This window comes from uncultured Ellagibacter sp. (genome assembly GCF_934636505.1).
Lineage (GTDB): Bacteria > Actinomycetota > Coriobacteriia > Coriobacteriales > Eggerthellaceae > Ellagibacter.
In genome coordinates, this window is the sequence record NZ_CAKUAL010000001.1 from 1 (window position 1) to 57,671 (window position 57,671).

Sequence of the window (57,671 nt, forward strand, 5' to 3'; positions counted from 1 at the left end):
TCCGGCCACAAGATGATGGCGGGCACGGGGATCGGCGCGCTTTGCGGCACGCGCGAGGCGCTCGAGATGCTCGCTCCCCGTGATTTCGGCGGCGAGATGGTGGGGAAGGTGACGCAAGCGCAGACCACCTGGGAAGAGCTTCCCCTGCGCCTAGAGGCGGGCACACCGAACTACGTCGGTGCGATCGCGCTCGGCGCGGCGTGCGACTACCTGAGCAGCTTGGGTCGCGAGGACATCGCGGCGTATGAGTCCGACCTGGTCAGCCATGCAGTTAGCGCTCTCGGGGAAATCGAGGGACTTCATATCGCGGGCTCGCCGAAGGAGCGCGCGGGTCTCGTCTCGTTCACGATCGACGGGGTGCACCCGCTCGATCTGTGCACGCTTATCGACGCGCGCGGTGTCGCCCTGCGCAGCGGCCACAACTGCGCACAGCCCGTGCTCGATTGGCTGGGAACGAGCAGCGTGGCGCGACTGTCGCCGGCATTCTACAACACGACGGCCGAAATCGACTTTGCCGCGAGCCAGATAGACCGTGCCGCGCAGATGCTCCGAGCCGCACGGTCTCGCAAGTAAAACTACAGCGCTCCGTCGCCGAACGAGATCGTGCCCGCCTCGCCATCGACGATGCGGCCGATCTTCCACGCCGCGCGCCCTGCGCGCCGCTCGAATTCCCGCTCGAAAACCTCTGCCTGGTCGGGAGGTATGGCTGCCAAGATGCCGCCCGAGGTCTGTGGGTCGCAGATCACCCCCATGCGGTTGTCGAACTCATCGTCGTCGAGCGCACCCTGCCGCACGTATTTCTCCGCGAGGTCCATGATGGAAAACGCTCGATTGGGACGGCAGTACGCGCACGAGAGCTCCCATACGCGATCGAAGGTGGGAATGGCGCCGAAGTCCAGCTCGGCCGCCACGTTTGACGCTTCGAGCATCTCGTGAAGGTGCCCCGCCAGTCCGAATCCCGTCACGTCGGTCGCCGCGTGGACGCCCGCCGCAACCATGGCCTCGCCGCCTGCGATGTTGAGCTCCATCATCGACTCGACGGCAGGTCGGAACTCCTCTTGGCTGATGAGCTCGTTTTTCACGGCGGCGCTCATGATGCCCGTGCCGATGCGCTTGGTGAGGTAGAGGACGTCTCCCGCGATCGCGCCGCCATTGCGTACGATTTTCCCAGGATCGACGGTGCCGAACACGCACAGGCCGTATTTCGGTTCCTCATCATCGATCGTGTGGCCGCCCGCCACGAACGCCCCCGCCGCATGCGCGGTGTCGGCGCCGCCGCGCAAAATCTCCCCCGCGACCTCGGCGCCGAGCTCGCTGTCGAGCGCGAGCAGGTTTAAGGCCACGTGGGGGCGGGCCCCCATCGCGAACACGTCGGAGAGCGCGTTCGCCGCCGCAACGCGCCCGAACTCGTACGGGTCGTCCACGACGGGCGTGAAGAAATCGACCGTGAGCACGGCTGCCGTCGTTTTATTGATTTCCCACACCGCCGCGTCGTCGCTCGTCTCGAACCCGAGGAGAAGTTTGTCCTTGTCGGGCAAATCGATTGCCGGCGAGAGGCAGTGCAGCGCATCTTCGAGGTCACCCGGACCCCACTTCGCCGCTCAACCGCCCTTGCTGGTGAGCTTCGTTAGCGCAACTTTTTCCTTCTCACTCATGGGCAATCTCCTTCCGAGTCGAATTCAGTATACCAGCGCCGTACGGGACGACGGCGTCCTTGCCTTCCCTCCGATGACGCTCCGCTCCTTTCCACCCGACGTCGCCGGGGGAGGCGTCGTCTATTCGAAAGCCCTGCCATTTCGCAATTGGGAAGGCATCGTCGCGGGGAATTTGCGCGCATCATTCCTCAAGGTTGATGAAAGAGGGAAAATCAACCCATTTCCGTGCCAGATTCAACCTGTCCATAAAGCGGGCTATTCTCTAATAGGATAGTGCAGGTCAATTCAACAATATCTTACAAAACCTTCACATTGCAAAAAATACTTTCTGAGCTTCCTTTGAAAATGTTGGAGAGAAAGATGCGTTAACCCAGGTCAAGTATCAGTTTGCAAAGGAAAGGCCGTTCCCCCGCCAAATAGTCCTTTTGCGGTCTCATTTGTTGAATTTGTGTCGACAAGTCTCGTACCATGAACAATCGACGAAAGGGCAGCGTATGCCCTGACGCGGTATAGACGAGGGAAGACGAGAATTTGGAAGGAGAGACGAGATTATGAACCTGACACGCAGGGGCTTCATGAAAGCCACCGGCGCAGCGTTCGCGACGAGCATGGCGTTCCAGTTGACGCAGCAGTCGCCTGCTTTGGCTGTTGAGTCGAACAGCGACTGGAAGCTCGTGAACACTGAAGAGTACACCAACATCTGCTGCTATTGCGCAGGCGGATGCGGTTCGCTTCTTTCGGTGCGCGACGGCGAGCTGATCAATCTCGAAGGTGACCCCGACCATCCCATCAACCAAGGTGGCTTGTGCCCGAAGGGCGCGGCCATGTTCCAGCTCCGCAACATTGTGGATCCGGAAACGCGCGAGGTCATCAAGAACCCCGATCGCGTTACTAAGCCGATGGTGCGCCGCCCCGGTGCTTCCGAGTGGGAAGACATCACCTGGGAGGACGCCGTCAAGGAAATCGCGCGCAAGGTTAAAGACACGCGCGACGCCACGTTTGAGGAAACCGACAAGAACGGCCTCACCGTGAACCGCACCCCGGCAATTGCCAGCCTGGGCGGTAGCCAAGAAAACTCCGAGGAGGAATACCTGATCCTCAAGATGATGCGATCGCTCGGCGTGATCGCCATCGACAATCAGGCGCGTGTTTGACACAGCCCCACCGTTGCCGGTCTGGCAGCATCATTTGGTCGCGGCTCTATGACGAGCCACTGGTGCGACTTCCAAAACACCGACGTCATCCTCCACTGCGGTTCCAACTCCGTTGAGAACCACCCGGTCAGCTCGCTGTGGCTTGGCAAGGCCCACGACCGCGGAGCGAAGTGGATCGTCGTCGATCCCCGCTATACCCGTACTGCTGAGCAGGCGGATATCTACTGCCCCATCCGCTCGGGCACGGACATCGCCTTCTACGGCGGCATGTATCACTGGATCATCGAGAACCTGATCGATCCGAATCTCGAGAAGTACCTCGCCACTGGTGAGATGGGCGACTACAACTACGAGTACCTGCTCAACTACACGAATGCGTCTTACCTGCTCGACCCCGAGTTCGACTTCGACATCGAAACCGGCCTCTACTCCGGTTGGGACGAGAAGACCAAGACCTATTCCAACCATTCTTGGCACTATCAGACCGAGAAGGAAGAGAACTGGGACACCTCCGCTTCGGGCGACTACGCCTGGGTTAAGAAGGACGGCGTTCCCGAGTTCACCACGCCGACGCTCACCCTCCCCAAGCGCGACATGACGCTTCAGGACCCGATGTGCGTCTACCAGCAGGTGAAGAAGCACTACGAGCGCTACACCCTCGACGCCGTGTGCGACATCTGCGGCATGGGCAAGGAAACGCTCGAGCTGGTGTACTCCACCTACGGTTCCACCGCAAAGCCCGGCCGCGCTGGCATGGTGCTCTACGCACTGGGCCAGACGCAGCACTCCTATGGCGCCCAGAACACGCGCGCCATGTGCGTTATGCAGCTGCTCCTCGGCAACATCGGCATCCCCGGCGGCGGTGTGAACGCTCTGCGCGGCGAGCCCAACGTTCAGGGTGCAACCGACATGGGCATGATGGTGAACGAGCATCCCGCTTACCTGAAGTGGGCAAACACCACCGATCGTTCCAGCTTGCGCAAGTGGCTGGAATCCCAGACGTATTCCGCCGGCTACTACACCAACAAGCCGAAGTTCATCGTGTCCTCCCTCAAGGAGTGGTTCGGCGATGCTGCAACCGTCGAGAACGACTACGGCTATGACTGGTGGCCGAAGGTTCCCTCCGAGAAGGGCGACCAGGACTACACGCATATCTCCACGTTCGAGCTCATGAAGCAGGGCGTCATCAAGGGCTACTTCAACTGGGGCATGAACCCCTGCCACTCGGCCCCGAACGCCGGCAACGTGCGCCGCTCGATGGCGAACCTCGATTGGCTCGTCGTGGCCGACCAGGTCGAAACCGAGTCGGCGGCCTTCTGGAAGGCTCCGGACATGAACCCGTCCGAGATCCAGACGACCGTGTACTTCCTCCCCTGCGCGCTCATCTACGAGAAGCCGGGCACTATCCTGAACTCCGGTCGTTGGCTGCAGTGGCGCTACCAGGCAGTCGAGCCGTGGGACCAGGCCAAGCCTGACCTCGAGATGTGCGACCTCCTGTGGACGGAAATCTGCCGTCTGTACAAGGAGGAAGGCGGTGCGAACCCCGACCCGATCCTCAACACGAAGTGGGATTACTACGTCAACGGCAAGATCGACTTCCGTCCGGTTTCCTGGGCGCTCAACGGCTACCGTACGGCCAATTCCGACTTCAAGGCGGGCAAGGTCGACCTGCTCAAGGGCTACTCAGAGCTCGGCGCCGACGGCTCCACCTCCTGCGCGATGTGGATCTACTCGGGCTTCTACAACAACAACGACGCGCCGCTCGATCCGGCCCAGCAGCCGATCGGTCGCCGCGACAACAACGACAAGTCGGGCCTTGGCCTGAACTCCAACTGGGCGTTCAGCTGGCCTTCCAACCGTCGTATCCTGTACAACCGCAACTCCTGCGACACCAAGGGCAAGCCGTGGAACCCCGACAAGAAGCTCATGGAGTGGGACGGCAGCAAGTGGGATCTGGTCGACCAGGGCGACTTCGTGTCCGCCAAGAACGGTCAGCCGGTTCCGCCGAACAACAACACGTTCTTCATGCTGTGGGAGCAGAACGCGCGTCTCGAATCCTACGGTATGGAAGACGGCCCGATGCCCGAGCACTACGAGCCGTTCGAGAGCCCGTTCGACAACGCGCTCAACGGTTCGCAGAACAACCCGATGATCAAGTTCACGGAATACGAGTCCACCGCCCATGGCGGAACCGACGAGTACCCGATCATCGCGACCACGTACTCCGTCACCGAGCATTGGCAGACCGGCGGTCAGAGCCGCTCCTGCCCGGCGCTCGTGGAGGCTATGCCGTCGCAGTTCTGCGAGATGTCCGAGGAGTTCGCCGCTGAGAAGGGCATCAAGCCCGGCGACAAGGTTCGCGTGTGGAACAAGCGCGGCTCCGTCGTGGTCGACGCCTACGTCACCAAGCGTCTGAAGCCGTTCACGATCCACGGCAAGACGCAGCATCAGGTGGGCCTCACGCATCACTTCGGCTGGACGCACCTGTACGGCACGGGCGACACCGTAAACGACCTGACCCCGAACGTCGGCGACCCGAACACCATGGTGCCCGAGTACAAAGCGTTCCTCGTCAACATCGAGAAAGCATAAGGAGGGGGTAAGACATGACTGAAATGGCTATTCTTTACGACACCTCCCTGTGCACGAACTGCAAGGGCTGCCAGGTTGCCTGCAAGGTGTGGAATAACCTGCCGTCCCCGATCGGCACCAACGAGAACAAGTTCTCCGGTTCGCTTCAGAACCCGGCAGACCTGAACGGCAACACGCGTCTGATTCAGACGTTCCAGGAGCGCGACGCGGTTCGCGGGCAGAAGCCCGTCGACTGGATCTTCAACCGTCGTTCCTGCCAGCACTGCACCGAGGCCCCTTGCGCCACGGTGTGCCCCGCTGGTGCCATCACGAAGGACGAGGACACCGGATTCGTCCACGTCGACGACTCCAAGTGCGTCGGCTGCCATTACTGCGAAGGCGTGTGCCCGTTCGATGTGCCGCGCTACCGCACCGAGGGTATCCGCGACTACGTTAACAAGTGCACCGGCTGCCCGGATCGCGTGGCTCAGGGTATGGACCCGGCCTGCGTTTCCACCTGCCAGCCCAACGCACTTCGCTTCGGGCCGCGCGACGAGATGCTCGAGCTTGCCCAGGAGCGCCTTGAGATCCTGAAGGGCCGCGGCTACGAGGACGCCGAGATCTACGGCGCCAACGAGATGGGCGGTCTGCATGTGGTCTCCGTGCTGAAGTACGGGCGCGAGGCCACGGGCCTTCCGGCCAACCCGTCCGCTCCGGCAACGGTGGGCATGACCCGCGTCATGAAGCCCGTCACGGGCGTCGTCACCGGCCTCACGGTTGTGGGCCTCGCGGCGATGTTCGCTCTGGGCGTGGGCTACAAGCGCGACAAGCTCGTGTACAACCCCGAGACCGAGGACACCGTCAGCCTGATCACCGGCGACGTCGTCAAGCACGGCGACGCTCAGGACGAGAAGTCCATCAAGGAGCACATCCTCGAGAATCATCCATTCGGCATCGGGAAGGGAGGCAGCGATGAGTAACGAAGCAGTGAACGTTTCTCCTGAGCAGCTTGCCGCTGACAAGCAGTTCCTCAAAGATCGCGAAGCCGCTGGAACCGAGCGCTACATCAAGCGCCACTCGCTGCAGGCTCGTTTGACGCATGGCATCGCAGTTATCGCCTGCATCCTTTTGTGCCTGAGCGGTTGCTTCGTGTTCATTCCGCCTCTGGCCCAGATGGTGGGCTCCGACGTCGTGTTCGTCTTCCGCATGGTGCACCGTGTGTGCGGCATCATCTTCGTCGTGGTTCCGCTGTTCAGCGCTATCGCCTCGCCGAAGGGCGTTGGCCACATCTTTAAGAACCTCTTTGCGAAGTGGACCTCCGACGACAAGAAGTGGATGGCGCTGTTCTTCCCCTACCTGTTCCTGGCAAAGTGGATTCACATGCCCGATCAGGACGAGGTGAAGTCCGGCCAGCGCTTCGCCGACGGCATGCTTTGGCTGTTTGGCCTGCTCATGGCTGTTACCGGTGTTATCCTGCTCATCGGCGAGCTGGGTCTTGCTCTCGGCACGACGGTTCATGGCGTCCTGCTGTTCCTGCATGACTTCGGCTTCCTGATGATCGCCGTGTTCGGCTTGGCTCACATCTTCCTGGGTGCGGGCATCTTCCAGCCGTATCGCGGCACCCACAAGCTCATGTTCGGCAACGGCATGGTTTCCGAGTCCGACGCGATCTACCACTGGGGCCACTGGGCTCGCAAGGAGATTACCGAGGGCAAGAACGTGGTTGAGAAGCCTGCAGCCAAGTAACTGATTCTGCCGGCCATTGCGGCTGGTGGAAAGCTTGATTCGGTGGACCCATCCGACAATCTCGGGTGGGTCCCCGTTCTCTGTGGAGATAAATGGCTCGCTATTTGCCCGCCTCGCGTCAAACGCTTGGGTTGGGGCGAAGCAGGCAAATACGATCGACGAGAAAGGCGTGAACATGAACAACAAGGCTGCCAAGCTTGCGGCGGAGCATTATGGGAAAACGCTCGATGGGGTCGAAGTCTCGCGCATCGATTTCTTCATGAGCCTGTGGGCGGCACTCGATGGCGCCGATGCAGCGGGGCAGACTGCTGCGGGCTATGAGGTGCCTCCTGCGGAGCGCGTGGCCGCGCTTTCCGAGGCGGAGATTCCCGTGTTCTCGAACGCCCCTGTGGAAATCGACGCCGAGGCGCTTGCTCGCGGAATGTCCGCGGTCATCGCCCGCGCTGCCGAGCTGGGCGGGTTCGACGACGAGATGGCTGCTGCGCTTACGGGCGTCAACTGGGATGACGTCATTGCGGCAAGCGATGTCGCCTTGGCAGGAAAGAAACCGATGGAATATCTGGCCGCATTCGCCGAGCAGCTGGTGGACGGCGGCATGACCGAGCTTCAGGCGCAGATGGGCCAGCTGTTCGCGTCGCTCGCGCTTCGTTGGCAGCTTGAGGGCCCTGCTGAGGCGGTGGCCCGCGCTCGCAAGAAGGCGAAGGTGTTCTACGACCATCAGATGCACTGCCCCGCATGCGGCGGCGATGCGACGCTCGCGCGCGTGGGCGAGGGCGGATCGGGCGACGGCCGCAACAAGACCTTGTGGTGCGCGCAGTGCGGAACGAGCTGGGAATTCGATCGCATCCGCTGTCCTCGCTGCGGCACGCGCAACCAGGGAAACCTGCACTACTTCAACATCGAGGGTGACGAAGGCCATCGTATCGGCACGTGCGACGAGTGCGGCAGCTATATCCGCACGCGCTTTGCAGGCGAAGGCGACAACGCGCCATATTCTCCCGAGGTCGAAGACGTCGTGATGGCTCGCCTCGACGCTGTGGCTATGGACCCCTCCTTTGCGGGCGGGTCGGCCAAGCGCACGGGCGAATAGGCGAGCAAACAGGCGAATAGTCGAGCGAACCGCGGGTGATGTGAGCTTTCTTCTCGCTGACGTGGGGTCTCATTCAAGGGCGTCGACATTGTCGGCGCCCTCGTTATTTCCCTGACGACGGTCCACCCAGAGATGCCTTGGCGTCAAAATGAAGTCACCAAAACCCCTCTCGATTCTGCCTTGCTCGTATTGAATCGTCGAAACCACGCAGGTGCGGCCTGGTTCCCCTATACTGATGCTCATCTCACAAACTTACAAGAAGGCGAGTTACACATGATCGAAGTGCTTTGGCACGGTCGCGGCGGGCAGGGGGCCTTCACAGCGGCACGGCTTTTGGGCGCGGCGTCCTCGTTCGCCGACGGCTCCTATGCGTTGGCGTTTCCCTCGTTCGGCCCCGAGCGTCGCGGCGCTCCTATGCGCGCGTTCACCAAGATGTCGCGCAAGCCGATTGGCGATCGCAGTGCGGTGAACAGGGCGAACTACGTTATCTACCTCGACGATACGCTGCTTGGCGAAGGTTGGGAGGACGAGCTGCTTCCTGATGGGAAAGTCATCGTGAACTCGGTGCGCTCGTTCGACGATCCGCGCATCGTCGCCATCGACGCAAACGGCATCTCTCAAGAAATTCTCGGCCGGCCGATTCCCAACACGGCGCTTCTCGGTGCGCTGTGCTCAGTGTGCGACTATGTGAGCGTCGACGACGTGAAGCGAGCCATCGAGGGCTATATGCCCGCGAAGCTGCACGAGAAGAACAAGCGCGTAGTCGATGCGGCGCTTGAGGCGGTGGGGAAAACTCGCGCAGCGGGAGTGGTCGCAAATACCGACGAGTCCACCGAATCCCAGGTCGGCGACTCTGTTTCACGTGAAACGGCCAAGGGGGAGTCTGCTCTTGCGCCCGCTTCCCGCGGCGAAGCGCTCATTCCCACGCTGCAAACCGCTGCGCTCGATCCCGCCGACTTCGCCCATACTACCTGCTACGACGGCGGTTACCTCGTGGCGAAGAACGCAGGCTGGCGCAATATGCGTCCGGTGCTCGATGCCGGGAAATGCACGGGCTGTCTGCAGTGTTACCTGTACTGCCCCGACGGCTGTGTCTTCCGTCCTGCGCGGCATGCGACCGATGCAGCGGGCGCGGCAGCCGTGGCCATCGATTATGATTTCTGCAAGGGGTGCGGCGTGTGCGTCGAGGTGTGCCGCTTCGGCGCGCTTGCCATGGTCCACGAAAGCGAGGGCGATGAGCGATGAAACGTTTCCTTTCAGGCGACGAGGCCTTCGCCGAAGGCGTTCGTCTCGCGAAGCCGCAGGTGATTTCCGCCTATCCCATCACGCCGCAGACCGTCGTCGTCGAGCGTCTTTCCGAGATGGTGGAAGAAGGCTCGCTCAAGGCGGAATACGTGCATGTGGAATCCGAGCATTCTGCCCTTTCCTGCGCGATGGGCGCATCGGCCACGGGCGCGCGCACGTTTACGGCGACCTCGAGCCAGGGCCTTCTCTACATGGCGGAGGTCCTCACCTACGCCGCGGGCGGGCGTTTTCCCATCGTGATGATGAACGCGAACCGCGCAACGGCGCTCCCGTGGAACATCTACGGCGATCAGCGCGATTCGCTGGCGCTGCTCGACCATGGGTGGATCCAGGCGTATGCGGAAAACAACCAGGAGGCGCTTGACCTGGCGCTTATGGCATATGCGGTGGCTGAAGACCCCGCGGTGCTCACCCCGTTCATGGTGAACCTGGACGGGTTTGCGCTTACCCACACCTACGAGACGGTCGATGTGCCGGCCGAGGAAGACGCCGATGCGTTCTTGCCGCCGTATCAGGCGACGAACTGCTTCGACTTCGAGCATCCGAAGAATATCGGATATTCCGCCGGCCCCGACTACAACCGCTACTTCAAATACTACGAGCACAGAGACATGCTCGGCGCATTCGAGGCGATCGATCGCGCGGAAGCGCGCTTTGCGGAATGCTTCGGTCGTGCGTATACAGGCCCCATCGAAGTGGTGAGCTGCGACGATGCTGAAGCCGTTCTTGTGACGCTGGGCTCGATCGCGGGGCTTGCGCGCGAGTCGGTCGCAAGGCTGCGCGCGCAGGGCAAGCGCGTGGGCCTTCTGCGCGTCCGCTACATGCGTCCCTTCCCTGCAACCCTCATCGCCAAGGCGCTTACGGGTGCGGCGGCGGTCGGCGTGCTGGAGAAGGACATCTCCTTCGGGGCTGAGGGCACGGTGTTCACGAACGTGAATTCCGCGCTCCAGCAAGCGGGGTGCATGGTGCCGACGTTCAACTTCATCGGCGGCCTCGGCGGTGACGACATCACGAGTGCCCAGATGGACGCCATGTTCGACGCGCTGCTCGATAGTGCGGGCGAGCGAGGGCGCGATGATACTGCCGCCAGGCGGAGCTGCGACGATGCCTCTACCGGCCAGAGAGCTGGACTCGGCCGCGTGAGCTTCTTTGGGATAGACTTTCCCGTTGCGGACCAGCCTGCATGCGGCGACGATTGCGAAGAAGGTGCGCGATAATGGCGATGAATGCGAAGAACATGCCTGCTGACGAGCTGTTTTTCGGGCATAAGGCATGCGCTGGCTGCGGCGGCTCGCTTGCGGTCCGTGCAGCGCTGAAGGTGCTCGGTCCGAACGCGGTGGCGGCACTGCCCGCGGGTTGCATGAGCGCCGTCGGCTTCAACTTCCCCCAGCTGTGCTTTGCGAACAACGCGATGATCACGCCCTTTGCGGCCACGGCGGCCGTGCTCACGGGTATCGAGACCGGTTTGCGGGCTCAGGGGAAGAAGCCCGACGATTGCACGGTCGTCGGCTTTGCGGGCGACGGCGGCACGGCAGATATCGGCATCCAGGCGCTTTCGGGCGCGATCGATCGCAACGACGACGTCCTCTATATTTGCTACGACAATGAGGCGTACATGAACACGGGCATCCAGAAAAGCTCGCTCACCCCCTTCGGCGCTAAGACCACAACGACCCCCGCAGGGAAGAATGCCCACGGATGCCTCACGCAGAAGAAGAACGTGTTCGAGATTATCGCAGCTCACGGGCTTCCCTATGCCGCAACGGCGAGTGTCGGGTATATGAACGACTTCCTGAAAAAGCTCGAGCGCGCGAAGGGTATCCACGGTATGCGGTTCATTCACGTGATCGCGCCGTGCCCGACGGGGTGGGGTGCCCCTGAGTCGAAGATGGTCGACCTCGCTCGCGACGTGGTCGATTGCGGACTGTGGTATCTCGCCGAATACGAGGGCGAGCAGGAGAGCGGCGTTCCTGGTGGGAAGTTCACGCTCAACCGCAAGCCCCGCGAGTTCGCGAGCGTGCGCGATTACCTGAAGAGCCAAGGCCGCTTCCGTGCTCTTAGCGACGAGGAGATTTCCCTGGTCGAGCGCTCGCGCGATGCGAAGTGGGAAATGATCGAGCGCGATTGGGCTTAACGCTAGCCGTCAACTCCTCGTTGCGCTTCGTGTCGCTCGCCCTTGTCGACGATGTCGACCGACTCGATGTTTGAGGCGTCACCGCCTTCGACTCGGTACTCGGTGAGGCGCAGGTCCATGGTCTCGATATCGCTCGCTGGCTTTTTCAGCTGCACAACGAGGGTCGATCCTTCCTGGGTGATCGACTCGATTTCTTTCCCGGGAATCGACCCTCCTGAAAGCTGCACTTGAATCCAGCCGTCTTGCGGTTTCCAGCCGCTGCCAGGCATGGCCACGATGGCGCCGCCGGAAACCTGCATACACAATACGGGCAGGTCGTCGTCTTGCGTCCATGTCCATGTGGCTTTGGCGTCATCCGAGGCACTGCAGCCGAGTGCCGTTGCGGCCACGGCTGTGCATGCTGTCGTTACAAATGCCCTTCTCGTCATATGCTTTGCCATCGTCGCCTCCGTTTCGAGCGGCTTTCATTGGCTGTCATTGTCCCATATTTGGCACTGGGCCGTCGAGCGAGCCTTGCCGCAAAGGTGGTTTTGAAACCAATTTGCCACCCCATCCATATTCTCTTACGCCGAATTAAAGTAAGTGATATGCTGAATCATTTCGTCGCCTTACTAAACGATTGGTACGTGAATCAATGAAACAGCAGGTGGCGATAAAGAGCGAACAATATATTGAGGTAACTATTTACGATATTGTCATCCTGCAAATACCCAAAAAGTGCTAGTATGTTGAATTCGTAAAAACCGCATCTGGAAATGTCCCTCTATAACAGAGGGCTTGCCTATGACGAGAGGCAATTTTGACCAGCTAAATCTGCGGAGATAGTTAGGCTGCAAGCTTCATTCGAAGCCTAGGCTGACGGGGTGAGGAACATAAATAACACGATAAATCACATGAGAGAGGCTAAGAGCTCGGCCAATTGCACATCATGGGGCAACAAGGTTGTCTCTGTCGTGCTGTCTGCCATCTTGCTGGGTTTCGGCTGGCCTGCCGTGAATCCTGCCGAGGTGTATGCGGAAGATGGCGCTGCCAATGGTGGAGGGAGCTCCCAGCTTTCTGACGACGCTGCAAACCTTGCGGCGACGTTGGGTGGGGGCGACGATGCTCCCGCTCGCCCGAGCGGCGAATCCGTGGGAATCTCTTCTCCTGCGCTTGTGGGCGTGGAATCAGATATTGCGGGCGATAGCGGCGACTCCAACACCCCTTCAGCCACTAACAATGAATCCGGCAAGGCTGCTGATTCTTCCGCCGTCGCGGACGCCGCGGTTGCACAGTCCCTCTCTATCACCGGCGCCGACACCGTCGCGCAGTTCTCCACGATGCAGCTGACGGCAACGACGAGCCCCACAAATGCTGAGGGGACTTACGTCTGGTCCTCGAACAACGACAATATCCTTACGGTCGACCAAAGCGGAACGGTGACGGGCGTCCGCCAAGGCGCCGCGACGGTCACCTTGAACTATACGAGCCCAGACGGTGCCACCACGCTTACCGCGACGCACGACGTGACGGTCACCTCCCCCACGGCTGCAACCAATAGCGCCCTCTTCTATTACCTGAACAACCCCAACGGATCGCTCGATTCCACCAGCACAACCCAGTGGACCAGCCTTGGTAGCGGCAGCGTGAACCTCACCGGGCTCAGCAGCAGCAATTTTCCAAAGGACAACGGGAAGACCGCCGTCTTCGATCGCGTTTCCGATCGTGTGATCACCTGGCCCGATGGTTCCACGGGGGACGAGTACCAGGTTGCTCGCGGAAGCAGCGACTGGAACAATATTTTCAAGGCGTACAAATCGGTAATCGAAGGGATGCTGCCGGGCGTCACGGTGACCGATGAGGACGTGGAATCCATCTGCGTCAAGCCGTACAAGCTGACGAACAACAACGATGGCTATCACGTCGACTGCTCCGTGTCCATCACGTGCCGCAACCTGTTCAACGCCCGTTATTACGTCGATGATCCGACGACGCCGGGCGAGGGATTCCAGCTTGTCGCCTCGAAACTGACGTACCGCGAGGGTGATACCACCGACATCGCCGACTTCGCCGACGTGAGCCTTCCGCCTTCCAAGACGGTTGGCGGCATCGAGTATACCTTCAATGGTTGGTATACCGACCAAGCATTAACTCAGCAGGTGGAGCTCCCCTATACGGTAGACGGGAACGTGAACTTCTACGCCAAGTATCTTTCGGGGCGCCAGGTCATCTACGATTTGGCGGGCGGAAGCTGGAACAACAGCGACGCTCTCGTGCATGCTGCTCAGGAGGGCTCGACGCAGACGGTGAAAGCCGAGCCTACCCGCGTGGGGCACGAGTTCGCTGGCTGGATCGTTTCGGGACTCGATGGTGTGACGACGCTTGAAAGCGGCGCGAGCTTCACCATGCCCGATAACAACGTTACGCTTACAGCGACGTGGATTGAGTTGCCCGCCTGCAAGGTGAAATACCTGGAGAAGGGCACTGACAAGGAGCTATCTCCTTCTGACACGCTCTACGGGCACGCTGGCGATGTTGTGACGGCGGACGCGAAGGATGACATCGAGGGCTACCACCTGGTCGATCCGTCGCAAGCGTCCGGGAAGGCGACGCTCGTCGAAGGCGAGGCGCCCGAGATCGTCTTCTACTATGAGAAGGACGCTGCTGACTACCAGGTGAACTATTACCTCAACGGCACCGAGCAGAAGGTTGCAGACTCCGAGACGCTGAGCGCTCCGTGGGGGAGCGAAGTTGCGGCTTCCGACCTTGCGAAGGGCATCGACGGTTACACTGCAGTGCCTGGTCAGACGGCAACCGCAACCGTTGAGCTCGACGGCAGCACCGTCATCAACGTCTACTACTATCAGAACGTGACGCTCACGGCGAATTCCGCAACGAGGGAATACACGGGCGAGCAGCAGCGCGTCGAAGGCTACACCTGCGATGTTGCAGAGGCCACGTTCGCAGGTGTCTCGCTTCTCGGCGGCAGGGGCACCGATGCGGGCGACTATCCGTATGCCTTTGCTGCGGGAGCGGTCGGCACGGTGAGCGCCGATGGCAAGTACATTGTCGCGAAAACGAATGACGGCAAGCTTTTGATCAGCGCAAACTCCCAGCAGATCGTCGTCAAGATCAAGGGCAACACGGGCGGCGGGAAGTACGACGGCACGGAGCAGAGCGTCGAGGGCTACGCCGTCTCCTACGTGGTCGGCGGCGCTGCGAGCATCGACGCCCCCGCCGGCTTCGATGCGGGCGACATCTCATTCGCGGGCGCGGCGAAGGCGACGGGCGCCGACGCGGGCAGCTACCCCATGGGCCTCAAGGCGGGCGACTTCAGCTACGGCGGCAAGAACTTCTCGAACGTCAGCTTCGAGGTCGAGGACGGCCGCCTCGATATCTCGAAGCGCGCGCTGATCATCAAGCCCAAGGACGCCTCCCGGGTCTACAACGGCGAGGCGCTCACGGCGAGCGAGTGGGAGGTCGTCGAGGGCTCGCCCGACCAGTTCCTCGCAGGCCAGGGTATCGTCGATCCCGTGTTCTCCGGCTCGCAGACCGCGCCGGGGACGAGCGAGAGCTCCATCGTCGGGTGGGGCTACCAGGAGGGCACCAAGGCCGGCAACTACGAGATCCGCACCGAGAAGGGCACGCTGAACGTGACCTCGCGCGGCGCGACCGAGACCATCACGGTCGAGGCCAACTCGACGATGGCGACCTACGACGGCAAGAGCCACTCCGCCGTGGGCCTCAAAGCCACGGAGTTCGTCGTCGGCGGAAAGACATACACGGTCTCCGGCCTCTCCACCGAGGATCCTTCCGCGACCGATGCGGGCACCTACACCAACAACATCACCGGCACCGCCAAGGTGACCGATGCGGCGGGCAACGATGTGACGGGCGAGTTCGACGTCGAGGTCAAGGATGGCTCGCTCGCCATCGACCCAGCTGAGGTGATCATCAAGCCCAAGGACGCGAGCAAGCCCTACGACGGCACGTCGCTTGTGGCGAGCGAGTTCACGGCCACCGGCTTCGTCGGGGGCGATGGCATCACGGGCGTGACCTACGGCGGGTCGCAGCTCAACTTCGGGGAGAGCGAGAGCACCATCGCGGGGTTTGCGGCGGCTGGTTCCACTAAGCTCACCAACTACCGGATCACTTTGGGCAAGGGTAAGCTCGAGGTGACCGCCAACGCCGAGAGGGTCGTCGTCACCATCAGGGAGAACAGCGCGACGTTCCCCTACGATGGCGAGGCGAAGACCGTCGAGGGATACGAGGTCGCAAAGATTTCCTCCGCCCTCTACAAGGAGAGCGACTTCGCCTTCGCGGGCGACGCCGCGCACAAGGTCGCCACCGGCACCGACGCCGGCGATTACGACATGGGCCTCCTTGCCGGCGACTTCGAGAACAGGAGCGCTAACTTCTCGAACGTGGTATTCGAGATCGAGGACGGGCAGCTGCACATCGTCCCCGGCGAGATCGATAAGGACGCCGTCACGTGGGACGCCCACGACGTGCAGAAGGTCTACGACGGCGAGCCCCTTTCCGCCTACCGTGCGCGCGCCTGGGACAAGCGCGGCAACGAGCTCTCCGTCGAGTACAGCACCGACGGCGAGACCTGGGTGAGCGACCCCTCTAAGATCTCGCTGACGCATTTCGGCCATCTGGCCGTTAAGCTCCGCGCGACGGGCGCCAACTACGCGGCCGGCCAGTACGCGACGGGCTCCGAGAGCGTCGCCATCACGAAGCGTCTCGTCACGTTGGAGTCCGAGGGCGCGGACAAAACCTACGACGGCACGCCGCTCACCAACGGCGCCGTCAGCGTCACGCCAAAGGGCGAGGGGGTCGGCTTCGTCGACGGCGAGGGCGTGGCCCTCACCGTCACGGGCTCGCAAACCGATGTCGGCGAGAGCGACAACACCTTCGTCTTCTCGTTCAACGAGGGGACGAGCGGAGACGACTACCTGGTGACCGCGAAGTGCGGCAAGCTCAAGGTGGCCGCGAACGCCGCCGGGGTCGTCGTCAAGATCAAGGGCAACACGGGCGGCGGGAAGTACGACGGCACGGAGCACGTCGTCGAGGGCTACGCCGTCTCCTACGTGGTCGGCGGCGCCGCGAGCACCGACGCCCCCGCCGGCTTCGACGCGGGCGACATCTCGTTCGCGGGCGCGGCGAAGGCGGCGGGCACCGACGCGGGCAGCTACCCCATGGGCCTCAAGGCGGGCGACTTCAGCTACGGCGGCAAGAACTTCTCGAACGTCAGCTTCGAGGTGGAGGACGGCCGCCTTGTGATTGACCCTGCGACTCTCACTGTCACTACGCGCGGCGCGTCGAAGCCCTATGACGGCACAGCGCTCACGGCCCCGGGGGAGATTTCGGGCTTCGAGAACGGCGAGACCGCCAGCTTCGCCGCCAACGGCAGCCAGACGCTTGTGGGCGCGAGCGCCAATTCCTACGCCATCGCGTGGGACGGCACTGCTAAGGAATCGAACTACAACGTCGTGGAGGGCGCCATCGGTACCCTCGAGGTCACCCCGAGCCAGGTGGCAATCACCGTCACGCCGCGCGACGGCAGCAAGGTCTACGACGGCAAGCCGCTGACCAGCGCTGGTATCGACGTCAACGGTCTGCCTGCGGGCTTCACGCTCGAGGCCGCGACCAAGGGCACCATCACGGACGCCGGCGAGCTTCTGGCCGCGATCGACGCTTCCACCATTGTGATCAAGAATGCCGCCGGCGAGGACGTCACCGCCCAGTTCGCCAATGTGACGTGCGGGAAGGCCCCGCTCATCGTGACCAAGCGTCCCGTGACAGTAACTTCCGCGACGGATTCCAAGGTGTATGACGGTGCCGCGCTCACCAAGCACGAGGCAACGGTGACAGCTGGGTCGCTCGTCGAAGGCGAGAGCTTCGGCTACGACTTTACGGGCGAGCAGACGGCGGTTGGCTCCTCCGACAACACCTTCACCGTAAAAGCTGGCGCGAACACGAGCCTCGATAACTACGAGATTACCCAGGTGAGCGGCACGCTTACGGTTATCGCGTACACGCCGCCGGCACCTGGCCCTGGCACGGACGAGCCGACGCCCGGCCCTGGCAAGAATCCGTCGACGCCGAATGGCCCGACGAATTCTTCCGATGTGACGCCGTCGGGTTCGACGACGCCGGACGATATGGGTTCCGTCCCGACGGCAACCGATTCGAAGGCGACCACTACGCCGAAGAGCGCCGACAAGGCAACTTCCGGAAACGACGCTCAATCGGAAGAGAGGCAGAGCCCCGATAGCGCATCGGGCGCTGAGCAGCCGACGAGCTGCTGGGTGCATTGGCTCATGATTCTCGGTACCATCGCAACGTTGGTTTACGGCGCGGTCGTCTCGCTGCGCCGCCGCCGCATGACCGCCGCTCTCGACAAGGAGATGGACGCGGTCTTGTCGGGGGCCAAGGAAGGAAGTGACAAGTAATGAAGAAGAGCAACTGGATCGGCCTCGCCATCGCCGTGCTGATCGACGTATTCCTTCTGTGGCTGTGGTTCTTCTTGGGCTTCAATCGGGTTGATAGCCCGCTTGACCTGGTAATTTCTATCATCTGGCTGGTGGCTATCGTCGCGGTTGCCGCGGCTGTCAATCGCCTTGAACGCCAGCGCGAGAAACGGCTGCGCACCATCTACGTGTCGTCGACGGCAATCTTCAACAAGGAACGCGGCCTCGTGTCGCTCGGATCTGCTGCGGCGGCGCCGAGCGTCATGGAGCGCATCCTGAGGGATATGGAATACGGCTTCGACCTGAAGGAGCTGCCGAAGCCGGAGGAGTTCAACTGCCGCTACGTCGTGCAAACCGACGAGTACAAGGCGGCTGGCGGGGAAGGCGGCGAGCCGACCTGGAAGGGGACCGTTGTCGCGATCGACCGTGCGGCGGGCAACAGGGAGATGCCGTTCTCCTCGCGCGACGAGTTGGCGGCCGCCCTCTCGTAAGAGGTGCCGCCTTCCCGACCGCCTTGCCGTCTTCAGCGTGGCCCCCCTTCTTGCAGTTCCCGTAGAAAGCGATTGGTTCCTGCGCGTTTTGCCCGCAAAAGCGCTACCATGTGGCGTTGATTTCGAGAAAGTCACGAAGGGGACCCATGTTATCCGAACGAGTGCTCACTAACCTGGTCAAAGGCATCGCCAAGCAGCACCTTGACCTGCATCCGACCGACGAGAAGTTCTTCCCTGGCCCGAAGCCCGGCGAGAAGTACATGCTCTACATGCACGTGCCGTTTTGCCAGGTGCTTTGCCCGTATTGCAGCTTCAATCGCTATCCGTTCCGCGAGTCCGTTGCGCGTCCGTATTTTGAGAATATGCGCAAGGAAATGATGATGCTCAAGGACTTGGGCTACGACTTCGAGAGCCTCTACATCGGCGGCGGCACGCCGACCATCATGCTCGACGAGCTGTGCAAGACGATCGACCTTGCGCGCGACAACTTCAGCATCAAGGAAGTGTCGTCGGAGACCAACCCCAACCATCTCGTGCAGCCGTGGCTCAACGAGCTGAAGGGTCGCGTCCAGCGTCTGTCCGTCGGAGTGCAAAGCTTCAACAACGACCTGCTCAAGCAGATGGACCGCTACCACAAGTACGGTTCGGGCGAGGAAATCTTCGAACGCATCGGCGAGGCGGTTCCGTATTTCGACTCGCTCAACGTGGACATGATCTTCAACTTCCCCTCGCAAACTGAGGACATTCTCTTCAACGACTTGGAGAAGATCGTCGAATGCGGCGCGCGCCAGACCACGTTCTCGCCGCTCTACATCTCGTCCGCAACCACGCGCAAGATGGTTGAGACGCTCGGGCGCATGGATTACAACCGCGAGTACCGCTACTACCAGATTCTCGACGGCGTGCTTGCCGGCGGCGACCACCCGTTCTTCGAGCGCGACACCATCTGGACGTTCACGCGCCTGAATGACCAGGGGAAAAAGGACGTCGAGCTGCCGTTCGAGGAGTTGCAGGTATCCTACAACGAGTACCCGGCGATCGGTTCGGGCTCGATCACGCACTTGAACGGCTGCCTGTACGTGAACTCGTTCAGCCTGCAGGAATACAACGACGCCATCCAGGCGGGGCACATGTCGATTATGGGCAAGTCGGTCATGGCGAAGCGCGATTTGGAGCGTTACTACTTCCTTCTGCATCTCTACCAGCTGCATCTCGACAAGCGCGCGTTCGAGCGCGAATTCGGCGAGCCGCTTGAGCTGGCGCTGCCGATCGAGCTGGCGTTCATGCGCGCGAACAGGTCGTTCGCGATCGACAACGACGACGAGCTCACGTTGACGACGAAGGGTCGCTACCTGACCCTTGTCATGTATCGCCAGTTCCTTTCGGGCATGAACAACCTGCGCGACCAGGCGCGTGCGGCGCTTTCCGGTCCCGAGCGCGAGCTGCTCTTCGGGGACGGCGAGCCGGAAATCCAGATGGCGTGCTAGGGGCTTTCCTTCCTAGCGGAACAACCTTATAGCTGGAAGCGAAGCGGGCGATCGGGATGATCGCCCGCTTTTGGTTTCGGGTTAGATTTGCTTCCTGCCGCCGATGCGGGGGCTCGGCCTTGTGGCGTTTGCGTCGTCCCAGGTCCGGCTCGCAACAAGTGAGCCTGCTCGTGCCTTCTAGCGGTTTTGCAGGTAGCGCATGAGGATGGTCGCCGCCTCCGCGCGCGTCGCGTTGTCGATCGGGTTGAGCCATGCCTTGTTGCTCGCGTCGATCTTGCCGGAGATGATTCCCTTGTCGACAGTCCAGCTCAGAGCCGTTTTCGCCCATGAGTCGACCGCGCTGGCGTCGGGGAACTGCCCGAGCTTCACGCCGTCGCTCGTGGGATTCTTCCCGTCCATCCGCTTGGCGAAGTTTGCCAGCATGACAGCGATTTCCTCGCGCGTGATGGATGCGTCGGGGCGAAAGTCGTTGCTGTCGCCGTAGCCCTTCACGATCTCGGTCGCGCGCGCCCATCGGATGGCGTTTCCGTAATAGTTGTCGTAGTCGACGTCGGAGAACGCGAGTGTGGACATGTCCGCCTGCGGGGAGCCCTGAAGCCGCCACAGCATGGTGATGAGCTGCCCGCGCGAAAGCGTGTCGTTGGGTCCGAACGTGCCGTTGTCGTAGCCTTTCATGATGCCGCGGCTCGACACGTACTCGACGGCCTGCAAATACCAAGCGCCGTCTTCCAAATCGCTGAACGCCTTGTTGGGCTCGGGCGTCGGGGTGGCGGAGCCACCGGGCGTCGGCGTCGGGTTGCTGGGGTCGGGCTTGCTGTCGAGGTAGGCGAGGCAGTCGGCGAGCTCGTTTCGGTAGCGATTCTGGTAGCTGGACACGTATTGGCTGTTCACGTAAGGCAGCTCCGCCACGTGGTCGACGATGTAGTTGCACAGCGTGGTGACGAACTCGCGGTCGCTCATCGTGCCGGAGAGTCCCGCGCCGTCGTAGTGCTTCCCGTAGAGCGTGCCGCCGACGAAGAACTGCATGCCGCCCGATCCAAACAGGTTGCAAATGCCGCTGACCAGGCCTTTCACGCAATCGCTTCGGCTGTCCATATTGAAGTTGTGCGCGCTGTTGTTGCATAGGCGCAGCGCGTACTCGACGTATTCCTGGTAGAACCAGCCGTCCTGCAGGCGCGAGAATTCCTCGGGATTCGCCTGGTACGCGGCGGACCACGAATCGTTTAGCCTCTTCCCCGTGTCGGTTAAGGCCTTCTTGCTCGAGTCGTAGAGTTTCACGTTCGAGATGTCCACGCTTGCGTCCTTCAGCCACGCGAACATGGAGTAGCGCGTCGGGCTGTAGTTGTAACAGGCGACGAGGAAATCCTGCAGGCCGAAGCGGTTGTCGAACTGGTAGCAGCCCATGGCGTGGTAGTTGTCGCCTGCGGAGAGGAGCATGTCATAGCCCTCGCCGCTCGTGAGCCTGTTGCCGCTCTCGTATTTCGTGAAGTAGAGGAATTCGTCGGAGAACGCGTCGTGCGGTGCGACGGTCGCGTTGAGGTTGACGCTTTGCAGGGTGATGCCCTCATCTTCTGCCTGGACAAATGCCTGCCTGTCGATGGGGATGCGGGTGGACGCAGGGGACGGGGCGCCCTCGCTTGCGGCCAAGGTCGAGCCGGCGTTCTCGTCACAAAGGGAATTCGCCTGTTGCTCAGGGGAAGGCGAGGCGGTCGCGCTGTCTTCTTGAGCAAACGCCATGGCGGGCATGCACCCGGTAACAAGGGCGAGCGCGCACGTGAAGGAGATAATCTTCGTCCGTAGGTCGGTCATGGGGTCCTCGTTTCGTTTAGGCTGCGTTTGTGGGTAACGTGACGTGACCGTGTTTCCCCTGATTGTAGCGTAGGCTTTCTCCGTGCGCGCGCTTATCGCCGTCATTTTTCGAAATCATAGGCAAAAATGCAAGCGATGTTGCCATATATCGCGAATCGCAATATACTGCGTATTGCAATATATGGCGAAAAGAGGTTCTCATGGGAAAGGTTGCGAGTGCGGAAGCGGCAGGGAGCATCATTAGACGGGTTCGCGAGGAGCGCGGAATCTCTCGGGCTTTTCTAGCGAAGCAGACAGGTATAGGGGCTCGCACTATCTATGCTCTTGAACAGGGGGAAAGCGAAAACTTCGGATTGGGGAACTACTTGAAGCTGCTTGATGTCCTCGAGATGAACATGTCGGTCGATCTTGATAAGCCGCTTAAACCGCCGACTGCTCTCGAGCCGTCGATTGAACTTCCCGAACTGAAAATGGCTGACATCTGGAGCCTCGACGGGAGTGGCGAAAAATGACGGCAGCATACAGCTATCTAGACGTATATATTGCGGGCGTCTTCAGCGGAAAGCTCGCCGAGGACGGCCACGGCGGATTATCGTTCGAATACGACTTGAAGTATCAAGGGGTTCCCCTGTCGCTGTCGATGCCAGTCGGACTTCAGAGGAATGGCGATCGGGTCGTCCGTCCGTATCTTATGGGGCTTCTTCCTGATGAACAGAGCACGCGGAACGCAATCGGCCTTCGGTATGGGATATCCCCGAACAACCCATTTCGCCTGCTCAGCGCTATTGGGCTTGATTGTCCAGGCGCTGTTCAGGTTTGCCAGCGAGGGGCAACCTTGCCCTCGGAAGACGATCGGCGCGATTTGACGCCGCTAATCGACGAGGATGTTGAAGAGAAGCTTGCTGCTGTGCGGAGGAATGCTGCTGCCGCATGGATTGACGGATCGGAAACGGAGGGCCGCTGGTCACTTGCGGGCTGCCAGGCTAAATTCACTTTGCGCGAACAAGATGGCAAGTGGTTCGATTGTTCGGGCGCGGCGGCCTCGACGCATATCGTAAAGCCAGGGGTGGCTGGAATGAACAACCAGGCACTTGTCGAGTTTGCTTCGATGCGAGCGGCTGCGAAAGTCGGCTTGCCCGCGGCTGAAGTGGATTTCTGCATGTTCGGCAGCGAACCTGCTGTTGTGATAAAGCGCTACGATCGCGTGCGAGACGAGAAGGGACGCGTTCTGCGAATCCATCAAGAAGATCTTTGCCAGGCGCTCGCCGTTATGCCCGACGCAAAATATGCCGAGCAGGGAGGGCCGACGACGCCACAGATAATCGACTTGCTAAAGGCGACGGGGAAGAATGCACGGGAAAACGTCTACCGCTTCATTCTCTTTACCTTCTTCAACTATCTCATTGGCGCAACGGATGCGCATGCAAAAAATCACTCGCTCATGTTTCTCTCTCCCGATGACGTGAGAATTGCACCCCTCTATGACGTTGCGTCGATCGCCCCTTATCGTTCTTTGGCGCCATCGAAGCGGAAGCCTTTGCGCGCTGCGTTGCCTATTGGCGGCGAAAACAGGTTTGGAATGCTCGGTGCGAAAAACGTGAGGAAGATGGTCGCGGATTGCGAGCTTGAGGAGATCGGCCTCGATTCGGATTTGCTTTGCGGAAGGCTTGCGACTATGGCAGAGCTTGCTCCTAGGGCGTTGCGCGAAGTCGCGTCCGAAGCGCGTGGCGAAGATTTTCGGGATGCGGAAGATGTCCTGACTTCGCTGGAGGACGAAGTTGCACAAAACTGCGCGCGAGTTCTTGAGAGAATGTGACGGGCGCCTTTTCGGCACGATTGTTATTTCGAGGGTCGAGCAGCCCGCTTGCAAGGATGCCTCTTGCTCCGTGCGGGCCGGTTACGCAATCGGCAGGGTTGCTGTGAAGGTGGTGCCCTCTTCGTCGCTGCTCTTCGCGGTAATCGTGCCGCCGTGCTCTTCTGCGACTTCTTTCGCGATGGAAAGTCCCAGGCCAAAGCCGCCTGCACCGCTCGTGCGTGCCTTGTCGGCGCGGTAGAAGCGGTCGAACACGTGCTGCAGGTCCTCCGCCGATATGAGCGAACCCGTGTTGTGCACGATAAATCGCGCGCCCCCATCCTGCGCATGCAACTCGACGCGCACCTTGCCGTTGTCGCCGGCGTACTTGCACGCGTTATCGAGAAGCGTCGTGACCAGGCGGCGCAGACGCTCGATCGACCCCTGCGCGGCAATGCCCTCGTCCACGTCGCTTTCCAGCTCGATGTTGCGCTCGAAGGCCACCGATTCGAACTGCAAAAGCTCGCCTTCCACCAGGTTTGACAGGTCGATGCGCTCCTTCGGCTTCGATTTCACGATGTCGGTCTCCTCGGCGTCGAGGCGCGCCAGAAGAAGCAGGTCGGCCACGAGCCCCTGCATGCGCTCGCCTTCCGCCTGAGTGCTTTCGACCCACTGGCTCTGGCTTGCGATGGTGCGCTCGGGGTGCGACATGAGAATCGAGGTGTTCGCGAGGATGACGGTGAGCGGGGTTTTCAGCTCATGCGAGGCGTCGGCTACGAACTGTCGCTGCTGCTCCCACGCGCGCTTCACCGGGCGCAGGGCCCAGCGGGAGAAGAACACGCTGATCACGAAGAAGATGGCGAGCGCGACCACGCCGACGCCCGCGAGGGTGAGCGCGAGGGTCTGCCATCCGCTTGCGGAGCTGACGTCGGCGAACGCGACGCGCTCGATGCCGGTGTCGGAGGTGCGCTTCTCGTAGAACAATCCAAGTTCGGCAAGCTCGCCCGAACCGTCGGGGGCATCTGCGAGCTGGGATATTGCCTTTTCAAGCACGTCGTCTGCAATCGATGCCGAAGCCGCCGACCCTGCGAGCGCATAGTTGCCGTTCTTCAGGATGCGATACACCGCCACGGGGACATGCGGGCCGCTTCCCGCAGGTCCGCCGCCGATTTGCGGAGGGGTGCCATGCCGCGCGCCGTCGTCTTCCTGGTCCCCGTTCGCCTGGTCGTCGGGGTTGCCCGCGTCCTGCCCCTGGTCTTGCCCGGGGTCGCCCGCATCCTGCTCCTGCGCGCTTTCCTGCCTCTGGGCGTCACCCTCGGTCAGCGCGAGACCCTTCGACTCCGTGAACGCGATGGCGTTGCTCATCGCTTCGTGCACGGAAGCCACGCTTTGCTGGTAGTTGATGACGCAGATGGCGGAGAAAATCACGGCGAGCACCACGGCCACGGTGGCCATGTTGAGCGCGATGAACTTGATGCGGAGCTTTTTCAGCATGGGAATCTCTTCGGGGAATGCGGCGCAGTCTTACGCGCTCGCGCGATTGTCGGTTGAGGCGCCTTCTGCGGCGAAGCGATACCCAGCGCCGCGCAATGTCTCGATGCGCGATGCTGATCCCAAAAACTTCAGCTTCTTGCGCAGGAATGATACGTAGGCTTCTACATTGTTCTCGTCGGCGGCCGCCTCCAGGCCCCACACTTTCTCGATCAGCGTGGCCTTCGACACCGCGGCGCCTGCGTTCGCCATAAGGACGCGGGCGAGCGAGAATTCCTTGTAGCTGAGGTGAATCGATTGATCGCCGCAGGTCAAGTCGTGGCTTTCCAGATTTAGCGAAACGTCTCCCGAGGTTATCGCCTCGAAGAGCACCTCGCCTTGGCGGCGCGTGAGGGCGCGCAGGTGCGCCATAAGCTCGGCTGGGGAAAACGGCTTGGTCATGTAATCGTCGGCGCCCGAATCGAGCCCGCAAATTTTGTCGGGCACGGCGTCGCGCGCGGTCAGGAGCAGCACGGGCGTGTTCACGCCGGCGCGCCGCAGGTTCGACACGACGGTGAACCCGTCCATCTTCGGCAACATCACGTCGAGGATGACGACGTCGTAAATGCCGCTTTCCGCATAATCAAGCCCCGACTGCCCGTCGTGCACGGCGTCAGTTTTGTAGCCGCTTTCCTCGAGGATGCGGCAAAGTGCCTGGGCAAGGCGTACATCATCTTCGACTACGAGAATCTGCACAGCGCTCCTCTTTCACGTTCGGTGCTTTCTTGATTGGAATACTAGCACGGTTTTGCGAAGGAAATGTCCCGACGCGGGTCCTTGCGGACGCCCCGCCGAGACGCGAACGGCCGCCACCGCCTCCGCGCTGGGGATCGTGGATGGGGCGGTTGCGGCCGTGAGGCTATTGTCGGGGACGACCCTGAAAACAACCTGAAAGAAACTGCCCGATTTTTAGGTTTGAGCGTTTCTTTCAGGGTTCTTTCAGGGGCGCTTCGTAGCATTCGGGGTGTCGGCAGGCGGGGCCATTTCCCTCTCCTCCTCCCTTTCCTGTATCGGTGATCGGCCCCGCGCCGCCGACGGCACAACCGCCCAAGGGACGACTTTTCGCCCCTCTCCAAAAGGAAGCATATACCTATGACGAGCTATCAAGAGGTTTTCGAGCGCAAGGAAGTCAAGTACCGCCTCGATGCAGCTCAGCGCCATGCGATGCTTGCGGCGCTCGAGGGGCGTATGGCTGTCGACGATTACGGGACGACGAGCATCGTCAGCCGCTATTTCGACACGCCCGACCGGGCGCTTATCGAGCGATCGTTGGACAAGCCCCTCTACAAGGAGAAGCTCCGCGTGCGCAGCTACGGCATCCCCGGCGAGGACGACCAGGTGTTCGTCGAGCTCAAGAAGAAATACAAGGGCATCGTGTATAAGCGTCGCGTCGGTTGCTCGTACGCGGCAGCGCGGGCGTACATGGGCGGGATGCCTTATGAGCAGGCGTGTTGCGAATTTCCGCTGCCCGATCAGATTCTCGCCGAAGCGTCGCTTTCGCCGCGGAGTTTGCAGATTGCGCGCGAAATCGATGCCTTCAAGGAGCGCTATACCTCGCTGCGCGCATCGATGGTGACGATCTGCGACCGCACGGCGTACGCGCCTCTCGCGATTGGCGGGGAAGGTGAGGCGGCCGACGTTCCCTCGACGCTGCGCATCACCTTCGACGAGAACGTGTCGTATCGCGACCTGTTCGAGGAGGCGCGTGTCGCGCAGGCGTCGCGCAGGCGCCCGCCCGTCGGGTTCGGCATGCCGCGCCCGCTTCTGCCTGCTGACGAGTCGATCATGGAGGTGAAGTGCGCCGGTCCCTTCCCGCTGTGGCTCGTCGACGCGCTCGACGGTTGCGAGGCGTACCCCTCGTCGTTCTCCAAATATGGCGCGGCCTATCAGGCGAGCATGCGCAAGGCGTCGTAAGGAAGGCGATGCGGTTGCAGAAAATGGCGCGGCTCTGTTCACGTGGATGATTCGCCGTGCTTTGCGTGCAGCTTGGGAAGGCTACGGCTGCGGGTTCGGGAAGGGTCGGCCGGCATTCTGCTCGGAAAATGGGAAGCGAGGGACAAAAAACGCCGATATGTGAGTCGCTTTCGAGTTGGCCGACAAAGAAGGTCATGGCGTTTTCGCATAAGGCCAGGTCGCAACTTCTCGCCTTCTGCTTGCGCCTCTTCCTCGGCGCAAAGCGACTCACATATCGGCGTTTTTTGTCCACGGCGCATCGAATTTCGGGAAGAAGAGGTTTGGAGGGCTTCTTTCCCTCAGTTTTCGTCCCCGTTCATGCGCGCGACTCGTCTTCGATAACCTCTCCTCAAGAAAGGATTCTCCATGTCGGATCTTATGTTCTCGTCGGTGTTCGGAACCGCCGACTCGCTCGTCTCGTCGGTTTCGGCGTCGAGCTTTCTTTTGTGTTCCGTCGTGTCTATCGCCCTCGGTCTCGTAATCGCCGGGGTCTACATGTTCCGTCATCGGTACTCGAAGAACTTCGTGGTTACGCTGGCGCTTCTGCCGCTCATCGTGCAGATGGTGATTACCCTGGTCAACGGCAACCTTGGCGCGGGCATCGCCGTCATGGGCGTGTTCAATCTGGTGCGTTTCCGCTCCATTCCCGGCAGCGCAAAGGACATCGGCAGCGTGTTTCTGGCGATGGCGGTGGGCCTTGCCACGGGCATGGGCTTTCTCGGCCTGGCGGTTCTGTTCACCGCAATCATCGCGGTCGTGAACGTGGCGTATGTGCTCTCGCCCCTCGGCCGTCCGCGCGAAGCGGAGAAGACGCTTAAGATCATCGTCCCCGAGGACCTGGAATTCGACGGCATCTTCGACGACGTGCTCGATCGTTTCGCCGCCGAGCACGAGCTCACCGAAGTGACCACGTCGAACATGGGAAGCCTCTACACGCTGGAGTACACGCTGCGCCTTCGTGAGCCCGGCATGGAGAAACGCCTGATCGACGAGGTGCGCTGTCTTAATGGGAACTTGAAGGTGACGCTCGGGAAATGCGAGCTCAAGCCGCAGGGGGTGTTGTAGAGATGGGGAAGCGCACGGTTGAGAAGGCGAGCTGCGAGAGGGGGCTCTTCGGCAACGCCCAGTCGCTCAAACAGTCCTCGCTTCGCTGCGGAACTCGCTTTGTGGGCGCCGCCGAAGAGCCCCGTCAGGTCGCGGCCCGTCCCTCCGGCAACGCCCAGTCGCTCAAACAGTCCTCGCTGCGCTGCGGAACTCGCTTTGTGGGCGCCGCCGAAGGGGCCAGGTCGGGTTGCATGAGGCGTCTTGCCGCACTTTGTATCGCCGCTGTGCTCGTTTTCTCGCTTTCGGGGCTGGGCGGCTGCTCGGGCGCAGAGTCTTCTTCTGCGGCGTCGAGCAGCGCTGCCGCAACGGCCGACTCGGAGTCTTCCGCCTTTGAAGACGTTGCCGCAGCTTTCGACGTTTCGGCTCTTGACCTGGACTATTCGAATCGCGACCTGGACGCAAGCTACAACGAGGCATCTGCCACGCGCATCACGCTTTCGGGGTCGTCTGCGAGCGTTGACGGCTCGGGCGCCGCAGTCGATGGCTCGACGGTGACCATCTCATCGGAAGGAACCTACATTATCTCAGGCGAGCTTTCGTCGGGGCAGATCGTCGTCGATGCGTCCGATGACGCGAAGGTTCAGCTGGTACTTGCGGGGGCGACTATCCACAACGAGAACGGTCCCGCAATCTATGCGAAAAACGCCGATAAATGCTTCGTGACCTTGGCCGATGGTACGCAAAACTCGCTTTCCGACGGTACCGACTACGCGCTCGAAGATGACTCCGATGAGCCGTACGCGACGCTCTTTTGCCGCTGCGACCTCGCCATCAACGGCGCGGGGGCTCTCAACGTCACAGCGAATTACCGCCACGGCATCTGCTCGAAGGACGACTTGGTTGTCACGGGTGGCATGCTGAACGTGACGGCAGTCGAGGATTGCCTGCGCGGTCGCGATTGCGTGAAGATTGCCGACGGCACGTTCAGCCTGGTGGCGGGAGGTGACGGCATCAAGTCGAACAAGGACACGAAGGCCGCGCAGGGTTTCGTGAGCATCACAGGCGGTACCTTCGCAATCAACGCGGGCGACGACGCGGTGCAGGGGAAGACCTATATTGGCATCACGGGCGGAACGTTCGGCGTGACCTCGGCCGATGACGCGTTCCATTCCGACTTGCAGATGGCGATTGCAGGCGGTGGCTTCACGGTGAGCGCGGGCGATGATGCCTTCCATGCGGAAACCGAGCTTGCGGTCGACGACGGCACCATTAACGTGGCCAGCTGCTATGAAGGCCTCGAGGCGGAAAAAGTATACGTGAACGGCGGTGATACTTCCATCGTGGCGTCCGATGACGCGGTCAACGCAAGCGCTGCCGACCTCTCGGATAGCTCGGCCGATTACGAGGAAGCTAATGATAGTGGCGCTCCTGGTGAGGACGGTATTGCTGTCAATGGAAAAACGCCAGGCGAAGGCGGGCCTGCCTCGGGTGGAAGCCCTGCGGATGGCGCTAACTTCCCAGGTGGTGACCAGGGTGGATTGAGCGGCCAGGTTCCGCAAGGCAGTGCCCAGGGGCAGGGCGAGGGGCAGGCTCAGAACGGCACCCCGCAAGGCGAAGCGGCCCAAGGTGACGCACTGCGGGGTGACCAAGGCGGCATGCAAGGTGAAGGCGGGCCCTCCCAGGGTGCTGGCAGCCAGGGCGATGCTCCCCAGGGCGGCCAAGGTGGCTCACCCCAGGATGCTGGCAATCAGGGCGGTGCCCCTGGCGCAGGTTCTTCCGACTGCCTTATCCAGATCAACGGCGGAACGCTCGTGCTCGACTCGGCGGGCGATGCCATCGACAGCAACGGCAGCGTGGAAATCACGGGCGGTACGGTGCTCGTCAACGGCCCGTCGAGCGATGGTGATGGCGCGTTTGACTACGACAGCGAGGCGACCGTCTCGGGTGGTACGGTGCTCATGATCGGCTCATCGCGCATGGCGCAGAGTTTCTCGAGCGGCACTCAGCTGTTTCTCTACACCGCGAACGTGAGCGGCAGCGCGGGCGAGACGGTCGCAATTGTGGACGCAAACGGCAATGTGATTGCGTCGATGACAGCTACCAAGCAATTCGGCATGGTGCTGGCAAGCAGCCCGAAGTTTACCGAAGGTGGGGAATATTCTCTGGTGATAGGCGGAGTGTTGACGAACGTGGATGCGCATGGCTATACCGATTCCGGGACCGTCTCGGGCGGTAGCTCGATTTCTGCAACCGCGAGCACCACGCCTTCGTCGAGCGTAGGAGGCGTGGGGTCGGGTCCTGGCGCACGGGGTCGGTAAATGACTGGCGGGCGGCGCTTCTGACGCGGAGAGGACGCCGCCCCGTTTTGACGGGCGAGCCTTACTGGGCGGGGATGCTTACTCTCCGCCCGCGACAACGGTGACGGTTCCCCCGTCCATTTCTTTCGTTATCTGAAGTTCGTATTGTGACAATAAGCAAGTATCACCAGAGCAGATATCTGTGGTGTGCGTGCAGACAAGTGCTTTCGGAATAGCGAGACGGCCGTTTTCGTCGGCGAATTGCCGATCCATGGCTTCATGGCTGGGGCAGTCCCAAGGAGTGCTGTCGACCTCCGCATAGGGTATGGGCTGTTCTGACGCATCTACGATTTGCAGGGTGAAAGCGACATAGCGAGCGGTTGGCTGCATGACGGCGATTGCCGCGCCGATTGCTACGACAATCGCGACGACAAGAAGCGCTGGAAGTACGACCCGCCTAGTCGTAATCATATGGGATTATCCTTTCTGTTTGAGGATAAATGCTATAGAAATGTTATCAATAAATCTAGAAGGTGCGTGCAAGTTCTTTACGGGTTGGTTCTTGTGGGAAGAAGTGCGCTTTTGGAGAGGGGGACATGCCAGAAATCGGGCACTCTTCATCATCTCTGGGAGCGAACGCGGGGAGTCGGGGAATGCGACTCGGATGCTGGCCTTCTCTGAACTGGCCTTATGCCCGCATGCCGTTCGCGGTGACCTGCCGCAGGGCGCGAAGATCGCCTCCTAGGGGCCGCTCGTTGATGAAAACCGCCCGATTTCTGGCAGGTTGGGGCGTTCTTGAGCGCAGAGGGTTGCGACTCCCCGTCATGACGAGCTAATATATGTCATGACATCCTGAAAGGAGACCAGCTATATGAAGTCAAGGGATAATCCGAAGTTTTTTGAAGCCGAGTAGGTTTATCCGATTAACGCACTTTGACAGCCGAATATCGAATGCTTTTGGGCGCAATGGGGCGCATCGCAGATGCGATGGCGGCTAGGGCGGATATGCCAACCGGGGCTACTTGGCCGGGTCGTACGGCTTCCCGTCGCGCATGACGGCGTAGACGACGTGGCACAGCTTCCTCGCCACGGCGGTGACCGCGACGCGGTGGGGCTTGCCCTTGCGGCGCAGCTTGTCGTAGTACTCCTTGAGCCTCGGGTCGTACTGCCTGGCCCGGTTCGCGGCCAGCCACAGCGACCTGCGCAGGTAGGGCGAGCCGTGCTTGGTTATGGGAACGCCCTCGGCCGAGTACTTGCCCGACTCGTCGACGCCGGAGTTGAGCCCCGCGTACTTCACGATCGACGCGGCGTTCCTGAACCTCTTCACGTCGCCGATCTCGGCGACGATCTGGGCGTCGGTCGTCGTGGACACGCCGGGGATGGTCGTGATGTTGGGCTCGACCTTCCCGAGGAGCGAGGCGACCTCCTTCTCGACCTTGGCAATCGTGGCGTTCAGGAACTCGACCTGCGAGACCATCGTCCTGATCTGGAACGAGGCGGCCTCCTCGCCGAGCCTTATGCCGACCGACGATTTTGCCGCGGCCTTGACCTCGGCGGCCTTGGCGTCGCCGAGCCTGCCGCGCGAGCCCTCCGACAGCAGCTTCGCTATCGAGGACGCCCGCTTGCGGGCGACCTCGGAGGGCGTCGGGCATTCCGCGAGCACCTTGAGCGACGCGGCCCCGAACATGTCGGAGAACAGCGCCGCGTATTCCGGGAAGTAGGCGTCGAGCACGCATATGGCCTGGGTCTTCACGGCGGCGAGCTCCTGCTTGAGCCCCTGGTGGTAGCGGGTGAGCTGCTTGAGCGCCTGCACCTCGTCGGTGGCCAGCCTCGTCTCGTCGTAGTCGCCCTGGCGCAGCGTCTCGGCTATGAGCCAAGAGTCGATGCGGTCGTTCTTCACGCCGGACAGGCTCTTGAGCTTGCGCATGGCGTGCACCTGCATGGGGTTGACGACGCACACGCGGTAGCCCGCGGCCATCAGGTAGGCGAAGCAGGCCTTCCAGTAGTGGCCGGTGGCCTCCATGCCGACGAACACGTCGTCCTCCGACTCGGCGACGGACTCCAGCCAGGCTATGCACCTCCCGAAGCCGGCCTCGCTGTTCTTGAACTTCATGGGCCTTGCGGCCTCGGCCCCCGTCTCGTCGACGGCGCCGATCACGTGGTCCACCTTGGCGATGTCCACACCTGCGTAGATCATGGGCGGCTCCTTCCGCTAGCGGCGGGCTCCTGCTACCGCACCCGGGACCGCTACCTCCTAGAAGAGATCCGAGGAATGGCGCGCGGCCACCCTCATCCAGCTTATCCGCGGCCTCGCCCGGATGGGGCAGGTTGCCAGACTCCTTTACGAGAAGCAAGGCTCTCATCGGCCATGTCGGCAACCCTGCCCGCCAGAATCTGCATTGCATCCATAAGCATTCGATAAAAGGCTTAAAAATGCAACGACTTAAAGATAGGAGTGGTCATGGACGCAGTGATGAAGGTGATGCGCAGCGGCAACAGCGAAGTTGTGGCGCTGCCCGCCGCGTGGCGGCGCAAGCATGGAGTGACGGCAGGCGATTACCTCATAGTCAGCGAACTCCCAAACGGAAGCATCGTGCTCAAGCCGAAGAAAGACGGGTCAGCGGAAATAAAGGAGCGTCTTGCTGCATTGCGCAAAGACAACGCACGCTGTACTGCGCTCGTCGATATGAGCATCGAGGAGGAGAAAGAAGCGGCACATGAGCGTGAATAGCATCTTTCTTGACACGAATTTCCTGCTCGACGCTCTTGTCGAGGGTAGGCCGCAGAGTGCAGAGGCCTTCGATGTCTTTTGTGCTATAGCCGACGGTAAGGTCGCTGGTTTCGTTATGCCAAGTCAGCTCGTCGACTTCTACCACATCGCCCGAAAGGGAGGTATGTCCGACGAGAAAAGGCGAGAAAGCGTCGGGCTGATTTTGGATTGCTGCTCGGTTTGCGCGGTCGATCAGTCTCTGCTTCGCAGTGCGCTACGATCCGATGAGCCGGACTTCGAGGATGGACTCATTCGCCAGGCGGCAGAGGAGTTCGGGGCTGATTATATCGCTACCCGAGACGAGAAAGGTTTTATAGGCTCAACCGTGCCGAAAGCCGAGCCTCGTGAGCTTGTCCAGCACCTCGGTCTGTGATTGAGGCGCTCGCGGGATTCTCTGTACTTTTGAGGGCTTCTTTTATGCCGTCGTACAGGGCGGCCGTGAGAGTCTTATTCAAGGACGATGAGTGCCAAACGGAAGCTTTTCGCACCTGTACTATGGTGGGGACATGCAATCACTACGGGCTGAGTATAGTGAACCCAGCAAAGGGCGCGGCGAAGAGGTGGCGAGTCATTAAGCGTTCCCCGCGCGCGGGATGGTCTCAACTCCGACCTCGCGGGCTGCAAGTCCACCATAAACGCTTCCCGCGCGTGGGGATAATCCCTGTTGACGCACCTAGAAAGAATGGACGCGGGCCTCGGTTCTTAACCAGGGTGCGCGTCCATAACAGAGTTTATATCATATCGGGACTTCCCAGCGCGTGCGGGGTGATCTTTGGCCGACAATGACTTGGGACATCAGGCGACGGTGCGTAATGCTCACTCGGGTCGACCTTGGAGGTCTGCGCTATGGCTTTCGTGAAAGGAAGTAGACTGCGCGAGGAAGTGGAGCATTGATCCTCGTGGGCAGGGACTTCGGATGCAGAGGAGGCTGGTTTTGGATCTGCCGGATGAGCAAATTGTTGAGCTGGTGTCGAAAGGCGGCCCGAGGGCCTGTCTTGTTCTTGCTGATTTGCTGGAAAGCGGCGAGTCCTATCCGGGTCCTATCGAGGACATCAAAGCAATGACGAACGATTATTCAAGCGTAGCGTTTGCCTACCCCGTTGCTTCTATTGCGTGGGCCTACCTCGAGGCCCATAAAATCGCTCGCTATGATGGCGATGATTTCCTGATCGCAGGCCTCATCGCTGCGACCCTCGATGGTTCGTTCTGCGGAAGGGCCTACGAATGAGGCGCAGGAAGAAGGCAACAACTCGGTGAAGGCGCAACTCCGCGGCGAGACGCGGTGCGGACGGCCGAGGCCGAGAGTCGCGCCTCTTTCGTGGCGCGGTGCGGACGGCTGGGGCTGAGAGCTTGCCCCCTTTGGCAAGGTGCGCGTTTCGAGAGGGGGGACATGCCAGAAATTGGGCACTCTTCATCATCGCGGGGAGCGAACGCGGGAAGTCGGGGAAGGCGACTCGGATGCCGAATTCGCCGACCTGGCCTTATGCCCGCATGCCGTTCGTGATGACCCGCCGCAGGGGGTGAAAATCGCTTCCCAAGCGGCTCATGTTGATGAAAACCGCCCGATTTCTGGCAGGTTGGGGCGTTCGTTCGTTCGTGCGGTCGTCCGATTGCTGCTTCGCAGCGCGTCAGTGACGCTTTCCGTGGGATGCCGGACCCGGCATCCCGCCGCGAAGATACGCGGCGAGACGGTTTAGCCCTTTAGTTGTCGTCGTCGTCAGAACATGAGCAACTGGAGGGCTTCTTTTATGCCGTCGTACAGGGCGGCCGTGAGAGTCTTATTCAAGGACGATGAGTGCCAAACGGAAGCTTTTCGCACCTGTACTATGGTGGGGACATGCAATCACTACGGGCTGAGTATAGTGAACCCAGCAAAGGGCGCGGCGAAGAGGTGGCGAGTCATTAAGCGCTCCCCGCGCGGCAATCTCAGCGCGCGGGTCCCGGGGCCAACGCCTTCCGCAGGTGTCTCCCCGAGTGTGTGAGACAACCCCGACTCCGCCGTTTTTCTAGGGAGGGTTTGCGATGCCGGAACCGAAGAAGCGCGCCGTGAAGCGTACTGATGCGCAGCGCGCGGCGGAAAACAAGTACAAGAAGGCGAAGCAGAAGAAGATCCAGTGCAATTTCTTTCCGCCCGATTACGATTTGTACGAATTCGCGAGGAATCGGGAGGAAAGCATGTCGTCATACCTGAAGCGCCTCATTCGCGAGGACAAGGAGAGGAGCGAGAACGGTTCGCAATGAAACAGGTGCTTGATTTCCTGATTTTCATCTCGGAGCTCGTGATGCGAAAGGGATTCTCGTGAAGATCGTCAACCTTACCTGCCCAGGCTGCGGCGCTCGGCTTGAAGTCGACATGGATAGGAAAATGGCTTTCTGCAGCTATTGCGGTGCCGCCCTGCCAGTCGATGACGAGATTCAGAAAGTCCAGCTCGACGGAGCAGAGAAGGCTGGGTACGAATTCGAGAAGGGTCGTCAAAGGGCTCAAGCGGAAGCGGCGCAGGTATCTTCCCAACCTCAGCAAGTCTGCTATCAACCAGCCTCCCAGCCAACTTTCCAGCCCCAAGTCCCTCCCCAACCCCAGCAGGCATCCTGCCAGCCGGCCCCTCAAGAGCCCCCGAAGAAGCGCAAAACGTGGTTGTGGGTTCTGGGGTGGATTTGCATTTTCCCCGTTCCGCTCACGATTATCATGCTGAACAAGGAAGACATGAGCAAAAAGGCTAGGTACGGCATCATTGCCGCAGGTTGGATTCTCTACCTGCTCATCGGGCTTGGTGGCGGTGGATCGAAGTAAGCGCCAAACGCATCCGTCCGCGCCTATGAGTCGGGTCGGCGGGCGGTATAGCCAGCTCAATCGCACTTCGTGTTTGACGGCGGAATCTTCCCCGAAAAACGCTCTTCCGCTCTAGTCTGTTGGAGTAGAATAGCCCGTGGACGAACGGCTATTCAATCGGCGTTTTCGCTGGGAAGAGGCGGGGTTTGGCTCAGCACATCTTCACATACGACTGCACATTGCGCGACGGCGAGCAGTGCGAGGGTATCTCGCTTTCTCTTGACGACAAGCTGCGCATCGTGGAGCGGCTCGACGCGTTCGGCGTCGATTTCATCGAGGGCGGTTTCCCCGCGTCGAACCCGAAAGACATCGAGTTCTTCCGCCGTGTGAGGGAGCTGCCGCTTGCCCATGCGCGCATCGCCGCGTTCGGGTCTACCTGCAAGAAGGGCACGCTGGCCGACCAAGACCAAGGGCTTGCCGACCTCATCGAGTGCGGCGCTCCTGTGGCAACCATCGTCGGGAAAACGTGGGATGCCCAGGTCACGCGCGCGTTGCAGACCACGCTCAAGGAAAACTTGCGCATGATCGCCGACTCGGTCGCGTATCTGAAGGCCCACGGGCTCACCGTCGTGTTCGACGCCGAGCACTTCTTCGACGGCTACAAGGCAAATCCCGACTACGCGCTCGCGTGCATCCGCGCGGCAAGCGAGGCCGGCGCCGACTCCATCGATCTTTGCGAGACGAACGGCGGCGCGCTTCCCTTCGAGGTGGAAGAGGTGGTCGGCGTCGTTGCGCGTGCGCTTCCCGGCCAGCAGCTGGGCATTCACTGTCACGACGATTCCGGCTGTGCGGTGGCCAATGCGCTTTCCGCTGTCCGTGCGGGTGCGCTGCAGGTGCAGGGCACCGTCGGCGGCATCGGCGAGCGCGTGGGCAACACCGACCTGCTCACCGCCATCGCCGACATGGAGCTCAAGATGGGGCTCCGCTGCGTCGGCTCCGACAACCTGCGCGACCTCACGCGGACCGCCCAGTTCGTCGCCGAAACGTGCAACCTGTCCGTTCCCGCGCACCATCCCTACACGGGCGCCTCGGCGTTCGCGCACAAGGGCGGCCTCCATGCGAGCGCCATCGCGCGCTTCCCGGAAGCCTACGAGCACACGAGCCCCCAAAACGTCGGCAACGCAACGCGGATGCTTGTGAGCGAGCTTGCGGGGAAGGCGTCGCTTGCCGCGAAGGCGAAGAGCCTGGGAATCGACCTTTCGGGCGACGCGCGCACGCTTCAGGCGATTCTGGACGACGTGAAGGCGCGCGAGGCACACGGCTACTCCTACGAGGTTGCTGACGGGTCGCTCGCGGTGCTGATCAGGCGGCATCTCGGCTTATACGAGCCCCATTTCAGGCTGGAGAGCTTCCGCGTCATCGTGGACGATCGGGAAGACACGGGCGCTCTCGCGAAGGACGCGGCGAGCGAGGCCACGGTCAAGATTCATGTGGGTGATCGCCGAATCGTCGCCACGGGCGAGGGCACGGGCCCCGTCGGCGCACTCGACGCAGCGCTTCGCATGGCCATCACGGAGTACCTGCCCCAGGTGGCGAACATGGAGCTCACCGACTACAAGGTGCGCATTTTGGATGAGGAAGGCGCCGGCACGAGCGCCACGACGCGCGTCATCATCACCACGAGTGATAAACGCGGCAGTTGGGGCACGGTCGGCGTGAGCGAGAACATCATCGAGGCATCGTGGAACGCGCTTGTCGATTCCATCGAGTACGGCCTCATACGAGCAGAAGGGTAGTGAAATGAGCGAACTGAGAACCCCCGAAGTCGAGAACCTGCTGTCCGTCTTCGCCAAGTTAAACGATAAAGATACAGTGTTTGCCCTGCTCGAGGACTTGTTCACGATTCGCGAGATTCGCGAGACCTCGCAGCGTTTGGCTGTGGCCCGCCTGCTTTCCTCTGGCAAGCCCTATTCCGCGATCGAGGAGGCAACAGGTGCCTCGGCGACGACTATCGCCCGCGTGTCGAAGTGCCTCTCTTACGGGTCGGGCGGTTACGCCGCCGCGCTCGAAGCGCTTGGTGACAAGAAGGAATAGCCCGCAAGTCTCCTAGCGCTCGGCGCGTGCGGCGAACACTTCCAAGATGAGCTGGGCACGCGTCCCGATGAGGGTCGTGTTCTCGTCGAGGAACCGGCGCACGTCGCTTAGGGGAAGCTGGAAGGGCGCTATGAGCTCGCTTTCTTCAGGTTGTGCATCGCCCGCCTTCTCCACCTGGGCAAATACAATCTGGATTGCCTCATCGGTTAACCCTGTCGACGAGAATCCCGCCTGGGGCAAAAGTCGTACAGGCTCATCGACGTCGGTGCGCAGGCGGTACCCCGTCTCTTCGCGCAGCTCGCGGTCGACGCATTCGCGGATGCTCTCGTTAGGTTCCTTCAAGCCTGCGGGGAACGCGATGCACCAGGAATTCAGCGGATAGCGGAACTCGCGGATCATGAGCAGCGTTCCTTCGCGCGTTTCGCCCACGATGCAAACGGCGTCTACGCGAGGCGCTTCGCCGCGGGCATTCGCCATAAGGCCCGCGCGGTATGCTTCCAGCTTCTTACGCGATGTGCTCTCGTACACGTAGTCGGTGCCGTCGGGCAGCTCGTAGGTGAGGATGTACTTGTTGATCCATCCTTCGCTTACCTGCTCGATGTTCTTCAGTTGCGGAATGCCGCTGGTCGTTGCTGCGTTCATCTGCCCATCCTTTGCCGCATCGTTGCTCGGCGCCATGATACACCAGGTGCGGGGCGAGAAAAAGAAAGCCCGCAGGGGGAGGATCCTTACGGGCTTTCGCGCTGGGCTTATCGGACGCGCCCGGCGTCAATCGGAGAAAAAAGAGAGGGAAAGGAAAATCGAGAGGGGAAAGGCTACGCGATGGCGATGGTCTTCTTCTCCTCAAGCTTGGGTTGCGGCTGCGGCTTGGGGACGTCGATCACGAGCGTGCCGTTCTCGAAGCGAGCCTTGATGTCCTCTTCCTTGACATCCTCGCCTACATAGAACGTACGGCTGCACTTGCCCTCGAAGCGCTCCTTGCGTACCCAGGTGCCCTTCTTCTCGTCGCCTTCGGAGGTCTCGGTCTTGGTCTCGGCGTTTACGGTGAGGTAGCCGTCCTTAAGCTCGGCCTGAACGTCTTCCTTCTTGAATCCAGGCAGGTCGATGGTCATTTCGAAACCGTCGTCATGCTCCTTGATGTCGGTGCGCATCAGCGTGGAGGAAGACTTCGGCGCCGGGGTGAACGGGGTGTTGAAGAACGCGTCGAACGGATCGGCCATCAGGTCATTAAAGAAATTCCTACGAGTCGGCATAAGCATGGTCATCATTGTCATCTCCTAATAACGGGGGGCGCTCTGTTTTGGGAATCGGCGGAAACCTGCTGTCGCGGTTGTTCGCTCGCTTTAGCGGTGGGCGGCAACGTTGCCGTGCCCGCCTGCAGTGGGCTAAAACCCTGCGGCGCCTTGCCTTCGCTTCTTCTCGGCGTCCCTTCTTGGTTCGACTATCGTTATAGACTCCTCATTAGCACTCGTCAATGGAGAGTGCTAGTTCGTCACAAACCTGACACATTTGCTAGAAGGTAACTTGAGTGGAATACGCTTAGATAATCGGAAGGCGACGCCGAAGAGAAGGGGAAGGGGCAGGTTGTTCGCTCGCTCTCAGCACGCCGTTTGCGCCCCTTCCGCGTCTTGATGCGCGCTTCGCATCTTAGGTTTCCTCCGCTATTCCAACCTGTGCCGCGATAGCGGCGAGACCCGTTTCGCATTGCAATCGCGAACGGGTATTCTCGAGCGGTCGTCAAACGAGTATGCTTTGCGGAGTAAGGGGCGAAAGGAAGCGGGGTGTGGTATGGCTCGAATCGGCGTGATTTCCGATACGCATGGCATTTTGCCTGTTGAGGCATTCAATGCGCTTGCTGATTGCGAGCATATCATCCATGCGGGCGACATCTGCAGCCCCGAGATTATCCGCGATCTGCAAACGCTTGCGCCTGTGACAGCCGTGCTCGGCAACAACGACTTCAACGAGTACGGCACCTCGGTGTGCCGCTACGCCCGGCCCGTCATCGATGGCGTGCGCTTCCTCGTGGCGCATTACCCGCGGGATGTGCGCATCACGTTCGCGGGGTCGGGTGCGCTCGCGCCGGGCGATCCGCTGCCAAACGTGTGCATTCATGGGCATACCCATGTGCCCGAAATCGTGGTGGGGAAGGAAGCGCGCCCGGCCGACCTGCTGCTCTGCCCCGGCTCGCCCACCAGCCCCCGCGGGGGGTTCCCGCAATGCGTGGCGAAGATCGACGTGTGGGAGGGCCGCATTCTGCGCGCCTGGGTCGAGCGGACCACGCGCGGTTGCCACTGCGGTGCGGTCGTGCTGCGCCACGACTTCACGTAAGGCCGGCCGCATTCGCGCCCTCGGGGCTTTGCGGCGAAAGCGCGCGGGGCGGGGCCCGCCGGGGGCCCACGAACGGGACGGGGTCGGGCGATTTGCCTCACTCCTGTAGCACATCCCCGAGTTCGTGGTCAACTGAGCGAGTTGTGCGCCCCTGCTTCTCTCCTTGCGCTCGCGTGGAAAAATCGCGACCAGGCCTTTTCCCAGCAAGGGCTTCCCAGCCGGCTTCCAGGAGCGCGAAAACGCCGACTTTCCGCGATCGAAACGTCGCACAACTCGTCCAGCTGACCATGAACTCAGGGGAGTGCTCCTCCGAGGGCTTTTTTTGAACAATTGAGAATTATTCCCGGGCGAATGAAGGCCGACTTTCGCGGGGCTATGGTTGCTGCAGCAGTAGCTGCTGCGCGTGCGTTGGGATCTTGGAGCGCGGCCGGCTGTCTGGGGATGGTCGACTCGCTTCCTAGGATGGGTCGGGCGATTTGTCTCAGTCGTGGGACGGGGGACGGAAGGGCGAGAATCGACTCGTGGGGCTAGGGACGCGGGGTGCAGAGACTGCGCGATCAACCCCATCCTCGTTATGCAAAACTCCGGTTGAAAATATTGCGAAATGCCGAATGAAAAAATTGCAAAACCGCGGTTGAAAACATTGCAAAATACCGAATGACAATGCGGTACAATAGCTACTTGGAATTTCGGAAAGGCCAAAATCGAGCATCAACGGCTAAGGATGGCGTTATGAGCAGAACAAAAACCCTCACGCCGGAAGGCTATAGGCCTCGTTTGATCGAGCGACGGCTTGACTCATTAATGGGAGCATTTGGCTGCGTTGAGGTTAATGGTCCTAAATGGTGCGGGAAGACGTGGACAGCAATGTCGCGAAGCGCCAGCATGACCAAGCTCGATGACCCTGCGCAACGGGAAGCGGCTGAACTTGACCCAACGCTTGCGTTGCTTGGTGATCCCCCGCATCTCGTTGACGAATGGCAAGAGGTGCCTGAGGTTTGGGACGCTGCGCGTCGTTTCGTGGACGAGTCGGGCAATAAGCGTGGAATCCTTCTATTTACGGGCTCAACCGCCTTGAAGAAGGATGAGCGGCAAAAGGTCCGCCATTCAGGAGCTGGTAGAATTGCTCGCTTGTCAATGCGCCCCATGGCATTATGCGAATCAGGTGAGGGCGAGGCGATGGTGTCGCTTTCGTCCTTGCTCAACGGCGAAGCGGTTGTCCCCGCAAGAAAAGAGTCGGGGCTCCTTGATGTTGCTCGGTGGTGCTGTCGTGGCGGTTGGCCGGCAAACCTCGGTCTTTCCGACGAGGCCGCAGGCGAGACTGCATCGCAATATATCCAGTCAGTGCTTGACGTCAATGTAATCGAGGAAGGCAGATCACCTGCAACTGCGCTCGCTCTCATGCGAGCGCTCGCGCTTAACGAGAGTCAGGCTGTTACTTACAAAACCCTCGCAAAAGACATGTCGAATGGAGAGGCCGTGCCGACCGATGAGACGATAGCGTCATACCTCGAGCTGTTCGATCGGTTGAGCATAACGGAAGAGCTGCGCGGTTGGTCGCCTCCCATGCGTGGAAAGGCGCGCGCTCGAGTAAAGCCGAAGCGTTACTTCTGCGATCCATCGTTGGCGGCGGCTCTTTTAGGAGCTGAGCCCACGAGGCTTTTACGAGACACTCAAACGCTCGGAATGCTATTCGAAAATTTGGTCATCCGCGATTTGCGCGTATTCCTCTCCTCTTATTCGGGTATAGGAAACGAACTATTCTACTACCGAGATAATACTGGTCTTGAAGTCGATGCAATCGTGGAGTGCGGTGGCGTCTGGGGAGGCGTCGAGATCAAGCTGTCTGACACCAAAGCCGACGAGGGGGCGAAGTCCCTGCTTTCGCTTCGTGATAAGGTTGCGTCGAACCCCGCAGCCAAAAACGCAGAACCAGCATTTTTGGCAGTGGTAGTTGGCCGTGGAAGCGTAGCATATCGGCGCGACGACGGCGTGTGTGTGATTCCTGCAGCGATGCTTGGCGCTTAAAGGAGCTCCTCACGTTTCAAGTAGGCGAGTGAATGCGAGTCGGGCGATTATTGCGGTTCGCTCGCTCGCCTCTGTGAATGCGAGGGGGTTGATCGATATTTGGGCAACCCCCTCGTTCTGCGGGCGCGGCTGCTCGCCGCCGCCAGTCATTTCGCTTTGCGGGCGCCAGCTGTCAGCAGCCACCTCGCTCTGGGAACGCCAGCTGTCGGCGGCCTTCTCGTCCTTATGCGTTCTTCAAAAACGCCAGGTAACCTTTGTAGGCCTCGTAGATGTCGGCCTTGCTCGTCACTTCCCAAGGCGCGTGCATGGAAAGCACGGCGACGCCCGAGTCGATGACGTCCATCCCGTACTTCGCGGGCAAATATGCAATCGTTCCGCCACCACCTGCATCGACTTTGCCCAGTTCAGCGGTTTGGAAAGACACGCCCGCATCGTCCATCACGCGACGCACGCGCGCCACGTATTCCGCGCTCGCGTCGTTGCTGCCGCTCTTCCCGCGTGCGCCCGTGTACTTGTTGAACACGAGCCCGCGCCCGAGAAACGCCGCGTTTTTCGGCTCGAAGACGCTCGCGTAGGCGGGGTCGAAGCCGGCAGACACGTCGGAGGAGAGCATGCTCGATGCGGAAAGCGCACGTCGTAGCGGGAGCATGCCGCCTTCGCCGGCGAGCTCCATGATCTCGGCGATGGTGTTCTCGAAGAAGTTCGATGCCATGCCGGTCGCGCCGACGCTTCCGATCTCCTCCTTGTCGACGAGCACGGTGACGGCCGTCTTCGCCAAATCCGCTGGCGCCTCGAGCTGCGCGATGAGCGAGGTATAGGCGCATACGCGGTCGTCCTGCCCGTAGCCGATGACCATGCTGCGATCGAAGCCCAGCTCACGGGCGCGCCCCGCCGGCACCATCTCGATTTCCGCGGAAAGGAAGTCGGCCTCCTCGATGCCGTACTTGTCGGCCAGAAGCTTCAGCGCGAACGCCTTCACCGGCTCCTTCGCGGCGTCTTTGTTCTTCGCGCCCTCGCCGCCCTCGCTCGCGTCTTCGCCTTCCGCGTCCTCACCCTTGAGGGAAAGCGGGCGGTTGCCGATGAGAATGTCGAGGTCCTCGCCCTCGACGATCTTGTTGCCCTTCTTGTCCATCTGCTGGCTTGCAAGGTGAATGAGCAGGTCAGACACGCAGAAAACGGGATCGCCCTCGTCGTCGCCCACGTTTATGTCCACGACCGTGCCGTCCTTCTTGGCGATGATGCCGTGCATGGCGAGCGGGAGCGTGACCCACTGATAGTTCTTGATGCCGCCGTAGTAGTGCGTGTCGAGAAGCGCGAACCCGTTGCTCTCGTAGAGCGGATTCTGCTTCAGGTCGAGGCGGGGGCTGTCGATATGCGCGCCCAGAATGTTCATACCCTCGCTCAGGGGCTTGCTTCCCAGCTGCACCAGGATGAGCGCCTTGCCGTGGGAATGTGCCCACACCTTGTCGCCCGCGGAAAGCGCGCGCCCCTCGCGGACGGCGTCGGCGAGCGAGATGTAGCCCGCTTTCTCGGCCATGCGGATGGCGGTTGCGGCGCAGCGGCGCTCGGTTTTGTTCTCCGAAATGAAGTCGATGTAGTTGCTGGCCAGGCCTTCGAGGGCCTCGAGGTCCACCTCGTCGTACTTCTTCCAAGCTACTTCGTGTTCCATGTCCTTCGACCTTTCGTGTTGCCCAAGGCATATCGTGATGCGGCCAATTATAGTGCACGACGCCCGTGCCTCGGCGGATGTGAACGTTCTGCGAATTGCGGCGGGGAATGCGAGGAGGCAACTTGCGTGAGGTTCGGCAACTTGCTATAGTTCCTTATTGAGATAAGTTCTCAATAAGACGAGGTTAACAAAACAAGTAACAAGAACAATTGAGAGGGGCACATTATGAACCTTCGTACCGAACTTCCCACCGCTGAGAACTCCAGCAACTTCAACGCTGTCGCCAACGCCGCCACCAAGGCGGGCACCACGCTCGAGAACCTGAAGGCCGCGGTTGCGGGCGAGACCGGCGCTTCCGCCAAGTACGCCGCCTTCGCCAAGGCCGCCAAAGAGCAGGGCTTCGACCAGCTCGCACGTCTGTGGGAGGCAACTTCTGCTGCCGAGCAGATCCACATCAACCTCGAAGCTTCCCTCGTGGAGGCCGAAGATCCCTCCTACACCCGCCCGACCGCCGAGGCTCCGGCTCCCGAAGCCATCGACCTTAACCTGATCGCCTCCGCCAACGGCGAGATCTTCGAGACCTCCGACATGTACCCCACCTTCATCAAGAAGGCGCAGGAAGAGGGCCACGCCAAGGCTATCAAGGTGTTCACCAGGGCAAAGCTTGCCGAGGCTGTTCATGCCGAGAAGTATCTCGAGGCGTACAACAACATCGACGCCGCCGATGACGACGCGTACTACCTCTGCCCGGGCTGCGGCTACATCCACAAGGGCGAGGACTTCGAGAAGTGCCCGATCTGCGGCGTTCCGAAGGCGAAGTTCGAGCGCTTCTAGTTCTTCGCGGTGATGTGTGCGGCTTGCGGCAGGCGATCCCCGCGCATCGCGGAAGGTGGGCGTTTTCCGCGCGGTTGCGGAATGTGAGCCGACTGCCGCAGCATCATGCGAGTGCGCTTCGGCGCGTTCCACGTGAAACATGCGAAGCCGAGTCCTTCGGGGCTCGGCTTCTTCACTTTCTGTGCAAATTGGCAACCCGTCGGAAGAGCGACTCTATAATCCTTGGATGAGACACGACACGAAGGGACAGCACGCGCGATTCCATGGCATTCGACCCGAATAAATTCTTCCTTACACGCGCCGTCAATGGGTGGTGCAATCGCCTCCTGGGCGCGGTGACGGAAGGCGAGCTCGCCGATCAGCCGGCCGAGTATGCTTCGCACCGCACCACGCGCGACTATATATGCAACACGCTCGGCACGAGCGCATGGGGCATGGTGTTCCCCGTCCTCACCATCGTGGTGACGCAGCTCGCGGGCGTTGAGCTCGCCGGCATGTTCTCGCTCGCCTTTGTCACGGGGTCGCTGCTCATGATCCTCGCGAACTACGGCGTGCGCACCTACCAGATTTCCGACCTGGACGAGGCGCACTCGTTCTCGGATTATCAGCTCAACCGCTGGCTCACCTGCGCGGCGATGCTCGTTGTCGGGTGGATATATTGCGCCATCAGGGGTTATGCGGACGAGATGTTCACGATCAGCATGGGCGTGTACGTCTACAAGATGGTCGATGGTTTAGCCGACGTCTACGAGGGGCGCCTCCAGCAGAAGGACAAGCTCTACCTTGCGGGCATCTCCCAGGCGTTTCGCTCGGTGCTCGTGCTCGCGGTGTTCTCCATCGCGCTGTTCGTCACGCGCAGCGTCAGCGTCTCCTGCATCGCAATGGCCGTTGCTGCGGGCATTTCGTTCATCGTGCTCACCTTGCCGCTCGCGATCTGGGAAACGCCCACGTCGGCACGTGCGAGCTTCGACAGCGTCGTCGCGCTTTTCAGGCAGTGCGCCCCGTTGTTCGTCGCGCTGTTCCTCTACTCGCTCATCGACAACATGCCCAAGTTCGTCATGGAGGGCGTGCTTTCCTACGACAACCAGCTCTACTACAACGTGCTCTACTTCCCGGCCATGGGCATCCTGCTCACCGCGCAGCTCATCTACAAGCCGATGCTCGTGAAGATGGCCGCCGTGTGGGCCGACCCCGAGAAGCGCAAGCGCTTCGACATGATCATCGTCGTGATCGTGGCGGTGATCGTGGGTATCACCGTCGTGATGGCGCTCATCATGGGCTGGATTGGCATCACGATTATGAGCTTCCTCTACGGTGTGGACTTCGAGCAGTTCCGCGGGCTTGTGTTCATCATGCTCGCTGCCGGCGGCGTCACTGCCTGCATCGATTTTCTCTATCAGGTGGTCACGGTGCTGCGCCAGCAGCGTACGGTGACGAAGCTTTACCTGATCACGTTCGGGTTCTCGCTGTTCGTTCCGATTCTGCTGGTGAATTTCACGGGGCTGCCGGGCGCCATCATCGGGTACCTCATTGTGATGTGCATCCTGCTTGTGCTTCTGGTTTGGGAATACGGGAAGGTCCGCATGGCCTTGGCCGAGCGCGACAAGCAGGCGGCCGCCGCGCACGCAACGCGCGTGGTCGGGCGCGTCGTGCCGACGGAAGATGTTTCCGCCGAGCGCGAGGGGCCTTCGCGTCCACGTCGCTCCCGCGACGCCTCCGCCGAGTTGCGCACATCTCGCACGCCGCGCCGGTAAGCTTGAGCCGCGGGCCCCTCCTTTCGCCGGCAGGCCGGCCGCACGCCCCCAAGCTCCCGTCTCCAAGTTCTCCTCGCACCCTGCGTCATCTTTCCCTGGTGACGCGTCGCCTTCTCCTGCTCGCGCGTTAAGGGCTGGGGAATTTCTCCGAAAACGCAGGTATTTCGCCGCCGCGACCCGTGCAACCCGCGGCGGGGTGTCTATAATGTCGAACAACACTATAGTCGTCCCCGTTCGCGAAGGAGCATATTCCCCATGGCTTACTACTATGACGAGCCGTCACGCACGTTCAACGAGTATCTTTTGGTGCCTGGTCACACGCCTGCTACGTGCATTCCGGCGTCGGTCAGCCTGAAAACGCCGCTCGTCAAGTATCGCAAGGGCGAAGAGGAGTGCCCGCTTTCGCTGAACATCCCGATGGTGTCCGCTATCATGGCCGCCGTCTCCGACGACAACATGGCCGTGGCCCTTGCCACCGAGGGCGGCCTTTCCTTCATCTACGGCAACCAGACCATCGAGCAGGAAGCCGCCATGGTCAAGCGCGTGAAGGATTACAAGGCCGGGTTCGTCGAGTCTGACGCCAACCTTTCCCCCGATATGACGCTCAATGAGGTCGTCGCGCTGAAGGAGGCCACCGACCACTCCACCATGCCCGTCACCGATGACGGTACGGCGCACGGTAAGCTGCTCGGTGTGGTCACCGAGCGCGATTACCGCCTTTCCCGCATGAGCGGCGACGAGAAGGTTTCCGAGTTCATGACCCCGCGCGAGAAGCTGATTGTGGCGCCGGCGGACACTTCTCTTAAGGTTGCTAACGATATCATCTGGGATCACAAGCTGAACTCGCTGCCGCTCGTGAACGAAGACGACACGCTCGCCTACATGGTGTTCCGCAAGGACTACGATTCCCATAAGTCGAACCCCAATGAGATGCTCGATGCCCACAAGCGCTACATCGTGGGCGCCGGCATCAACTCCCGTGACTACGCCGAGCGCGTTCCCGCGCTGGTCGAGGCGGGCGCCGACGTGCTGTGCATCGACTCTTCCGAGGGCTATTCCGATTGGCAGAAGATGACGATCGAGTGGGTGCGTGAGCACTACGGCGACTCCGTGAAGATCGGCGCCGGCAACGTCGTCGACGGCGAGGGCTTCCGCTTCTTGGCCGAGGCGGGCGCGGACTTCGTGAAGATCGGCATCGGCGGCGGCTCCATCTGTATCACGCGCGAGACTAAGGGCATCGGCCGTGGTCAGGCGACGGCTACCATCGAGGTTGCCAAAGCGCGCGACGAGTACTTCAAGGAAACTGGCATCTACGTGCCGATTTGCTCCGATGGCGGCATCGTCTACGACCACCACATCTCACTGGCCCTGGCTATGGGCGCCGACTTCGTCATGCTCGGCCGTTACTTCGCGCGCTTCGACGAGTCCCCGTCGGCCAAGGTCATGGTGAATGGCACTTACATGAAGGAATACTGGGGCGAGGGTTCCGCTCGCGCCCGCAACTGGGGCCGTTACGACCTGGGCGGCAAGAAGAGCCTGTCGTTCGAAGAGGGCGTCGATTCCTACGTGCCCTACGCTGGCCCGCTTAAGGACAACATTGCGGTCACGTTGCTCAAGATCAAGTCGACCATGTGCAACTGCGGCGCGCTCACCATCCCCGAGTTCCAGGACAAGGCCAAGCTCACGGTGATCAGCTCCACGTCTATCGTCGAGGGCGGCGCGCACGATGTCCTTCTGAAGGACAAGGCTCCCTACGCTTCCAACATGAGGTAAGCGAGCTTCATCGGGCCTTTGATCGGCGGAATAGGCTGCCGCGAGGGAGCCCGATGCTTGGTCTTGACAAGATAGCGGATTGTCGGCGAGCCGGCGGTCCGCTGAGGCATAAAGAAAGCGACCTCCTGGTCGCTTTCTTTATGCCATGACACGAAAACGGTGCGTTTTGGCTCGCTGCTACGCAATCAACTTCTCCGCGAGTCCTGCCCAGGTCACGCGCTCGATCCCTGCGAAATCGGCGGCACTCGGCGCAGGTGCCGCTGCGGCGGCGTCGAGCGCTTTGGCCAAACGTTGCTCGAAAGCGGGCAGATCGTCCGCTACGGGCTCGTCGACGCTCTCCATGCGCGGGGGCTCGACATACCACACGGGCGCCGCGGGGATGTTCGCGGAAATCCAGGGGCGGATGCCGGGCAGGTCGGTCACCACGGCCTTGCATCCGCAGGCGAGCGCCTCGATCACCACGAGCGGCAAGCCCTCGAAAAACGACGGCAGCACGAACACGTCGGAGTTGCGATATATTCCGGCAAGCTGGTTTTGGTCGACCTTTCCTGGGAAGGCGAATCGATAGGGCGACGCATCGGCCTGCTCGCGCAGCTCGGCATATTCGCGCTCGTCGTTATAGCCTCCGACCAGGTTGAACGTAATATCGGGCGGTGCCGTTTCCAACAGTTTCGCGCAGCGGATGAGGCTTTCCACGCCCTTTTTCCGCCAAATCTTGCCGACGTAGAGGAAGCGGGCGGGCGTGCCCTCAACGTGAGGCGTGCGGTTTGTCGGGTTGAAGGGCTTATCATTGTATCCCGAGCCCACAACGCGCACGCGCTTCTCGGGTACGCCGTACATCTCTTCAATCTCGCGCTTCTGCGGTTCGTGCAGTGCAAAGATGCAGTCGAGTGCGCGCACGCCTTCGACGATGAACTCGCGTTCGAGCGAGTGCTTTCCCATCTGGCGCAAATCGGTGCTGTGGCAGATGCCGCGCACGTTCGGGCACGTGAACCCCCTCGCCTCGGCAACCTCGCGTACGCAGCGCACGGCGACGCCGCACGCCAGATACAGGTGGTGGCAGAGCACCACGTCGGGGAACTTCTCCTCGCATGCTTCGCGAATCGCCTGGTCGAAAGCACGTTTGAACTTCTCGCACATCTCGGGCGTCATGTCGCGATAGCGTGTTGCCTCGTATGGCATCTGATCGCTCATGCCGCACACGGGGAAGGGCAGCTCGGGCGTGCGGAAGCGCACGGGATGGAAGACGACGCCTTCGGGGAGGGTCACGTTGTCGGAAATGTCGATGCCGGCAACGAGCGTCACTTCGTGTCCCGCCGACGAAAATGCGCGCACTGTTTCGGCGACGTAGACGCCGCTTCCGGTGCTGTCGGGCTTTTGCGCAGTGATGACCAGGATGTTCATGCGGCGTTTCCTCCCAAAAGCGCGGCAACCCTCCGCGGTCGTCCGCTCACGTAATCTTTGTTGCGTCCTCGGTGACTAAGCTTCGGCGACGTAGGAATCGATCAGGCGTCGCAGCTCGTCGATGCCTGTGCCGTTTGAGGAGGACGTCACCACGAAGGGGATGTCCTTCGGCAAATCGAGCTTCTTGCGGATGGCAGACGCCTGTTTCCCTGCCGCTTGCTTCGAGAGCTTGTCGGCTTTCGTGAGGGCGATCGCGAAGGGAAAGTCGTTTTCCCAGAGGAATTTTGCCATGTGCATGTCGAGCGCCGAGGGATCGTGGCGGATGTCGACGAGCGACACAACCAGGGCGAAGCGTCGGTCTTGGTTGAAGTAGCCCTCGATCAGCTCCGACCAGCGGCCCTTCTCCGACTTCGCTACCTTTGCGTAGCCGTAGCCGGGCAGGTCGACGAAATCGGTGCCGTCGACGTCGTAGAAGTTGATTGTGGCGGTTTTGCCCGGCGTTTGCGACACCTTGGCCAGGCCCTTTCGGTACATGAGCTTGTTCAAAAGGGATGATTTCCCCACGTTCGAGCGCCCGGCGAACGAGACTTCGGGGCGGGTCGACTCGGGAATCTGCGACGAGGTGCCGTAAGCTGCCTTGAACGATGCGATGTGATAATTCATGGGGATGCCTCTCTTTACGCGTATGCACTCATGGTATCAGAAAGCGGCCGCGCCTTGACCTCGCGACCCGACCGAGGGCTCTTCGGCGGCGTCCACAATGCGAGTTCCGCAGCGCAGCGAGGACTGTCTGATCGACTGGGCGTTGCTGTAGAGCCCCTCAAATTGTCCCCCTCATGCTTCTCGCGGCGGCGCGCCAAACTCGGACCTTTCGGGTATACTCGATATCATTCAGGGGAAAGCGAGCGAAAGTAGGTTTGCAAACATGCCTTCCTACACGGTTTGCATAGTCGAAGACAACGCAGAGTGCGCGGCGGCGCTCATCGACAGGGTTGCGGCTTCGCCTTTCTCGGAAGGCTTGGTCATACACGAGATGGCTTCCCGCGCCGAACTCGAGTCCTTCGTCTCCGAAGGCCGCGCAATCGACATTCTCATCACCGACATCAACTTGGGGACTGACGCCGCAGACGGCATCTCCATGGTGCGTGACCTGTTCCCGACGGGCTCGAAAACCCAGGTCATCTACGCAACTGGTTACATCGAGTACTGTACGCCCGTCTATGAAACGCAACACGTGTACTTCCTGGTTAAGCCCATCAGGCAAAGCGCCCTCGACGACGCCCTGAAAAAGGCGCTGGAGAATCTTGCGGGTCAAAATGTGCAGGATGGGCAGACCGAACAGGTGGGTCAGGGCGCGCGTGCCGATGTCCCCCCGAAATCGTTCCCCTGCGCGCTCACATTCAATGTGCGCGGTCGGACGATTGTGGTCGACGCCGATCGCATCGAGTATCTGGAAAGCGAGCGCCGCAAGCTGCGGTTGCACACCGACGGCGGTGTTATGGAAGTGTACTGCTCGCTCGCAGATGCTCAGGCCATGCTGCCCGAAGGATTCGTGCGGTGCCATAAGAGCTTCGTGGTGAATCTTGCCGACGTTGTGGAAATCGGCAAAGACGACATTCTTGCGAAATCCGGCTCGCGCGTTCCTATGAGCCAGAAACGGCGCCACGAGGTGAAAGAGGCGCTGCTCGATTACCTGAAAGCGCGAGCGTAGGAAGATGGACGTTCTGGCGTTCGGTCTGCCTTGGGAAAACATCGTTGTCGATTTAGTTGGGTACCTACCGGTTCAGATCTTGTACGGCTACGTGATGACGCGGCTTTTGGACATCCCGCGCCCGGCCCTCTTCGTGGTGGCGTATTCCATCTGCTCCTTTTTGGTGGTGCCGTTTTCCTCGCTGATCGGCATGCCCCTTTTCGGCCTGATGGAGGCTCTGCTCTGCGCGACCCCTGCGCTTTTAGCGCGCGATAGGGCGCTTCACTGCGTGATTATCGTCGCATCGTCGATCGTCGCCGTTGCCATCGCTTACCTCGCATTCCTTCTCCTTTGGATGCTTGTCGCTGACGATTCCTTCAGCTACCAGGAGAAATACGCGCGACTTGCCGGCTATGCGGTGGCGTCCGGTCTCCATCTGATCGTGCTCGACGCGCTGTTCGTGCTGCTCCGTCGCACCCAAAGCCGGTGGCTGACCCCCGAAGTGAAGCGCTATACCGGTGAGGGAACGAAGTACTTTATATGGTTTCCCCTGCTCCAAGTGCCTTTCTTGCTGATTGCGCTTATAGGCATTGGAACGGCCGCCGCGTGGAACCCGCTGCTTGTCGTGGGCGTTCTGCTCATGGGCGTCTTCTTTCTCGTGTCCGACCTTGTCCTGTTCCGCGCGATCGACGACTTCGTGCTCGAACAGTTTGAGGCTCTTCGCATCGAGGTCCTCGAACGGCAGCTCGACGAAGAACTCAAGCTGTTCGACGACCTTTCCGCCCTTCTCGAGAATTCCGCTCAACTACGCCACGACCTGCACAACCATCTGCAGATTATCGAGATGCTCGCGTCGCGTGGTGAATTCGACGTCGCCCGCGAGCATGTTCGCAATCTTCTTGGGGAAATCGAGAGCATGGACGCCCGAGATGGCTCGGTAATCCTTCGCTCTAAGGCCGCCCTTTCTGCCGCATCGCCGCTTTGCGAACCCGCCGCATTGTCGAGCGATAGGGCGTAGGGTCAGGTGAATGCTATGGACGCGCTTTCCGTTATCTCTCTTTCGCTTACCGTTGCCGTGCTGGTCGCGATGACGGTGAAGGCCGCCATCCTGTGCCGCCGACTGACCCGCACGTCGTCTCGCTACCTGCTATCTTGCATGTTGTTCCCCGCAAGCCAGATCGTCTGCGTGGCTGGAATCGCGGCGGCGACGATGCTCCTCCGCCTGAGTCCGGCGACGCTCTTCTTGGCGCTTACGCTGGGCGTGGCATGCATCCCCCTCGATTCATTGCTGTTCACCGCGCTGGGGAAGGCCGAGCATGCCGATGCCCTTCGCGAACAGGCGCGCCTGCTCGAGGCGCAGATCGACGCCGAGCGCATGGGCGCTCGCGGGCTTGTCTCCGTGGGAAACGAGGCGCGCGACATCCGCAGGAAGATCGCCGAGCAGCTTCACGAACTCGATGCGCAGCTTTCCCGAGGAGAAGTCGCCTCAAGTGGGCAGCGCGTGGACGAGATCATCGTGCTTGCGGGCAGGAAATCGCTGCGCGTGTGCGACCATGTCGCCCTCGATGCGCTGATGTCGCTCAAGATGCGGGAATTCAAGGCGAAGGGCGTCAACATGGAGTGCTCGCTGAAGGTTCCTGCCGAGGTGTCGATTTCCAACTCCGAGCTGTGCGCCCTCGTGTCGAACATGCTCGACAACGCGCTCAACGCCTGTGAAGATGTCGACCGCGGCAAGCGCTTCGTGGTTTTCAGGGCTTCCGTCAAAGGTTCGTACCTCGTGCTCGATATGCGCAACAGCAAGTCGGCGTCGGAAGGGGGCGAGGGTCGTGAAACGACGCGCCGCGGAATTCTCGGCAGAATCAGGTTCGCCGAGGAGCAGACGAGCGGCGGCTCCCTCGCTGAGCACGGTTGGGGACTGTCCGTCATCGATACAATCGTGCAGCGCTACGACGGGGCGGTTTCCCTCGAACGCTCCAAGGGTGGGTTCCGCATGTCGGTAATGGTCGACCTAGCGGCGCAAACGTAGCCGGCGAGCGCTCTGGATGCGCTACAATATATAGTCGCGTTTTTACCCAGCGAGAATGAAAACGAGAAGGCAGCAACCATGAAAGCTTACAACCCGCATGAGATCGAACCGCGTTGGCAGAAGGCGTGGGACGAATCAGGTCTGAATACCGTTCGAGAAGACGAGTCGAAGCCCAAAAAGTACGTGCTCGAGATGTTCCCCTATCCTTCAGGCGACATCCACATGGGGCACGTGCGCAACTACACGATCGGCGACGTGATTGCCCGCTACTCGAAGATGCGCGGCTTCGATGTGCTTCATCCCATGGGATGGGACGCTTTCGGTCTGCCGGCCGAGAATGCCGCCATCAAGCACCACAGTCACCCCGCAAAATGGACGTATGCGAACATCGAGACGCAGAAGGCGTCCTTCAAGCGCATGGGCCTGTCCTATGATTGGGACCGTACGGTCGTTGCGTGCGACCCCGAGTACTATCGTTGGGGCCAGTGGATCTTCCTGCAGTTCTGGAAACGCGGGCTTGTCGAGCGCCGCGAGTCTCCGGTGAACTGGTGCCCCAACTGCAAGACCGTTCTCGCAAACGAGCAGGTCACGGAAGGTGAATGCTGGCGCTGCCACGGCGCTGTCGAGAAGCGCGATCTCACGCAGTGGTACTTCAAGATCACCGACTACGCGCAGGAGCTGCTCGATGACCTCGATCAGCTCGACGGCTGGCCCGAGCGCGTGAAGCAGATGCAGTCCAACTGGATCGGCCGTTCGGAAGGCGCCGAGGTCGACTTCGAGCTCCTTCCCGCCGAGGGTAAAGACGACGGCCAGACGATCACCGTGTTCACGACGCGCCCCGACACGCTCTTCGGATGCAGCTTCTTCCTGCTCGCTCCCGAGAGCAAGCTCGTGCCCGAGCTCGTTGCCGGCACGGAATACGAAGCTGAAGTCATGGCGCTCGTGGAGGCAGCTTCCAAGGTGAGCGCCGTCGAGCGCGCCCAGGGCGACCGCGAGAAGCACGGCGCGTTCACTGGCCGCTACGTCGTGAACCCCGTGAACGGCGAGAAAGTCCCCGTGTGGGTCGCCGACTACATCGTGGCCGACTACGGCACCGGCGCGGTCATGGCCGTCCCGTGCGGCGACCAGCGCGACTTCGAGTTCGCCCGCAAGTACGACCTGCCCATCATCCCCATCATCTTGGGCGAGGACGATGCGCTCTATCCGCAGCTCAAAGACGAGCAGAATCGCGTCGTCACCACGGTCGACTGGGAGAAATCCTACGAGGCCGAGGGTAAGCTCGTGCAGTCTGGCAAGTACACCGGCATGGTCGGCGGCAAGCATTCGCCCGCCGTCGACGCGATCATCGGCGACTTGGAGGCCGCGGGCAAGGGGAAGAAGTCGGTGCAGTTCCGCCTGCGCGACTGGCTCATCTCTCGCCAGCGCTACTGGGGAAACCCCATTCCCGCCATCTACTGCGACACGTGCGGACTCGTGCCGGTTCCCGAAGAGGACCTGCCCGTCACGCTCCCGAAGGATATTGATCTTTCCGCAGGTGAGACGCTCGCCACGCATGAGGAGTTCGCGAAATGCACGTGCCCGAAGTGCGGTGGCCCTGCGCGCCGCGAGACGGACACGATGGACACGTTCACATGCTCGAGCTGGTATTACCTGCGCTACACCGACCCGCACAACACCGAGCTGCCCTTCGCCCCCGAGAAGGCGAACCGCTGGATGCCCGTCGACCAGTACATCGGCGGCATTGAGCACGCGATCCTGCATCTCCTCTACAGCCGCTTCTTCACGAAGGTGCTGCGCGATATGGGCATGGTCGACTTCGATGAGCCTTTCAAGAACCTGCTGTGCCAGGGTATGGTGCTCGACGAGCACGGCGACGTCATGAGCAAGTCGAAGGGCAACGTGATTTCGCCCGAGGACATGATCGCAGGTTACGGCGCCGATGCCGTGCGTGCGTACATCCTGTTCATGGCCCCGCCCGACAAGGAGCTGCAGTGGAATGAGGATGGCCTTGCGGGCATGTACAAGTTCCTGAACCGCGTGTGGCGCATGGTCGGCGACTTGGCCGGCGTCGCGGGGGAAGACACGCTCTACCAGGAAGGCGGCAAGCTGACCGCCGCTGAGGCCGCGAAGGTGCTCGTGCGCGAGCGTCATCGCGTGTGCGGCAAGGTGGTCGAGGACTTCGACCGTAACAACTTCAACACCGCCATCGCCGCCATCATGGAGCTCGCGAACGCGACGGGCGATTTCCTGCATGCGGCATCCGCCGAGGAGCGCGCGGCAAACGCCGAGTTCAAGGCGCTTTCGACCGATATCGCCGAGGTGCTCGTGAAGCTGCTCTCGCCGATTTGCCCGCATTGGTCCGAGGAGCTGTGGCACACGGTGCTCGGCCACGAGGGCAGCGTGCACGTCGAGCCGTGGCCTGAGTTCGACCCCGAGAAGGCGAAGGCCGACGAGGTGGAGCTCGCGGTGCAGGTGAACGGCAAGGTGAAGGCGAAGATCACGGTTGCCGCCGACGCCGCGGAGGAAGACGTGAAGGCCCAGGCGCTTGAAGCCGTCTCCCAGGCCATCGAGGGCAAGGACGTGAAGAAGGTCGTCGTCGTCAAGGGACGTTTGGTGAACATCGTCGCGAAATAAACCTCAAAAGAGGATTGTCGCGTTACAATCGTTTCGTTGACAAGCTCCGCTGATCACTTGCTAGGCGGCGGATTGAATGGGAAATCGGGGGTCGGCAGTTTCAGCTGCCGACCCTTCTTTGTCCTCTCGCAGTTTGGAAGGCATCGAAGTGATAGCTGCATGATTAAGGCGTTGTTGAAAATACTGTGCACCTGCATTGCCGCCGTGGCGATCGTCGTCGGCGCGACGAATGCGCTGGTGGTCCTCACGACGAAGGATGATATCGTGAGCGTCGACGAGGCTTCGGGCTATCAAGCCGATGCGATCGTCGTGCTTGGCGCGTCGGTGTTCGCCGATGGTACGCCGTCGACGATTCTGCAGGACCGCCTCGATTGCGGCATCGCGCTCTACAAGGCGGGGGCCGCGTCCAAGATCATCATGTCGGGCGACAACAGCACCGAGCACTACAACGAGTGCGCGGCAATGAAGCGCTATGCGATCTCGCAAGGCGTGCCTTCCGAGGACATCTTCTGCGACCACGCGGGTTTTTCCACCTACGAGAGCATGTATCGCGCGAAAAATGTGTTTGGTTGCTCGCGTGTTGTGGTCGCCACGCAGACCTACCATCTCTACCGCGCGCTTTACTCGGCGCACGCCCTGGGAGTCGATGCGATCGGCGTGGCGAGCGACTATCGCAGCTACGGCAAGCAGACCTGGTACGATGTGCGTGAGATTCCTGCGCGCACGAAGGATTTCTTCAAGGCGCTCTTCGATGTGCCCTCGACGTACGTGGGCGAGCCGATTTCGCTCGACCAATCGGGCGACGTCACGGGGTAGGTGCGGCTGGCTGCTGAAGACGGCTGCAAACGGCGACTTCGGGAAAGCGGCGCGCGCCTACAGCTCGACGGCCTTGAGCATGTCGATGAGCTCCTGCTTTTTATGCACGTCGAGCTTCGCGTAGATGCGCTTGCTGTGCGTGCGGATGGTGTTTTCCGACACGATGAGCTCCTCGGCGGTGCGCGCGACGGTGTACCCGCGCGCGATGTACTCCATGACCTCCGTTTCGCGCGCGCTCAGGCGATATTGCTCGCGAAGGACTTGCGCCTGCTTGGAGAGGCGGTCTGTCAGCTCGAAGTCGCCTTCGAAATTGCGCCTGCCGCGTTCGCGCGGGGCATCTGCCTGCGAGGTGGGGCTGCCGCTGTGAATGTTCGCGTCGCGACGGCTCCCATCAGGTTGGCCAGCGCTGTGCCTACTCTCATCAGGCTGGCCGCTGTCGCGACCGTCGAGCATGATGAGCTCGATGTTCTCGGCGGATGGGTCGTGTCGAAGGATTCGCTTGAAGCCGCCTTGGCCGATGAAGAACATGAATCCCAGAAGGTACAGCGACACGAGCGCGGTCGTC

General features: G+C 61.0%; 46 protein-coding genes (1 of these 46 running past the window's edge). 33 read left to right on the plus strand and 13 right to left on the minus strand.

Annotated elements, in window-relative coordinates:
- Positions 1-573: aminotransferase class V-fold PLP-dependent enzyme (locus tag Q0G18_RS00005; RefSeq protein WP_297148276.1), on the plus strand; the 573-nt coding region annotated here is incomplete at its 5' end.
- A gap of 2 nt (positions 574-575) precedes the next feature.
- Here the strand turns inward: Q0G18_RS00005 and selD are convergent.
- A complete protein-coding gene (selD, locus tag Q0G18_RS00010) occupies positions 576-1,655 on the minus strand; it encodes a selenide, water dikinase SelD (RefSeq protein ID WP_297148278.1) in 1,080 nt (359 codons plus the stop codon).
- 551 nt (positions 1,656-2,206) lie between these two features.
- Here selD and Q0G18_RS00020 point away from each other — a divergent pair.
- The 7 genes from Q0G18_RS00020 (at position 2,207) to Q0G18_RS00050 (ending at position 11,655) form a co-directional block, all read left to right on the plus strand.
- Complete coding sequence (locus Q0G18_RS00020; protein ID WP_331270602.1) at positions 2,207-5,401, plus strand: molybdopterin-dependent oxidoreductase; 3,195 nt, start codon at positions 2,207-2,209, stop codon at positions 5,399-5,401.
- Positions 5,402-5,415: 14 nt separating this feature from the next.
- Entirely contained in the window at positions 5,416-6,360 is a 945-nt protein-coding gene (locus Q0G18_RS00025) for a 4Fe-4S dicluster domain-containing protein (protein WP_297148284.1), read from the plus strand.
- Positions 6,353-7,126: a cytochrome b/b6 domain-containing protein gene (locus Q0G18_RS00030; protein WP_297148286.1), complete on the plus strand. Its 774-nt coding sequence runs from the start codon at positions 6,353-6,355 to the stop codon at positions 7,124-7,126. The genes Q0G18_RS00025 and Q0G18_RS00030 overlap by 8 nt, the downstream gene beginning before the upstream one ends.
- 175 nt (positions 7,127-7,301) lie before the next feature.
- Positions 7,302-8,216 carry a formate dehydrogenase accessory protein FdhE gene (locus Q0G18_RS00035; protein ID WP_297148289.1) on the plus strand — a complete coding sequence of 305 codons (915 nt, stop codon included), beginning with the start codon at positions 7,302-7,304 and terminating at the stop codon, positions 8,214-8,216.
- A gap of 273 nt (positions 8,217-8,489) precedes the next feature.
- Positions 8,490-9,461: a 2-oxoacid:acceptor oxidoreductase family protein gene (locus Q0G18_RS00040; RefSeq protein ID WP_297148291.1), complete on the plus strand. Its 972-nt coding sequence runs from the start codon at positions 8,490-8,492 to the stop codon at positions 9,459-9,461.
- Entirely contained in the window at positions 9,458-10,738 is a 1,281-nt protein-coding gene (gene porA / locus Q0G18_RS00045) for a pyruvate ferredoxin oxidoreductase (RefSeq protein WP_297148293.1), read from the plus strand. The genes Q0G18_RS00040 and porA overlap by 4 nt, the downstream gene beginning before the upstream one ends.
- Positions 10,738-11,655: a thiamine pyrophosphate-dependent enzyme gene (locus Q0G18_RS00050; RefSeq protein WP_297148295.1), complete on the plus strand. Its 918-nt coding sequence runs from the start codon at positions 10,738-10,740 to the stop codon at positions 11,653-11,655. Before porA ends, Q0G18_RS00050 begins: the two co-directional genes overlap by 1 nt.
- Positions 11,656-11,657: 2 nt before the next feature.
- On the opposite strand, the gene Q0G18_RS00055 is transcribed toward Q0G18_RS00050, so the two are convergent.
- A complete protein-coding gene (locus Q0G18_RS00055) occupies positions 11,658-12,095 on the minus strand; it encodes a hypothetical protein (protein WP_297148298.1) in 438 nt (145 codons plus the stop codon).
- A gap of 453 nt (positions 12,096-12,548) precedes the next feature.
- Between Q0G18_RS00055 and Q0G18_RS00060 the strand changes: the two genes are divergently transcribed.
- The 3 genes from Q0G18_RS00060 (at position 12,549) to Q0G18_RS00070 (ending at position 20,088) form a co-directional block, all read left to right on the plus strand.
- On the plus strand, positions 12,549-18,092 hold the full coding sequence (locus tag Q0G18_RS00060) for an InlB B-repeat-containing protein (RefSeq protein ID WP_297148300.1): 5,544 nt from the start codon (positions 12,549-12,551) through the stop codon (positions 18,090-18,092).
- Positions 18,092-18,601 (plus strand): hypothetical protein, encoded by a 510-nt coding sequence (locus Q0G18_RS00065; protein ID WP_297148302.1) that lies wholly within the window; start codon positions 18,092-18,094, stop codon positions 18,599-18,601. Before Q0G18_RS00060 ends, Q0G18_RS00065 begins: the two co-directional genes overlap by 1 nt.
- A gap of 146 nt (positions 18,602-18,747) precedes the next feature.
- Positions 18,748-20,088 carry a coproporphyrinogen III oxidase family protein gene (locus tag Q0G18_RS00070; protein WP_297148304.1) on the plus strand — a complete coding sequence of 447 codons (1,341 nt, stop codon included), beginning with the start codon at positions 18,748-18,750 and terminating at the stop codon, positions 20,086-20,088.
- A gap of 177 nt (positions 20,089-20,265) precedes the next feature.
- On the opposite strand, the gene Q0G18_RS00075 is transcribed toward Q0G18_RS00070, so the two are convergent.
- A complete protein-coding gene (locus tag Q0G18_RS00075) occupies positions 20,266-21,897 on the minus strand; it encodes an S-layer homology domain-containing protein (protein ID WP_297148306.1) in 1,632 nt (543 codons plus the stop codon).
- Between the two features lie 200 nt (positions 21,898-22,097).
- Between Q0G18_RS00075 and Q0G18_RS00080 the strand changes: the two genes are divergently transcribed.
- Positions 22,098-22,409 (plus strand): helix-turn-helix transcriptional regulator, encoded by a 312-nt coding sequence (locus Q0G18_RS00080; protein WP_297148308.1) that lies wholly within the window; start codon positions 22,098-22,100, stop codon positions 22,407-22,409.
- Positions 22,406-23,713: a HipA domain-containing protein gene (locus Q0G18_RS00085; RefSeq protein WP_297148310.1), complete on the plus strand. Its 1,308-nt coding sequence runs from the start codon at positions 22,406-22,408 to the stop codon at positions 23,711-23,713. The genes Q0G18_RS00080 and Q0G18_RS00085 overlap by 4 nt, the downstream gene beginning before the upstream one ends.
- 81 nt (positions 23,714-23,794) lie before the next feature.
- On the opposite strand, the gene Q0G18_RS00090 is transcribed toward Q0G18_RS00085, so the two are convergent.
- The gene (locus Q0G18_RS00090) at positions 23,795-25,183 is read right to left on the minus strand and encodes a HAMP domain-containing sensor histidine kinase (RefSeq protein WP_297148312.1); all 1,389 of its coding nucleotides are present in this window, start codon (positions 25,181-25,183) and stop codon (positions 23,795-23,797) included.
- 30 nt (positions 25,184-25,213) lie between these two features.
- Complete coding sequence (locus tag Q0G18_RS00095) at positions 25,214-25,915, minus strand: response regulator transcription factor (RefSeq protein ID WP_297148316.1); 702 nt, start codon at positions 25,913-25,915, stop codon at positions 25,214-25,216.
- Between the two features lie 396 nt (positions 25,916-26,311).
- Between Q0G18_RS00095 and Q0G18_RS00100 the strand changes: the two genes are divergently transcribed.
- The 3 genes from Q0G18_RS00100 to Q0G18_RS00110 all read left to right on the plus strand — a co-directional run bounded on the left by Q0G18_RS00100 (position 26,312) and on the right by Q0G18_RS00110 (position 30,534).
- The gene (locus Q0G18_RS00100) at positions 26,312-27,133 is read left to right on the plus strand and encodes a polyphosphate polymerase domain-containing protein (RefSeq protein ID WP_297148318.1); all 822 of its coding nucleotides are present in this window, start codon (positions 26,312-26,314) and stop codon (positions 27,131-27,133) included.
- A 405-nt stretch (positions 27,134-27,538) separates the two neighbouring features.
- Positions 27,539-28,237, plus strand: a complete 699-nt coding sequence (locus Q0G18_RS00105) for a DUF4956 domain-containing protein (RefSeq protein ID WP_297148320.1) — start codon at positions 27,539-27,541, stop codon at positions 28,235-28,237.
- Between the two features lie 2 nt (positions 28,238-28,239).
- The gene (locus Q0G18_RS00110) at positions 28,240-30,534 is read left to right on the plus strand and encodes a carbohydrate-binding domain-containing protein (RefSeq protein WP_297148323.1); all 2,295 of its coding nucleotides are present in this window, start codon (positions 28,240-28,242) and stop codon (positions 30,532-30,534) included.
- A gap of 78 nt (positions 30,535-30,612) precedes the next feature.
- On the opposite strand, the gene Q0G18_RS00115 is transcribed toward Q0G18_RS00110, so the two are convergent.
- Together Q0G18_RS00115 and Q0G18_RS00120 are read right to left on the minus strand one after the other, a co-directional pair.
- Positions 30,613-30,984, minus strand: coding sequence for a hypothetical protein (locus Q0G18_RS00115; RefSeq protein WP_297148324.1), 372 nt, complete (start codon positions 30,982-30,984; stop codon positions 30,613-30,615).
- Positions 30,985-31,531: 547 nt separating this feature from the next.
- Positions 31,532-32,710, minus strand: a complete 1,179-nt coding sequence (locus Q0G18_RS00120; RefSeq protein WP_297148325.1) for an IS110 family transposase — start codon at positions 32,708-32,710, stop codon at positions 31,532-31,534.
- Between the two features lie 264 nt (positions 32,711-32,974).
- On the opposite strand from Q0G18_RS00120, the gene Q0G18_RS00125 reads away from it, so the two are divergent.
- The 7 genes from Q0G18_RS00125 to Q0G18_RS00155 all read left to right on the plus strand — a co-directional run bounded on the left by Q0G18_RS00125 (position 32,975) and on the right by Q0G18_RS00155 (position 38,147).
- The gene (locus Q0G18_RS00125; RefSeq protein WP_297148327.1) at positions 32,975-33,244 is read left to right on the plus strand and encodes an AbrB/MazE/SpoVT family DNA-binding domain-containing protein; all 270 of its coding nucleotides are present in this window, start codon (positions 32,975-32,977) and stop codon (positions 33,242-33,244) included.
- On the plus strand, positions 33,231-33,656 hold the full coding sequence (locus tag Q0G18_RS00130; protein ID WP_297148329.1) for a PIN domain-containing protein: 426 nt from the start codon (positions 33,231-33,233) through the stop codon (positions 33,654-33,656). The genes Q0G18_RS00125 and Q0G18_RS00130 overlap by 14 nt, the downstream gene beginning before the upstream one ends.
- A gap of 561 nt (positions 33,657-34,217) precedes the next feature.
- Entirely contained in the window at positions 34,218-34,511 is a 294-nt protein-coding gene (locus tag Q0G18_RS00135; protein ID WP_297148331.1) for a hypothetical protein, read from the plus strand.
- A gap of 794 nt (positions 34,512-35,305) precedes the next feature.
- The gene (locus Q0G18_RS00140; RefSeq protein WP_297148333.1) at positions 35,306-35,524 is read left to right on the plus strand and encodes a hypothetical protein; all 219 of its coding nucleotides are present in this window, start codon (positions 35,306-35,308) and stop codon (positions 35,522-35,524) included.
- 58 nt (positions 35,525-35,582) lie between these two features.
- Complete coding sequence (locus Q0G18_RS00145; protein WP_297148335.1) at positions 35,583-36,074, plus strand: hypothetical protein; 492 nt, start codon at positions 35,583-35,585, stop codon at positions 36,072-36,074.
- A gap of 185 nt (positions 36,075-36,259) precedes the next feature.
- The gene (gene cimA, locus Q0G18_RS00150; protein ID WP_297148337.1) at positions 36,260-37,849 is read left to right on the plus strand and encodes a citramalate synthase; all 1,590 of its coding nucleotides are present in this window, start codon (positions 36,260-36,262) and stop codon (positions 37,847-37,849) included.
- 4 nt (positions 37,850-37,853) lie between these two features.
- Positions 37,854-38,147: a YerC/YecD family TrpR-related protein gene (locus tag Q0G18_RS00155; RefSeq protein ID WP_297148339.1), complete on the plus strand. Its 294-nt coding sequence runs from the start codon at positions 37,854-37,856 to the stop codon at positions 38,145-38,147.
- A 12-nt stretch (positions 38,148-38,159) separates the two neighbouring features.
- Here Q0G18_RS00155 and Q0G18_RS00160 read toward each other — a convergent pair whose 3' ends face one another.
- Positions 38,160-38,789, minus strand: a complete 630-nt coding sequence (locus Q0G18_RS00160; protein ID WP_297148340.1) for an NUDIX hydrolase — start codon at positions 38,787-38,789, stop codon at positions 38,160-38,162.
- A gap of 173 nt (positions 38,790-38,962) precedes the next feature.
- Positions 38,963-39,412, minus strand: coding sequence for an Hsp20/alpha crystallin family protein (locus Q0G18_RS00165; RefSeq protein WP_158048917.1), 450 nt, complete (start codon positions 39,410-39,412; stop codon positions 38,963-38,965).
- A gap of 523 nt (positions 39,413-39,935) precedes the next feature.
- On the opposite strand from Q0G18_RS00165, the gene Q0G18_RS00170 reads away from it, so the two are divergent.
- The gene (locus Q0G18_RS00170; RefSeq protein WP_297148342.1) at positions 39,936-40,478 is read left to right on the plus strand and encodes a metallophosphoesterase family protein; all 543 of its coding nucleotides are present in this window, start codon (positions 39,936-39,938) and stop codon (positions 40,476-40,478) included.
- Positions 40,479-41,282: 804 nt separating this feature from the next.
- Positions 41,283-42,506, plus strand: coding sequence for a DUF4143 domain-containing protein (locus Q0G18_RS00175; protein ID WP_297148375.1), 1,224 nt, complete (start codon positions 41,283-41,285; stop codon positions 42,504-42,506).
- Between the two features lie 223 nt (positions 42,507-42,729).
- Here Q0G18_RS00175 and Q0G18_RS00180 read toward each other — a convergent pair whose 3' ends face one another.
- Complete coding sequence (locus Q0G18_RS00180; protein WP_296062616.1) at positions 42,730-44,175, minus strand: aminopeptidase; 1,446 nt, start codon at positions 44,173-44,175, stop codon at positions 42,730-42,732.
- Positions 44,176-44,400: 225 nt separating this feature from the next.
- On the opposite strand from Q0G18_RS00180, the gene ngr reads away from it, so the two are divergent.
- The 3 genes from ngr (at position 44,401) to Q0G18_RS00195 (ending at position 48,536) form a co-directional block, all read left to right on the plus strand.
- A complete protein-coding gene (gene ngr, locus Q0G18_RS00185; RefSeq protein WP_297148344.1) occupies positions 44,401-45,009 on the plus strand; it encodes a nigerythrin in 609 nt (202 codons plus the stop codon).
- 263 nt (positions 45,010-45,272) lie between these two features.
- A complete protein-coding gene (locus Q0G18_RS00190; RefSeq protein WP_297148345.1) occupies positions 45,273-46,763 on the plus strand; it encodes a lipopolysaccharide biosynthesis protein in 1,491 nt (496 codons plus the stop codon).
- A 255-nt stretch (positions 46,764-47,018) separates the two neighbouring features.
- Complete coding sequence (locus Q0G18_RS00195; RefSeq protein WP_297148346.1) at positions 47,019-48,536, plus strand: IMP dehydrogenase; 1,518 nt, start codon at positions 47,019-47,021, stop codon at positions 48,534-48,536.
- 177 nt (positions 48,537-48,713) lie between these two features.
- On the opposite strand, the gene Q0G18_RS00200 is transcribed toward Q0G18_RS00195, so the two are convergent.
- Both Q0G18_RS00200 and yihA read right to left on the minus strand, forming a co-directional pair.
- The gene (locus Q0G18_RS00200) at positions 48,714-49,940 is read right to left on the minus strand and encodes a glycosyltransferase family 4 protein (RefSeq protein WP_297148348.1); all 1,227 of its coding nucleotides are present in this window, start codon (positions 49,938-49,940) and stop codon (positions 48,714-48,716) included.
- Between the two features lie 75 nt (positions 49,941-50,015).
- Positions 50,016-50,603: a ribosome biogenesis GTP-binding protein YihA/YsxC gene (gene yihA, locus Q0G18_RS00205; RefSeq protein ID WP_297148349.1), complete on the minus strand. Its 588-nt coding sequence runs from the start codon at positions 50,601-50,603 to the stop codon at positions 50,016-50,018.
- 262 nt (positions 50,604-50,865) lie between these two features.
- Here yihA and Q0G18_RS00210 point away from each other — a divergent pair, with 262 nt between their 5' ends.
- The 5 genes from Q0G18_RS00210 to Q0G18_RS00230 all read left to right on the plus strand — a co-directional run bounded on the left by Q0G18_RS00210 (position 50,866) and on the right by Q0G18_RS00230 (position 57,106).
- A complete protein-coding gene (locus tag Q0G18_RS00210; RefSeq protein WP_297148351.1) occupies positions 50,866-51,651 on the plus strand; it encodes a LytTR family DNA-binding domain-containing protein in 786 nt (261 codons plus the stop codon).
- 4 nt (positions 51,652-51,655) lie between these two features.
- Entirely contained in the window at positions 51,656-52,648 is a 993-nt protein-coding gene (locus Q0G18_RS00215; protein WP_297148353.1) for a hypothetical protein, read from the plus strand.
- A 15-nt stretch (positions 52,649-52,663) separates the two neighbouring features.
- A complete protein-coding gene (locus tag Q0G18_RS00220; RefSeq protein WP_297148355.1) occupies positions 52,664-53,656 on the plus strand; it encodes an ATP-binding protein in 993 nt (330 codons plus the stop codon).
- A gap of 78 nt (positions 53,657-53,734) precedes the next feature.
- Positions 53,735-56,290 carry a leucine--tRNA ligase gene (gene leuS, locus Q0G18_RS00225; protein ID WP_297148357.1) on the plus strand — a complete coding sequence of 852 codons (2,556 nt, stop codon included), beginning with the start codon at positions 53,735-53,737 and terminating at the stop codon, positions 56,288-56,290.
- Between the two features lie 159 nt (positions 56,291-56,449).
- Positions 56,450-57,106 carry an ElyC/SanA/YdcF family protein gene (locus Q0G18_RS00230; RefSeq protein ID WP_297148358.1) on the plus strand — a complete coding sequence of 219 codons (657 nt, stop codon included), beginning with the start codon at positions 56,450-56,452 and terminating at the stop codon, positions 57,104-57,106.
- Positions 57,107-57,163: 57 nt separating this feature from the next.
- Here the strand turns inward: Q0G18_RS00230 and Q0G18_RS00235 are convergent, their stop codons facing one another.
- On the minus strand, positions 57,164-57,671 hold the 3' portion of the coding sequence (locus tag Q0G18_RS00235) for a LuxR family transcriptional regulator (RefSeq protein ID WP_297148359.1). The gene runs 1,106 nt beyond the window's last position; the window shows 508 of its 1,614 coding nt (coding positions 1,107-1,614); the start codon falls outside the window, past its right edge; the stop codon is at positions 57,164-57,166.

What these genes read in the sequence shown, in the direction of transcription:
- Q0G18_RS00030 (WP_297148286.1), top strand. Translation starts at nt 6,353, where the DNA reads ATGAGTAACGAAGCAGTGAACGTTTCTCCTGAGCAGCTTGCCGCTGAC.
- Q0G18_RS00210 (WP_297148351.1), top strand. Translation starts at nt 50,866, where the DNA reads ATGCCTTCCTACACGGTTTGCATAGTCGAAGACAACGCAGAGTGCGCG.
- leuS (WP_297148357.1), top strand. Translation starts at nt 53,735, where the DNA reads ATGAAAGCTTACAACCCGCATGAGATCGAACCGCGTTGGCAGAAGGCG.
- Q0G18_RS00065 (WP_297148302.1), top strand. Translation starts at nt 18,092, where the DNA reads ATGAAGAAGAGCAACTGGATCGGCCTCGCCATCGCCGTGCTGATCGAC.
- Q0G18_RS00050 (WP_297148295.1), top strand. Translation starts at nt 10,738, where the DNA reads ATGGCGATGAATGCGAAGAACATGCCTGCTGACGAGCTGTTTTTCGGG.
- Q0G18_RS00140 (WP_297148333.1), top strand. Translation starts at nt 35,306, where the DNA reads ATGCCGGAACCGAAGAAGCGCGCCGTGAAGCGTACTGATGCGCAGCGC.
- Q0G18_RS00160 (WP_297148340.1), bottom strand. Translation starts at nt 38,789, where the DNA reads ATGAACGCAGCAACGACCAGCGGCATTCCGCAACTGAAGAACATCGAG.
- Q0G18_RS00130 (WP_297148329.1), top strand. Translation starts at nt 33,231, where the DNA reads ATGAGCGTGAATAGCATCTTTCTTGACACGAATTTCCTGCTCGACGCT.
- Q0G18_RS00075 (WP_297148306.1), bottom strand. Translation starts at nt 21,897, where the DNA reads ATGACCGACCTACGGACGAAGATTATCTCCTTCACGTGCGCGCTCGCC.
- Q0G18_RS00125 (WP_297148327.1), top strand. Translation starts at nt 32,975, where the DNA reads ATGGACGCAGTGATGAAGGTGATGCGCAGCGGCAACAGCGAAGTTGTG.
- Q0G18_RS00025 (WP_297148284.1), top strand. Translation starts at nt 5,416, where the DNA reads ATGACTGAAATGGCTATTCTTTACGACACCTCCCTGTGCACGAACTGC.
- Q0G18_RS00230 (WP_297148358.1), top strand. Translation starts at nt 56,450, where the DNA reads ATGATTAAGGCGTTGTTGAAAATACTGTGCACCTGCATTGCCGCCGTG.
- Q0G18_RS00170 (WP_297148342.1), top strand. Translation starts at nt 39,936, where the DNA reads ATGGCTCGAATCGGCGTGATTTCCGATACGCATGGCATTTTGCCTGTT.
- Q0G18_RS00165 (WP_158048917.1), bottom strand. Translation starts at nt 39,412, where the DNA reads ATGACCATGCTTATGCCGACTCGTAGGAATTTCTTTAATGACCTGATG.
- Q0G18_RS00190 (WP_297148345.1), top strand. Translation starts at nt 45,273, where the DNA reads ATGGCATTCGACCCGAATAAATTCTTCCTTACACGCGCCGTCAATGGG.
- yihA (WP_297148349.1), bottom strand. Translation starts at nt 50,603, where the DNA reads ATGAATTATCACATCGCATCGTTCAAGGCAGCTTACGGCACCTCGTCG.
- porA (WP_297148293.1), top strand. Translation starts at nt 9,458, where the DNA reads ATGAAACGTTTCCTTTCAGGCGACGAGGCCTTCGCCGAAGGCGTTCGT.
- Q0G18_RS00180 (WP_296062616.1), bottom strand. Translation starts at nt 44,175, where the DNA reads ATGGAACACGAAGTAGCTTGGAAGAAGTACGACGAGGTGGACCTCGAG.
- Q0G18_RS00120 (WP_297148325.1), bottom strand. Translation starts at nt 32,710, where the DNA reads ATGATCTACGCAGGTGTGGACATCGCCAAGGTGGACCACGTGATCGGC.
- Q0G18_RS00085 (WP_297148310.1), top strand. Translation starts at nt 22,406, where the DNA reads ATGACGGCAGCATACAGCTATCTAGACGTATATATTGCGGGCGTCTTC.
- Q0G18_RS00060 (WP_297148300.1), top strand. Translation starts at nt 12,549, where the DNA reads ATGAGAGAGGCTAAGAGCTCGGCCAATTGCACATCATGGGGCAACAAG.
- Q0G18_RS00055 (WP_297148298.1), bottom strand. Translation starts at nt 12,095, where the DNA reads ATGGCAAAGCATATGACGAGAAGGGCATTTGTAACGACAGCATGCACA.
- Q0G18_RS00220 (WP_297148355.1), top strand. Translation starts at nt 52,664, where the DNA reads ATGGACGCGCTTTCCGTTATCTCTCTTTCGCTTACCGTTGCCGTGCTG.
- Q0G18_RS00080 (WP_297148308.1), top strand. Translation starts at nt 22,098, where the DNA reads ATGGGAAAGGTTGCGAGTGCGGAAGCGGCAGGGAGCATCATTAGACGG.
- Q0G18_RS00100 (WP_297148318.1), top strand. Translation starts at nt 26,312, where the DNA reads ATGACGAGCTATCAAGAGGTTTTCGAGCGCAAGGAAGTCAAGTACCGC.
- Q0G18_RS00105 (WP_297148320.1), top strand. Translation starts at nt 27,539, where the DNA reads ATGTCGGATCTTATGTTCTCGTCGGTGTTCGGAACCGCCGACTCGCTC.
- Q0G18_RS00070 (WP_297148304.1), top strand. Translation starts at nt 18,748, where the DNA reads ATGTTATCCGAACGAGTGCTCACTAACCTGGTCAAAGGCATCGCCAAG.
- Q0G18_RS00035 (WP_297148289.1), top strand. Translation starts at nt 7,302, where the DNA reads ATGAACAACAAGGCTGCCAAGCTTGCGGCGGAGCATTATGGGAAAACG.
- Q0G18_RS00110 (WP_297148323.1), top strand. Translation starts at nt 28,240, where the DNA reads ATGGGGAAGCGCACGGTTGAGAAGGCGAGCTGCGAGAGGGGGCTCTTC.
- ngr (WP_297148344.1), top strand. Translation starts at nt 44,401, where the DNA reads ATGAACCTTCGTACCGAACTTCCCACCGCTGAGAACTCCAGCAACTTC.
- Q0G18_RS00195 (WP_297148346.1), top strand. Translation starts at nt 47,019, where the DNA reads ATGGCTTACTACTATGACGAGCCGTCACGCACGTTCAACGAGTATCTT.
- Q0G18_RS00040 (WP_297148291.1), top strand. Translation starts at nt 8,490, where the DNA reads ATGATCGAAGTGCTTTGGCACGGTCGCGGCGGGCAGGGGGCCTTCACA.
- Q0G18_RS00215 (WP_297148353.1), top strand. Translation starts at nt 51,656, where the DNA reads ATGGACGTTCTGGCGTTCGGTCTGCCTTGGGAAAACATCGTTGTCGAT.
- Q0G18_RS00115 (WP_297148324.1), bottom strand. Translation starts at nt 30,984, where the DNA reads ATGATTACGACTAGGCGGGTCGTACTTCCAGCGCTTCTTGTCGTCGCG.
- Q0G18_RS00155 (WP_297148339.1), top strand. Translation starts at nt 37,854, where the DNA reads ATGAGCGAACTGAGAACCCCCGAAGTCGAGAACCTGCTGTCCGTCTTC.
- Q0G18_RS00200 (WP_297148348.1), bottom strand. Translation starts at nt 49,940, where the DNA reads ATGAACATCCTGGTCATCACTGCGCAAAAGCCCGACAGCACCGGAAGC.
- Q0G18_RS00175 (WP_297148375.1), top strand. Translation starts at nt 41,283, where the DNA reads ATGGGAGCATTTGGCTGCGTTGAGGTTAATGGTCCTAAATGGTGCGGG.
- Q0G18_RS00090 (WP_297148312.1), bottom strand. Translation starts at nt 25,183, where the DNA reads ATGCTGAAAAAGCTCCGCATCAAGTTCATCGCGCTCAACATGGCCACC.